Annotated in this window: 47 protein-coding genes, 1 other RNA gene and 1 pseudogene (2 of these 49 only partly in view); 28 read left to right on the forward strand and 21 right to left on the reverse strand. The window is 67.9% G+C overall.

Translation table 11 applies throughout. The features are described from left to right. The 4 genes in view from LCI23_RS14780 to LCI23_RS14795 are tightly spaced (at most 20 nt apart) and all read left to right on the forward strand, a layout consistent with a single transcriptional unit that may run on beyond the window. On the forward strand, positions 1–106 hold the 3' portion of the coding sequence (locus tag LCI23_RS14780; RefSeq protein WP_224947210.1) for a DUF2141 domain-containing protein. The gene continues 308 nt to the left of window position 1, outside the view; 106 of the gene's 414 nt are visible here — the last part of the coding sequence; its start codon lies off the left edge, out of view; the stop codon is at positions 104–106. Positions 107–115: 9 nt separating this feature from the next. Next, the gene (locus LCI23_RS14785) at positions 116–1,600 is read left to right on the forward strand and encodes a carotenoid oxygenase family protein (protein WP_224947211.1); all 1,485 of its coding nucleotides are present in this window, start codon (positions 116–118) and stop codon (positions 1,598–1,600) included. Further along, on the forward strand, positions 1,597–2,775 hold the full coding sequence (locus LCI23_RS14790; protein WP_224947212.1) for a sensor histidine kinase: 1,179 nt from the start codon (positions 1,597–1,599) through the stop codon (positions 2,773–2,775). Before LCI23_RS14785 ends, LCI23_RS14790 begins: the two co-directional genes overlap by 4 nt. A gap of 20 nt (positions 2,776–2,795) precedes the next feature. After that, positions 2,796–3,524, forward strand: a complete 729-nt coding sequence (locus LCI23_RS14795; protein WP_235584457.1) for a LytTR family DNA-binding domain-containing protein — start codon at positions 2,796–2,798, stop codon at positions 3,522–3,524. Between the two features lie 97 nt (positions 3,525–3,621). Here the strand turns inward: LCI23_RS14795 and lpdA are convergent, their stop codons facing one another. From lpdA to aceE, 3 genes are all read right to left on the reverse strand, one after another. Then, entirely contained in the window at positions 3,622–5,466 is a 1,845-nt protein-coding gene (gene lpdA, locus LCI23_RS14800) for a dihydrolipoyl dehydrogenase (RefSeq protein ID WP_224947213.1), read from the reverse strand. Between the two features lie 11 nt (positions 5,467–5,477). Then, positions 5,478–7,130, reverse strand: coding sequence for a dihydrolipoyllysine-residue acetyltransferase (aceF, locus tag LCI23_RS14805; protein ID WP_224947214.1), 1,653 nt, complete (start codon positions 7,128–7,130; stop codon positions 5,478–5,480). 78 nt (positions 7,131–7,208) lie between these two features. Beyond that, positions 7,209–9,905, reverse strand: a complete 2,697-nt coding sequence (gene aceE, locus LCI23_RS14810; protein WP_224947215.1) for a pyruvate dehydrogenase (acetyl-transferring), homodimeric type — start codon at positions 9,903–9,905, stop codon at positions 7,209–7,211. Positions 9,906–10,242: 337 nt separating this feature from the next. Between aceE and folD the strand changes: the two genes are divergently transcribed. The 6 genes from folD (at position 10,243) to LCI23_RS14840 (ending at position 17,370) form a co-directional block, all read left to right on the forward strand. Beyond that, positions 10,243–11,151 (forward strand): bifunctional methylenetetrahydrofolate dehydrogenase/methenyltetrahydrofolate cyclohydrolase FolD, encoded by a 909-nt coding sequence (gene folD, locus LCI23_RS14815; RefSeq protein WP_224947216.1) that lies wholly within the window; start codon positions 10,243–10,245, stop codon positions 11,149–11,151. 16 nt (positions 11,152–11,167) lie between these two features. Next, positions 11,168–13,270, forward strand: coding sequence for a M3 family metallopeptidase (locus LCI23_RS14820; RefSeq protein ID WP_224947217.1), 2,103 nt, complete (start codon positions 11,168–11,170; stop codon positions 13,268–13,270). After that, positions 13,267–13,692, forward strand: a complete 426-nt coding sequence (locus LCI23_RS14825; RefSeq protein WP_224947218.1) for a DNA polymerase III subunit chi — start codon at positions 13,267–13,269, stop codon at positions 13,690–13,692. The genes LCI23_RS14820 and LCI23_RS14825 overlap by 4 nt, the downstream gene beginning before the upstream one ends. Further along, on the forward strand, positions 13,689–14,084 hold the full coding sequence (locus tag LCI23_RS14830) for a hypothetical protein (protein ID WP_224947219.1): 396 nt from the start codon (positions 13,689–13,691) through the stop codon (positions 14,082–14,084). The genes LCI23_RS14825 and LCI23_RS14830 overlap by 4 nt, the downstream gene beginning before the upstream one ends. A 228-nt stretch (positions 14,085–14,312) precedes the next feature. Beyond that, positions 14,313–16,487, forward strand: coding sequence for an NHL repeat-containing protein (locus LCI23_RS14835; RefSeq protein WP_224947220.1), 2,175 nt, complete (start codon positions 14,313–14,315; stop codon positions 16,485–16,487). 157 nt (positions 16,488–16,644) lie between these two features. Further along, entirely contained in the window at positions 16,645–17,370 is a 726-nt protein-coding gene (locus LCI23_RS14840; RefSeq protein ID WP_224947221.1) for an SIMPL domain-containing protein, read from the forward strand. A gap of 97 nt (positions 17,371–17,467) precedes the next feature. Here the strand turns inward: LCI23_RS14840 and LCI23_RS14845 are convergent, their stop codons facing one another. Then, positions 17,468–17,776: a c-type cytochrome gene (locus LCI23_RS14845; RefSeq protein ID WP_224947222.1), complete on the reverse strand. Its 309-nt coding sequence runs from the start codon at positions 17,774–17,776 to the stop codon at positions 17,468–17,470. Positions 17,777–17,964: 188 nt separating this feature from the next. On the opposite strand from LCI23_RS14845, the gene LCI23_RS14850 reads away from it, so the two are divergent. The 3 genes from LCI23_RS14850 to lgt all read left to right on the forward strand — a co-directional run bounded on the left by LCI23_RS14850 (position 17,965) and on the right by lgt (position 20,001). Further along, a complete protein-coding gene (locus LCI23_RS14850; protein WP_224947223.1) occupies positions 17,965–18,195 on the forward strand; it encodes a hypothetical protein in 231 nt (76 codons plus the stop codon). A gap of 86 nt (positions 18,196–18,281) precedes the next feature. Then, positions 18,282–19,172: a LysR family transcriptional regulator gene (locus LCI23_RS14855; protein ID WP_224947224.1), complete on the forward strand. Its 891-nt coding sequence runs from the start codon at positions 18,282–18,284 to the stop codon at positions 19,170–19,172. Positions 19,173–19,191: 19 nt separating this feature from the next. Then, positions 19,192–20,001: a prolipoprotein diacylglyceryl transferase gene (gene lgt, locus LCI23_RS14860; protein ID WP_224947225.1), complete on the forward strand. Its 810-nt coding sequence runs from the start codon at positions 19,192–19,194 to the stop codon at positions 19,999–20,001. Positions 20,002–20,014: 13 nt separating this feature from the next. On the opposite strand, the gene LCI23_RS14865 is transcribed toward lgt, so the two are convergent. Next, entirely contained in the window at positions 20,015–20,359 is a 345-nt protein-coding gene (locus LCI23_RS14865) for a hypothetical protein (protein ID WP_224947226.1), read from the reverse strand. 81 nt (positions 20,360–20,440) lie between these two features. Here LCI23_RS14865 and LCI23_RS14870 point away from each other — a divergent pair, with 81 nt between their 5' ends. The 3 genes from LCI23_RS14870 to LCI23_RS14880 are packed head-to-tail and all read left to right on the forward strand — an operon-like array spanning position 20,441 to position 24,440. Continuing rightward, on the forward strand, positions 20,441–21,742 hold the full coding sequence (locus LCI23_RS14870) for a cytochrome c (RefSeq protein WP_224947227.1): 1,302 nt from the start codon (positions 20,441–20,443) through the stop codon (positions 21,740–21,742). Next, the gene (locus LCI23_RS14875) at positions 21,739–22,227 is read left to right on the forward strand and encodes a (2Fe-2S)-binding protein (RefSeq protein ID WP_224947228.1); all 489 of its coding nucleotides are present in this window, start codon (positions 21,739–21,741) and stop codon (positions 22,225–22,227) included. Before LCI23_RS14870 ends, LCI23_RS14875 begins: the two co-directional genes overlap by 4 nt. After that, positions 22,227–24,440 carry a molybdopterin cofactor-binding domain-containing protein gene (locus LCI23_RS14880; RefSeq protein WP_224947229.1) on the forward strand — a complete coding sequence of 738 codons (2,214 nt, stop codon included), beginning with the start codon at positions 22,227–22,229 and terminating at the stop codon, positions 24,438–24,440. The genes LCI23_RS14875 and LCI23_RS14880 overlap by 1 nt, the downstream gene beginning before the upstream one ends. 11 nt (positions 24,441–24,451) lie before the next feature. Here LCI23_RS14880 and LCI23_RS14885 read toward each other — a convergent pair whose 3' ends face one another. The 6 genes from LCI23_RS14885 to LCI23_RS14910 all read right to left on the reverse strand — a co-directional run bounded on the left by LCI23_RS14885 (position 24,452) and on the right by LCI23_RS14910 (position 27,860). After that, on the reverse strand, positions 24,452–25,618 hold the full coding sequence (locus tag LCI23_RS14885) for a hypothetical protein (protein ID WP_224947230.1): 1,167 nt from the start codon (positions 25,616–25,618) through the stop codon (positions 24,452–24,454). Positions 25,619–25,732: 114 nt separating this feature from the next. Then, positions 25,733–26,542, reverse strand: a complete 810-nt coding sequence (locus LCI23_RS14890; RefSeq protein ID WP_224947231.1) for a sulfite exporter TauE/SafE family protein — start codon at positions 26,540–26,542, stop codon at positions 25,733–25,735. Beyond that, positions 26,542–27,012, reverse strand: coding sequence for an EVE domain-containing protein (locus LCI23_RS14895; protein ID WP_224947232.1), 471 nt, complete (start codon positions 27,010–27,012; stop codon positions 26,542–26,544). Before LCI23_RS14895 ends, LCI23_RS14890 begins: the two co-directional genes overlap by 1 nt. A 68-nt stretch (positions 27,013–27,080) precedes the next feature. Further along, a non-coding RNA gene (ssrS, locus tag LCI23_RS14900) (6S RNA) lies at positions 27,081–27,261 on the reverse strand. A 45-nt stretch (positions 27,262–27,306) separates the two neighbouring features. After that, positions 27,307–27,618: a cell division protein ZapA gene (locus LCI23_RS14905; RefSeq protein WP_224947233.1), complete on the reverse strand. Its 312-nt coding sequence runs from the start codon at positions 27,616–27,618 to the stop codon at positions 27,307–27,309. Continuing rightward, positions 27,615–27,860 carry a hypothetical protein gene (locus LCI23_RS14910; RefSeq protein ID WP_224947234.1) on the reverse strand — a complete coding sequence of 82 codons (246 nt, stop codon included), beginning with the start codon at positions 27,858–27,860 and terminating at the stop codon, positions 27,615–27,617. Before LCI23_RS14910 ends, LCI23_RS14905 begins: the two co-directional genes overlap by 4 nt. 398 nt (positions 27,861–28,258) lie before the next feature. Between LCI23_RS14910 and groES the strand changes: the two genes are divergently transcribed. From groES to LCI23_RS14950, 8 genes and pseudogenes are all read left to right on the forward strand, one after another. After that, positions 28,259–28,549 (forward strand): co-chaperone GroES, encoded by a 291-nt coding sequence (gene groES, locus LCI23_RS14915; RefSeq protein WP_036244728.1) that lies wholly within the window; start codon positions 28,259–28,261, stop codon positions 28,547–28,549. A 48-nt stretch (positions 28,550–28,597) separates the two neighbouring features. Continuing rightward, positions 28,598–30,244 (forward strand): chaperonin GroEL, encoded by a 1,647-nt coding sequence (groL, locus tag LCI23_RS14920; RefSeq protein ID WP_224947235.1) that lies wholly within the window; start codon positions 28,598–28,600, stop codon positions 30,242–30,244. Between the two features lie 110 nt (positions 30,245–30,354). Then, the gene (locus LCI23_RS14925; protein ID WP_224947236.1) at positions 30,355–30,771 is read left to right on the forward strand and encodes a hypothetical protein; all 417 of its coding nucleotides are present in this window, start codon (positions 30,355–30,357) and stop codon (positions 30,769–30,771) included. Between the two features lie 283 nt (positions 30,772–31,054). Further along, positions 31,055–31,465: a GntR family transcriptional regulator gene (locus LCI23_RS14930; RefSeq protein ID WP_224947237.1), complete on the forward strand. Its 411-nt coding sequence runs from the start codon at positions 31,055–31,057 to the stop codon at positions 31,463–31,465. A 12-nt stretch (positions 31,466–31,477) separates the two neighbouring features. After that, a pseudogene (locus LCI23_RS20695) lies at positions 31,478–31,975 on the forward strand (ATP-binding cassette domain-containing protein); the annotation flags it as partial. Between the two features lie 430 nt (positions 31,976–32,405). Continuing rightward, on the forward strand, positions 32,406–34,241 hold the full coding sequence (locus LCI23_RS14940; protein WP_224947239.1) for a hypothetical protein: 1,836 nt from the start codon (positions 32,406–32,408) through the stop codon (positions 34,239–34,241). A gap of 73 nt (positions 34,242–34,314) precedes the next feature. Beyond that, positions 34,315–36,330, forward strand: a complete 2,016-nt coding sequence (locus tag LCI23_RS14945) for a prolyl oligopeptidase family serine peptidase (RefSeq protein ID WP_224947240.1) — start codon at positions 34,315–34,317, stop codon at positions 36,328–36,330. 56 nt (positions 36,331–36,386) lie between these two features. After that, the gene (locus LCI23_RS14950; RefSeq protein WP_224947241.1) at positions 36,387–36,851 is read left to right on the forward strand and encodes a hypothetical protein; all 465 of its coding nucleotides are present in this window, start codon (positions 36,387–36,389) and stop codon (positions 36,849–36,851) included. 132 nt (positions 36,852–36,983) lie between these two features. On the opposite strand, the gene udk is transcribed toward LCI23_RS14950, so the two are convergent. Then, on the reverse strand, positions 36,984–37,625 hold the full coding sequence (gene udk / locus LCI23_RS14955) for a uridine kinase (protein ID WP_224947242.1): 642 nt from the start codon (positions 37,623–37,625) through the stop codon (positions 36,984–36,986). 229 nt (positions 37,626–37,854) lie between these two features. Here udk and LCI23_RS14960 point away from each other — a divergent pair, with 229 nt between their 5' ends. Further along, on the forward strand, positions 37,855–38,394 hold the full coding sequence (locus LCI23_RS14960; RefSeq protein WP_224947243.1) for a PEP-CTERM sorting domain-containing protein: 540 nt from the start codon (positions 37,855–37,857) through the stop codon (positions 38,392–38,394). Positions 38,395–38,406: 12 nt separating this feature from the next. Here the strand turns inward: LCI23_RS14960 and LCI23_RS14965 are convergent, their stop codons facing one another. After that, positions 38,407–40,068 carry an alpha-glucosidase family protein gene (locus tag LCI23_RS14965; RefSeq protein WP_224947244.1) on the reverse strand — a complete coding sequence of 554 codons (1,662 nt, stop codon included), beginning with the start codon at positions 40,066–40,068 and terminating at the stop codon, positions 38,407–38,409. Positions 40,069–40,328: 260 nt separating this feature from the next. Between LCI23_RS14965 and LCI23_RS14970 the strand changes: the two genes are divergently transcribed. After that, positions 40,329–41,918, forward strand: a complete 1,590-nt coding sequence (locus LCI23_RS14970; RefSeq protein ID WP_224947245.1) for an oligopeptide:H+ symporter — start codon at positions 40,329–40,331, stop codon at positions 41,916–41,918. A 69-nt stretch (positions 41,919–41,987) separates the two neighbouring features. Further along, entirely contained in the window at positions 41,988–44,705 is a 2,718-nt protein-coding gene (locus LCI23_RS14975; protein WP_224947246.1) for an alpha-1,6-glucosidase domain-containing protein, read from the forward strand. A gap of 218 nt (positions 44,706–44,923) precedes the next feature. Here the strand turns inward: LCI23_RS14975 and LCI23_RS14980 are convergent, their stop codons facing one another. From LCI23_RS14980 to LCI23_RS15005, 6 genes are all read right to left on the reverse strand, one after another. Further along, the gene (locus LCI23_RS14980) at positions 44,924–45,238 is read right to left on the reverse strand and encodes a hypothetical protein (protein WP_224947247.1); all 315 of its coding nucleotides are present in this window, start codon (positions 45,236–45,238) and stop codon (positions 44,924–44,926) included. Positions 45,239–45,309: 71 nt separating this feature from the next. After that, complete coding sequence (locus LCI23_RS14985; RefSeq protein WP_224947248.1) at positions 45,310–46,977, reverse strand: TonB C-terminal domain-containing protein; 1,668 nt, start codon at positions 46,975–46,977, stop codon at positions 45,310–45,312. Positions 46,978–47,085: 108 nt separating this feature from the next. Then, positions 47,086–48,951 carry a glucokinase gene (locus LCI23_RS14990; protein ID WP_224947249.1) on the reverse strand — a complete coding sequence of 622 codons (1,866 nt, stop codon included), beginning with the start codon at positions 48,949–48,951 and terminating at the stop codon, positions 47,086–47,088. Between the two features lie 132 nt (positions 48,952–49,083). Then, positions 49,084–50,793 carry an alpha-amylase family glycosyl hydrolase gene (locus LCI23_RS14995; protein ID WP_224947250.1) on the reverse strand — a complete coding sequence of 570 codons (1,710 nt, stop codon included), beginning with the start codon at positions 50,791–50,793 and terminating at the stop codon, positions 49,084–49,086. 28 nt (positions 50,794–50,821) lie between these two features. After that, positions 50,822–52,453 carry an alpha-D-glucose phosphate-specific phosphoglucomutase gene (locus LCI23_RS15000; protein ID WP_224947251.1) on the reverse strand — a complete coding sequence of 544 codons (1,632 nt, stop codon included), beginning with the start codon at positions 52,451–52,453 and terminating at the stop codon, positions 50,822–50,824. A gap of 102 nt (positions 52,454–52,555) precedes the next feature. Beyond that, positions 52,556–53,890, reverse strand: coding sequence for an MFS transporter (locus tag LCI23_RS15005; RefSeq protein ID WP_224947252.1), 1,335 nt, complete (start codon positions 53,888–53,890; stop codon positions 52,556–52,558). Between the two features lie 205 nt (positions 53,891–54,095). Here LCI23_RS15005 and LCI23_RS15010 point away from each other — a divergent pair, with 205 nt between their 5' ends. Next, entirely contained in the window at positions 54,096–54,965 is an 870-nt protein-coding gene (locus tag LCI23_RS15010; RefSeq protein ID WP_224947253.1) for an alpha/beta hydrolase, read from the forward strand. A gap of 64 nt (positions 54,966–55,029) precedes the next feature. Here the strand turns inward: LCI23_RS15010 and LCI23_RS15015 are convergent, their stop codons facing one another. Both LCI23_RS15015 and LCI23_RS15020 read right to left on the reverse strand, forming a co-directional pair. Beyond that, on the reverse strand, positions 55,030–56,811 hold the full coding sequence (locus LCI23_RS15015; protein WP_224947254.1) for a DEAD/DEAH box helicase: 1,782 nt from the start codon (positions 56,809–56,811) through the stop codon (positions 55,030–55,032). A 166-nt stretch (positions 56,812–56,977) separates the two neighbouring features. Next, a protein-coding gene (locus LCI23_RS15020; RefSeq protein WP_224947255.1) for a TonB-dependent receptor crosses the window boundary here: on the reverse strand, positions 56,978–57,403 show its 3' portion. The gene runs 2,247 nt beyond the window's last position; only the last 426 of its 2,673 coding nucleotides appear in the window; its start codon lies beyond the right edge, outside the window; the stop codon is at positions 56,978–56,980.

Below are 57,403 nucleotides of genomic sequence, written 5' to 3' on the forward strand. Positions count from 1 at the left end.
CGCGTTCAGCAACAATGCGCTCGGCAACATGGGGCCGCCCAGCTTCGAGCAGGTGAAATTCGCCCTGCCGGCCGCTGGCGCCAGCACCACCATCAGCCTGCGCTGAGGCGCGGCCATGGACCGCCGCCGCTTCCTCGGGGCCGGCCTGGGGGCCGGTGCGCTCACGCTGGCCGGCGCCGCACGCGCCGACCAGGCCACCCGCGAGCGCTTCCACGCCGCCCTGGTGCGCGATCGCGCGCTCGGCGTGTACGCCGATACCACCGGCAGCCAGGCCGGCGCGGCCGTCCTCAGCGGCCGCCTGCCGCCCGACCTGCAGGGCAGCTTCTACCGCAACGGCCCGGGCCGCTTCGAGCTGGGCGGCGAGCGCTATCACCACTGGTTCGACGGCGACGGTTTCGCCCAGCGCTGGACCATCGCCGGTGGCAAGGTGCGGCACCAGGGCCGCTTCGTCGCGACGCGCCGCCATACCGACGAGTCGCAGGCCGGCCAGTTCCTCTACCCTTCCTTCGGCACCCATGTGGCGCGCCGGGGCTTCCGGGACAACGACACCCTCAATGCCGCCAACACCAACCTGCTGCCCTTCCATGGCCGCCTGTATGCGCTGTGGGAAGGCGGTTCGGCGCACGAGCTCGATCCGGAGACCCTCGCCACGCTGGGCGTCAAGACCTGGCGCGACGACCTGCGCGCCATGCCCTTCTCGGCCCACCCGAAAGCCGACCCGCAGGGCGGGATGTGGAATTTCGGCGCCCTGCCCGGCGCCAGCCGGATCGCGCTGTACCAGATCGGCGCCGCGGGCCAGGTGCTGCGCACGGCCCTGGTCCCGATCGCGCGCCTGGCCATGGTGCATGACTTCGCGGTCAGCGCGAAGCACCTGATCTTCATGGTCCCGCCCTACGACCTGGTCGCCGGCGAGGGCAAGAGCTTCCTCGAGCGCCATGCCTGGGCCGGCAGCGGGCCGGATGCGCGGCCGCTGCGCATCGTGGTCGTGGCCAAGGACACGCTGGCGGTGCGCCAGGAATTCCAACTTCCGCCGGACATGGTGTTCCACTTCGGGAATGCCTGGGAAGACGGCGACTGCACCCGCTTCGACGTCGTGCTGCACCATGGCGACGTGCTGGCCGAGCTGGGCGGCCTGATGGCCGGCCGGCGCCCCTCCACATTACAGGGGCGTAGCGAAACGGTGCAGGTCTGCCTCGACTACGCCAGCGGCAGGGCCAGTACGGCCCGCCTGTTCGGCGCTGGCGAATTTCCGCGCGTGATGCCGCAGGTCGTGTCCCGCCGCCACCGCCGCCTGGCCCTGCTCGGTGCCGGTAGCGGCGCCGTGCTCTCGAGCGTGAACCTGGTGGACACCGACAGCGGCAAGGTCGACGGCCATGACTTCGGCGCGGGCTGGCAGGTGGAGGAACACGTCCTGGTACCGCGCCGCCATGCGCGCTCGGAAACCGACGGCTACCTGGTCGGCGTCGCCCAGGACTTGCGCAAGGGCGTGGGCGTGATGACGGTGTTCGATGCTGCGCGCGTCGCGGACGGTCCGGTGGTGCTGGCAAGACTGCCTTATCGCACACCGCACTGCTTTCATGGTAATTTCTTACCAGCATGACTATCGCACCCTCCTCCGCCCCATCCGGCAAGCCGCTCTACGAGCGCAACCATCCGCTGGAACTGATCCCGCTGTTCCGGCGCTGGCCGCCCTCGCTGGCACGCAACCTGTTCTACACGGCGATCTGGAGCAGCCTGCTGGCGCTGGCGCTGGTGGTGCTGCAGATTCTGTTCGGACGCAATCTTCCCTTCCTGCGCCTGTTGGGTGCCACCCTGGTCATCAGCAACCTGATCGGCTTCATGGTCCATGGGGCGCTGCACCTGATCGAGCGCACCTTGCCACGCGAGAACATCCGCCTGTTCCGCGCGGCCCAGGTGCTGGCGATCACCGCCGCCAGCGTGATCGGCATCCCCTTCGGCAATGCGCTGGTGGTCGGGCACATGCCGCTACGCTTCTACCAGTACAGCGGCACCCTCGTGTTCCTGCTCCTGTTCGGCCTGATGACCGCCGGGCTGATGGTGATGGTGCTGGCGGCCGGCGAACGCCGCATGCGGCGCGAGGCGGAAAGCGCGCGCCAGCAGGAGCAGATTGCCGCCGCTGGCCGGCTGGTGGCGGAAGCGCGCCTGCGCGCGCTGCAGGCCCAGATCGAGCCGCACTTCCTGTACAACACGCTGGCCAACGTGGTCAGCCTGATCGACAGCCAGCCGGCCAAGGCGCGCCGCATGCTGGAACGCTTCATCGACTACCTGCGCGCCAGCCTGGCCGCCAGCCGCGCCGAGCACGCAAGCGTCGGCGGCGAACTGGACCTGGCCAGCGCCTACCTCGACGTGCTCGGCGTGCGCCTGGAAGGCCGCCTGCGCTGGCGCTTCGAACTGGCGCCCGCGCTCAGCGCCCTGCCGCTGCCGCCGATGCTGCTGCAGCCGCTGGTCGAGAACGCGATCATGCACGGCATCGAGCCGAAGCTGGACGGCGGCGAGATCGTGGTGCGGGCGCGGGTCGACGACGGCATGCTGTGCATCGAAGTGGCCGATACCGGCCTCGGCCTGCGCACCGGCGCGGACGCGGCGGCGGCGCGCCCCGGCGGCGGCGTCGGCCTGTCCAACCTGCGCGAGCGCCTGCGCCAGCTGTACGGCGGCGCGGCCCGCATGCAGCTCATCGAAAACCCGGCGGGCGGCGTCACTTCGCGCCTGCTGCTTCCTCTCCAGGTGCCATCATCGACCGTCCCCACGCCCTGATCGCAGACGACGAGCCGCACCTGCTCGACTACCTGCAAACCCAGCTCGCCGCCGCCTGGCCCGCATTGCGCGTCACCCGCGCCGCCAACGGCATCCAGGCGCTGGCGCTGATCGATGAACTGGCGCCGCAGGTGGTCTTCCTCGACATCCAGATGCCGGGCCTGAACGGCATCGAGCTGGCGGCGCGCCTGTGCCAGGGTGCGCGCCCCCCGCGGGTGGTGTTTACCACCGCCTACGAGCACTACACGCTGCAGGCCTTCGAGCACGCGGCCTTCGACTACCTGCTCAAGCCGATCGGCCTGGAACGGCTCGGGCGCACCGTCGCGCGGCTGAAGGAGGCCTTGGCCGCGCCTGCCCCGGCGGCGACGCCGGATGCATTGGCGGCCCTGCTTCGCCAGCTCGGCGTGGCCACGCCGGCGCCCGCTCCCCTGCAGTGGATCCGGGCCGCCAGGGGACAGGAGACGCGGCTGGTGGCGATCGACGAAGTGATCTATTTCCAGAGCAATGACAAGTACACCAGCGTCTACCTGGCGGACGGCGAATGCCTGATCCGCACGCCGCTGAGCAGGCTGAAGGAACAGCTCGATGCACAGCAGTTCTGGCAGATCCACCGCGGCGTGATCGTGGCGGCCCGGCACGTGGCCGGCACCCGCACCGACTTCCGGGGGCGCCTGCACGTGCGGCTCAAGGGACGCGACGAGCAGCTGGTGGTAAGCCGCAACTATGTCGATCTGTTCAAGCAGATGTAGCGTCCTGCAGCAGCGTCCCGCTTCGGGACGGACGGCCGCCAGCCGAAAAAAAAAGCGGAACCGCAAGGTTCCGCTTTCGCTGTGCGCTAAGCCGCGCTCACTTCTTGCGCGCCGGCGGCAGGTCGGTGCAGACGCCCTTGTAGGCTTCCGCCGCCATGCCGATCGACTCGCCCAGGGTCGGGTGCGGGTGGATGGTCTTGCCGATGTCCACGCCGTCCGCGCCCATCTCGATGGCCAGCGCCACTTCGCCGATCATGTCGCCGGCATTGGTGCCGACGATGGTGCCGCCGATGATGCGCTTGGTTTCCTTGTCGAACAGCAGCTTGGTGAAGCCCTCGTCGCGGCCGTTGGCGACCGCGCGGCCGCTGGCGTTCCACGGGAAGTGGCCCTTCTCTACGGCGATGCCCTTCTGCCTGGCTTCGTCCTCGGTCAGGCCGACCCACGCGACTTCCGGATCGGTGTAGGCCACCGACGGGATCACCTTGGCATCGAAATACGCCTTCTCGCCGTGCGCCGCTTCGGCCGCCACGTGCGCCTCGTGCACCGCCTTGTGCGCCAGCATCGGCTGGCCCACCAGGTCGCCGATGGCGAAGATGTGCGGCACGTTGGTGCGCATCTGGCCGTCCACGCCGATGAAGCCGCGGTCGCTCACGACGACGCCCGCTTTTTCAGCAGCGATCTTCTTGCCGTTCGGGCTGCGGCCGACGGCCACCAGCACCAGGTCGTACAGCTGCGGTTCCGGTGCGGTGGCGCCCGCTTCCGCCGCTTCGAACGTGACCTTGATCCCTTCCGGCAGCGCTTCCACGCCGACGGTCCTGGTCTTCAACATGATGTTGTCGAAGCGGTGCGCGTTGTACTTCTGCCAGACCTTGACGGCCTCGCGGTCGGCGCCCTGCATCAGGCCGTCCATCATCTCGACCACGTCGATGCGCGCACCCAGGGTCGAGTACACGGTCGCCATTTCCAGGCCGATGATGCCGCCGCCGATCACCAGCATGCGCTTGGGCACCTGGCGCAGTTCCAGCGCGCCGGTGGAGTCGACGATGCGCGGGTCTTCCGGCACGAAGGGCAGCTTCACCACCGAGGAACCGGCGGCGATGATCGCCTTGGCGAACTTGACGACCTTCTTCGAACCGTCCGCTGCGGTGACCTCGATGTGGTTCGGGGAAAGAAAACTGCCCACGCCCTGCACCACGTTGACCTTGCGCGCCTTGGCCATGAAGTTCAGGCCGCCGGTCATTTTCTTGATCACGCCATCCTTGTAGGCGCGCAGCTTGTCGATGTCGACGTCGGGCCTGGCGAAGGAGACGCCCAGGTCGGCCATGTGCGCGGTCTCGTCCATGATGTGCGCCACGTGCAGCAGCGCCTTGGACGGGATGCAGCCCACGTTCAGGCACACGCCGCCCAGGGTCGCGTACTTCTCGACCAGCACCGTGTTCATGCCGAGGTCCGCCGCGCGGAAGGCGGCCGAGTAGCCGCCAGGGCCGGCGCCCAGCACCATCATGTCGCATTCGATGTCGACCGGGCCGCTGTAGCTGGCCGCGCCAGGGGCCGGGGCGGCGCCTGGCGTGGCGGCCGGCGCCGGGTGGGCCGGTGCATACGAGTCGGTCGGTGCCGCGGCAGCGGTCGGCGCCACGGCCTGCGCGCCGATCTGGGCCGCAGGCTTGGCGTCGGCGCTTGGTGCCGCCGGTGCCGCGGCGGCGCCCGATTCCTCGACCATCAGCAACAGCGAACCTTCGTTCACCTTGTCGCCGACCTTCACCTGGATGTCCTTGACCACGCCGGCGTGCGTCGACGGGATCTCCATGCTGGCCTTGTCCGATTCGACGGTGACCAGCGACTGGTCGACCTTGATGGTGTCGCCCGGCTTCACCAGCAGCTCGATGACTTCGACGTCCTTGAAGTCGCCGATGTTCGGAACCTTCACTTCAACAGTGCTCATACGGTGGCTCCTTACAGAAGGGTCTTGCGCAGGTCGGCCAGGACGTCGGCCAGGTAGGCGGCGAAGCGCGCCGCGCCGGCGCCATCGATCACGCGGTGGTCGTAGGACAGCGACAGCGGCAGCATCAGGCGCGGCTGGAAGGCGGCGCCGTCCCACACCGGCTTCATCGCCGACTTCGACAGGCCCAGGATCGCCACTTCCGGCGCATTGATGATCGGCGTGAACGCCGTGCCACCGATGCCACCCAGCGACGAGATGGTAAACGTCGCGCCCTGCATCGCGCTCGGCGACAGCTTGCCGTCGCGCGCTTGCGCCGAGAGCTCTCCCATTTCGACGGCGATCTGAGAGATCGTCTTCTTGTCCGCATCCTTCACGACCGGCACCACCAGGCCGTTCGGGGTGTCGGCCGCGAAGCCGATGTTGTAGTACTGCTTCAGGATCAGGCTGGCGCCGTCTTCCGACAACGACGCATTAAATTGCGGGAACTTCTTCAGCGCGGCAACGGATGCCTTGATGACGAAGGCCAGCATGGTCAGCTTGACGGTCGACTTCTGCTTGGCCAGCGCGGCGTTCGAATCGACGCGGAACTGCTCCAGGTCGGTGACGTCGGCATCCTCGAAGTGGGTCACGTGCGGAATCATGACCCAGTTGCGGTGCAGGTTCGGGCCGGAGATCTTCTTGATGCGCGGCAGGGCCACGGTCTCGGTCGGGCCGAACTTCGAGAAGTCCAGCGACGGCCAGGCCAGCACTTGCATGCCGCCCCCCGCGCCGCCGGCTGGCGCAGGCGCGCTCGCTGCCGGACCGGCGGCCATCACGCCCTTGACGAAGTTCTGCACGTCCAGCTGGGTGATGCGCCCTTTCGGACCGGTGCCCGGCACGCGGCCGAGGTCCACGCCCAGTTCGCGCGCGAACTTGCGGATCGACGGCGAAGCGTGGGCCTTCGCACCGGTGGCGCCCTGGGCCGGCGCCGGCGCTGCGGCCGGGGCAGCCGCCGCCGGTGCCGGTGCCGGTGCCGGTGCCGACGATGCGGCCGACGCGGCTACGGCAGGCGCTGCGGGAGCGGACGCGCCGCCGGTCGACTCGACCAGCAGCACCAGCGACCCCTTGGCGACCTTGTCGCCGACCTTCACCTTGACTTCCTTGACGGTGCCGGCGTGGCTGGATGGAATTTCCATGCTCGCCTTGTCCGATTCGACCGTGATCAGCGACTGGTCGACCTTGACCTGGTCGCCCGGCTTGACCAGCAGTTCGATGACTTCGACTTCCTTGAAGTCGCCGATGTCGGGCACGGTGACTTCGACGATGGCGGCGGCGGCGCCAGCCGGTGCGGCGGCAGCGGCGGCAGGGGCGGCGGCAGGGGTGGGAGCGGCTTCGGCGGCCGGCGCGGCGGCCGCAGGGGCAGCAGCAGCCGGTGCAGCCGCATCGCCCGCCGCTTCCAGCAGCAGCACGAGCGAACCTTCGGCCACCTTGTCGCCGACCTTCACCTTGATTTCTTTGACGACACCGGCGTGGCTCGACGGGATTTCCATGCTCGCCTTGTCCGACTCGACGGTCACCAGCGACTGGTCGACCTTGATCGTGTCGCCCGGCTTGACCAGCAGCTCGATGACTTCGACTTCCTTGAAGTCGCCGATGTCGGGGACTTTGACTTCCACAATGCTCATAGTGTTAGCTCCGTTTTTTCTTTTGAGTTAGCGCTTAAGTCGCCGTCCCCGCGCTGCGGGAACGGCGGCCCTGAGCATTTACACGGTCACAGGATTCGGCTTGTTCTGGTCGATGCCGTACTTCTGGATCGCCTGCGAGACGATAGCACGGTCGATCTTGCCCTCGTCGGCCAGCGCGCGCAGCGAGGCCACCGTGATGTAGTAGCGGTTCACTTCGAAGAACTCGCGCAGCTTGACGCGCGAATCCGAGCGGCCGAAGCCGTCGGTGCCCAGCACTTTATAGGTACGGTCCTTCGGCATGAAGGCGCGGATCTGCTCCGCGAACAGGCGCATGTAGTCGGTGGTCGCGACGATCGGGCCGCTGGTAGCCTGCATCAGCGAGGTCACGTAAGGCACGCGCTGGTCAAGGTCCGGGTTGACCATGTTCCAGCGCTCGCAATCCTGGCCGTCGCGCGCCAGCAGCGTGAGCGACGGGGCCGACCACACGTCGGCGGCCACGCCCCAGTCGTTCTGCAGGAGCTCGCTTGCCGCGATCGACTCGCGCAGGATGGTGCCGCAACCGATCAGCTGGACGCGGTTGGCCGCCTCCTTCTGTCCTTCCTGCAGCAGGTACATGCCCTTGAGGATGCCCTCTTCCTGGCCGGCTTTGAGGCCCGGGTGGGCATAGTTCTCGTTCATGATGGTGATGTAGTAGAACACATCCTCCTGCTCCTGCACCATGCGGCGCAGGCCATCCTGGATGATCACCGCCACCTCGTGCCCGAAAGTCGGGTCGTAAGGGATGCAGTTCGGGACCGTGGCGGCGATGATGTGGCTGTGGCCATCCTCGTGCTGCAGGCCTTCGCCGTTGAGCGTGGTGCGGCCGGCGGTGCCGCCCATCAGGAAGCCGCGCGCACGGATGTCGCCCGCCAGCCAGACCAGGTCGCCCACGCGCTGCATGCCGAACATCGAGTAGAAGGTGTAGAACGGGATCATGGTGCGGTTGTTCGACGAGTACGAGGTCGCCGCCGCGATCCACGAGCTCATGCCGCCCGCTTCGTTGATGCCTTCCTGCAGGATCTGGCCAGCCTTGTCTTCACGGTAGTACATCACCTGGTCGCGGTCGACCGGCTCGTACAGCTGGCCCTGCTGGTTGAAGATGCCGATCTGGCGGAACAGGCCTTCCATGCCGAAGGTACGCGATTCGTCGACCAGGATCGGCACGATGCGCTGGCCGATGCTCGGGTCTTTCAGCAGGCTGGTGAGCACGCGCACGTAGGACTGGGTGGTCGAGATCTCGCGGCCTTCCGCGGTCGGCTCGAGCACGGCCTTGAAGGTCTCCAGCGGCGGCACGCTCAAGGCTTCATCGGCCTTGGCGCGGCGCTGCGGCAGGTAGCCGCCCAGGGCCTTGCGGCGCTCGTGCAGGTACTGCATTTCCGGCGCGTCGTCGGAGGGCTTGAAGAAGGGGATCTCGGCCAGTTTGTCGTCCGGGATCGGGATGTTGAAGCGGTCGCGCATCTCGCGGATGGCGGCGTCGTCCAGCTTCTTGGTCTGGTGCGCGGTGTTGCGCGCTTCGCCCGACTTGCCCATGCCGAAGCCCTTGACGGTCTTCACCAGCAGCACGGTCGGCGTGCCCTTGTTCTCCTGCGCGTTCTTGAAGGCGGCGTAGATCTTGTGCGGGTCGTGGCCGCCGCGGGTCAGGCGCCAGATGTCGTCGTCGCTCATGTTGGCGACCATCTTGAGCAGCTCCGGATGCTTGCCGAAGAAGTGCTTGCGCACGTAGGCGCCGTCCTTGGCCTTGTAGTTCTGGTATTCGCCGTCGACGGTTTCCATCATCACGCGCTGCAGGATGCCGTCCTTGTCCTTGGACAGCAGGGCGTCCCACTGCGAGCCCCAGATGACCTTGACCACGTTCCAGCCGGCGCCGCGGAAGTCCGCTTCGAGTTCCTGGATGATCTTGCCGTTGCCGCGCACCGGGCCGTCCAGGCGCTGCAGGTTGCAGTTGACCACCATGACCAGGTTGTCGAGGCGCTCGCGCGCGGCCATGCCGATCGCGCCCATCGATTCCGGCTCGTCCATCTCGCCGTCGCCGCAGAAGACCCAGACCTTGCGGTTGTCGGTCTTGGCGATGCCGCGCGCATGCAGGTACTTCAGGAAGCGCGCCTGGTAGATCGCCATCAAGGGACCCAGGCCCATCGACACGGTCGGGAACTGCCAGAAATCCGGCATCAGTTTCGGGTGCGGGTAGGAGGACAGGCCCTTGCCGTCGACTTCGCGGCGGAAGTTCAGCAGCTGCTCTTCGGTGATGCGGCCTTCGAGGAAGGCGCGCGCGTAGATGCCGGGCGAGGAGTGGCCCTGGATGTACAGCAGGTCGCCGCCGTGCTCTTCGGTGGGGGCGTGCCAGAAGTGGTTGAAGCCGGTGCCCAGCATGTTGGCCAGCGAGGCAAAGGAAGAGATGTGGCCGCCCAGGTCGCCGTCGGCGCGGTTGGCCTTGACCACCATCGCCATCGCGTTCCAGCGCATCCAGGAGCGCAGGCGCTCTTCGTATTCCAGGTTGCCCGGGCTGTTCACGTTCAGGTGGGCCGGGATGGTGTTCACGTAGGCGGTGTTGCTGGAGAAGGGCACGTGGGCGCCGCGGCGGCGCGCCAGGTCCACCATGCGCTCCATCAGGTAGTGGGCGCGCTCGGTGCCTTCGTGTTCGATCACCGCTTCCAGCGCATCCAGCCATTCCTGGGTTTCGATGGTGTCGGGGTCGTTGGCAGCTTGTGCCGTCAACTGGTCGAGTTGAGCTGACATTAATGCGTCTCCTAAGAATTGGCGCCCCACCCTGTCCCTAGCCTGGCTGGTGGCGATTTTGGTGAAATTTCACATGTCTGAAAATAAACCGTTCGATTCTACCAGCGGACTTTGGCTTTTTCAAATTGCGATATGTCGTTTCATAATGCAAAATCTCGTGCTGCAGGTGCACATTTATAGCGGGCAGGCCGAGGTCATGCACGGGCGTGCCGGACGCGCACATGGCAAGGCCGTACACCCGACGGCCGGTTAAATATGACAATGCTTCGGGGCGCGCGGCGCGCGATATGGGGCAGGCGCCTTATAATTTCATTTTTGCCTAGCCCTGAGTCAAACCATGCCAGCCCAGAATATCGACGGAGTCCTCCTTTCCCAACAACTGCGCGGCGAGATCGCCCAGCGCGCCGCCAGGCTGAGCGCCGAAGGCCGCCAGCCCGGCCTGGCCGTGCTCCTGGTCGGCGAGGACCCGGCGAGCCACGTCTACGTGCGCAACAAGGTCAAGGCCTGCGGCGACGTGGGCTTCCATTCGGTGCTGGAAAAGTATGAAGCCGACCTGTCCGAAGCCGCCCTGCTCGACCGGATCGCCGCCCTGAACGCCGACCCAAGCATCCACGGCATCCTGGTGCAGATGCCGCTGCCGAAGCATATCGATCCGAGCAAGGTCATCGAGGCCATCGCGACAGCCAAGGACGTGGACGGCTACTCGGTGCTGTCGGCCGGCGAACTGGTCGCCAACCTGCCGGGCTTCCGTCCCTGCACCCCTTACGGCTGCATGAAGCTGATCGAGACCACCGGCATCGACCTGCGCGGCAAGCACGCCGTCGTGATCGGGCGTTCGAACACGGTCGGCAAGCCGATGGCCCTGCTGCTCTTGCAAGCCAACGCCACCGTCACCATCTGCCATAGCGCGACACCAGACCTGGGCTATCACACCCGCCAGGCCGACGTGGTGGTCGCCGCCGTCGGCCGCCGCAATACCCTCACGGCAGACATGGTCAAGCCGGGCGCGGTCGTGATCGACGTCGGCATGAACCGCGACGACGCCGGCAAGCTGTGCGGCGACGTGGATTACGCCGGTGTGCGCGAAGTCGCGTCGCACATCACCCCGGTGCCGGGCGGCGTCGGTCCGATGACGATCACCATGCTGTTGATGAACACCGTGGAGTCTGCAGAACGCGTGCACTCCAGTAGCCAACACTGCCCCAGCCAGGCAACGGGCATGGAACCGAAGCCCGGCGTGGCCTGAACCCATAAGGAAAGCCATGACCATCGATACCAGCAATCCCCTCCTCGACTTCTCGGGCCTGACCCGGTTCGACCTGGTCAAGCCGGAGCACGTCACCCCGGCCATCGAGCAACTCATCAAGGATGCGGCCGAGGTCGTGGCCAGGCTCGAAGCCCCCAGCGACCAGGTGACCTGGGACAGCTTCGTGGTGCCGCTCGAGGAAGCCACCGAGCGCCTGGGCCGCGCCTGGGGCGTGGTCAACCACCTGAACCACGTGGCCGACACGCCCGAGCTGCGCGCCGCCTACAACGAGAACCAGCCGAAGGTCACCGAGTTCTGGACCTCGATCGGCCAGAACGAGGCGCTGTTCGCCAAGTACAGGATGCTGCGCGCCAGCGCCGAGTACGACAGCCTGAGCCCGGCGCGCAAGCGCATCGTCGAGAACGCGCTGCGCGACTTCCGCCTGGGCGGCGCCGAGCTGCCTGACGACAAGAAGCAGCGCTTCGCCGAGATCCAGGAGCAGCAGGCGGCAACGAGCACCCGCTTCTCGCAGAACGTGCTGGACGCCACCAACGACTACAAGCTGCTGGTCGAGAGCGAAGCCGAACTGGCGGGTATCCCGGACGACGTCAAGGCCGCCGCCCGCGCTTCGGCCGAGAAGGACGGCAAGGCCGGCTGGCAGTTCAGCCTGCACTTCCCGTCCTACTACCCGGTGCTGCAATTCTGCGACAACCGCGCCCTGCGCGAAACGATCTACCGGGCCAGCGCCACCAAGGCTTCCGACGCCGGCACCATGTTCAGCAAGGCCGCCGAGTGGGACAACACCGCCAACATCGTCAAGCTGCTGCAGCTGCGCCATGAAGAAGCGCGGCTGCTCGACTACGCCAACTTCGCCGAGGTCTCGCTGGTGCCGAAGATGGCCGAAAGCCCGCAGCATGTGGTCGAGTTCCTGGAAGACCTGGCGCGCCGCGCCCGCCCCTTCGCCGAGAAGGACCTGGACGAGCTGCGCGCCTTCGCCCGCGACGAACTCGGCATCGATGAGCTGCAATCCTGGGACGTGGCCTACGCCTCGGAAAAGCTGCGCGAGCAGCGCTATGCCTTCTCCGAGAAGGAAGTGAAGGAATACTTCCCGGAGCCGAAGGTGGTGCAGGGCCTGTTCACGGTCATCCAGGACCTGTTCGGCGTGCAGATCAAGGCGGACGAGGCGCCGGTGTGGCATCCGGACGTGCGCTTCTTCCGCATCGAGCGCGAGGGTGAACAAGGGCGCCAGCTGGTCGGCCAGTTCTACCTCGACCTGTACGCGCGCGAGGGCAAGAACCAGGGCGCGTGGATGGACGACGCGCGCGGCCGCCGCGTGACGATCGGCGGCATCGTGCAGACCCCGATCGCCTACCTCACCTGCAACTTCACGCCGCCGGCGGTGGTGGACGGCAAGCGGCAGCCCTCGCTGTTCACGCACGACGAAGTCATCACCCTGTTCCACGAATTCGGCCACGGCCTGCACCACATGCTGACCGAAGTCGAGGAGCTGTCGGTATCGGGCATCTCGGGCGTGGAATGGGACGCGGTGGAACTGCCTTCGCAGTTCATGGAGAACTTCTGCTGGGAGTGGGACAAGCTGCAGAGAATGACCGCGCACGTGAAGACGGGCGAGCCGCTGCCGCGCCAGCTGTACGACAAGATGATCGCGGCGAAGAACTTCCAGTCCGGGATGATGACGCTGCGCCAGGTGGAGTTCTCGCTGATCGACATGCACCTGCACTACGACTTCGATCCGCAGGCCGAGCGCACGGTGCAGGAGCTGATCGACGGCATCCGCAAGCAGTTCTCGGTGATGATCCCGCCGTCCTTCAACCGCTTCCAGCACTCGTTCGGCCACATCTTCTCGGGCGGCTACGCGGCCGGCTACTACAGCTACAAGTGGGCCGAGGTGCTGTCCGCCGACGCCTACGCGGCCTTCGAGGAAGCACTCGACTCCGGCCAGCTGCAGGAAACGGGCAAGCGCTTCCAGCGCGAGATCCTGGCGGTGGGCGGCTCGCGTCCGGCGCTGGAATCGTTCCGCGCCTTCCGCGGCCGCGAGCCCTCGATCGATGCGCTGCTGCGCCATAGCGGCATGCACCAGGACCGCGCCGCGCCATGACGCGCATCGACTTCCACACCAACGTGCCGGACAAGCTGGCCTACGCCTGCCGCCTGGCACGCAAGGCCTACGGGTCGAAGGCCAGGCTGGTGCTGCTGGCCGAGGACGCCGCCCAGGCCGCGGCGCTGGACGCGGCGCTGTGGACGCTGTCGGACACCGACTTCATCCCGCACGTGCTGGCCGGCGACCCGCTGGCCGGCGAGACGCCGGTGATCGTCACCGCCGACGAAGGCGCCGCGCTGCCGCACCACGAGATGCTGGTCAACCTCACGCGCCGCACGCCCGCCACGCTGGACCGCTACGCGCGGGTATTCGAGATCATCTCGTCCGACGAGGAGGACGCCGCGGCCGGACGCCAGCGCTATGTCGCCTACAAGAAGCAGAACTATCCCCTGACCCACTTCGTCGCAGGACAGCCATGAGCCAGAACACCGCGTTCGACACCAGCATCCCGGTACTGACCGAAGTCGTCGTCGAACCGGCTGCTCTGGCACCCCCTCCGGCACCGGTACCGGCTGCCGCCGCTGCGCAGCCGGCTGCCGAGCAGCTCGAACGCCGCGCGACCGAGCGCTGGACCGGCGAGGAGTGGAGCGTGCTGGAACGCCGCGTCACCGAGCGCGTGCTGCAGCAGCTGCAGGGCCGGGTCGACTTCGTGCTCGAACAGCGCGTGCGCGACGCCATGGCCGACGCCATGCAGCGCACCCTGGAAGTCTTTACCGCCGACCTGCGCGACGGCTTGCATCACGCCCTGGGCGAGATCGTCAGCCAGGCGGTGAGCCAGGAACTCGAACATGTGAAGACCCTGGGCAAATAGGCCAATGCCAGTCACTCAAGAATAAACGTAGGGTGGGCGGCTATGCCGCCCACGCGGTGATCGTTGTGATATGAACAGTCGCACGGGCTGCAGTACTGTCATTTGACCGCGTGGGCGCCCGTCATTACCCCGCCACCCCAAGGATGGCAGCACCTCCTGCCGGCGTACGACGGGGTTCACCGGTATCCGTTAAGATTGCAAGCTCTGCAATCCACCATCCAGGCCGCTGTGAACCGAAAGACCCTGATCGCCGCGCTTGCCGGCGCTGGCGTCGCCATTGCCGGCGCCGTCCTCTACTTCACCGGCAGCATCGAGCGCCAGCCGGGCGCGCTGGCCGTGCTGACGCCGAAGGCGGCGAAGACCGTGCCGTTCTGGCCGGCGCGCATCACGACCCTGGCCGGCGACGGCATACCCGGCGCCGTCGATGGCCCGGCCGCGGGCAGCCGCTTCGACGATCCCTTCGGCGTGGCCCTCGACCGCCGGGGCAAGATCTACGTGGCCGACGCCGGCGACAGCAACCGCATCCGCACGATCTCTCCGGACGGCACGGTGGCCACCTTCGCCGGCGGCGCGGAAGGCTTCGCCGACGGCAAGGGCGGCGCAGCCGCCTTCCACACCCCATCCGCGCTGGCCTTCGACCACGAAGGCAACCTGTACGTGGCCGACACCGGCAACCACGCGATCCGCAAGATCACGCAAGGCGGCACGGTCACCACGCTGGCCGGCAGCGGCGCACCGGGAGACCAGGACGGCATTGGCCGCGCGGCCGGCTTCAACGGCCCGGTCGGGCTGGCGGTGGACGACGCCGGCATCGTCTACGTGGCCGACACCTACAACGACCGCATCCGCCGCATCGGCCGCGACGGCCGCGTGGCCACCATCGCCGGCAGCGGCAGGCCGGGCTATGCCGACGGTATCGGCGCGGCCGCCAGCTTCGACACCCCGAGCGCCATCGCGGTGGCGGCCGATGGCACGCTCTACGTGGCCGACACCGGCAACAACGCTATCCGCCGCATCGCCGCCGATGGCACGGTGACGACCATCGCCGCGCCCGCCGAGGGCGAGCGCCGCCCGGCGCTGCGGCGCCCGGTCGGGCTGGCCCTCACCCGCGACGGTTACCTGTACATCGCCGCCAATTCCGGCGGGCGCATCCTGCAGCGCACGCCCGAAGGCGACTTGCGTCCGCTGCCGGACGCCGACCGGCCCGCCTCCAGCGACGGCTTCGGCCCCGACGGCACCGTGCAGCTGTACGGCCCGCGCGGCATCGCGGTCGCACGCGACGGCAGCCTGGTGGTGGCCGACGCCCAGGCCCACCGCCTGCACCGCCTGGCGCGCCCGCGCCCGGGCGAAGCGGCCCCCGCCAGGCCGCGGCCGGTCGCCATCCAGCGTATGGCGCCGATGCCCTGGCCGGTCGGGCCGCAGGACATGGCGCATGAGGTGGTCGGCGTGATGGGCGAGGTGCGCGGCAGCTACAACGGCGACAGCCGCGACCACTTCCACGCGGGCCTGGACGTGCGCGCCGACGTCGGCGCGCAGGTGCTGGCCGTGCTGCCGGCCAAGGTGTCGGACCCGTATGCCAACTGGGGCTTCGATTCGCTCAGCGAAGGGATCAGCATCGGGCCGCTCTCGTACATCCACATGCGCGTCGGGCGCGATTCCCGCGGCCGGCCGCTCGACCCGCGCTTCCGGATCCTGGCGGCGCAGGGCGACACGGCGCGCGGCAAGGCCGAGCGCGTGCGGGTGCCGCGCGGCACCCGCTTCGCCGTCGGCGACCCGCTCGGCACCATCAATGCAATGGCCCACGTGCATCTCGACTACTACCAGGGTGGCGCGGTGGTCAATCCGCTCAGCCTTCCTTTCGTGGGCTTCACCGACACGGTTGCGCCGCGCATCAACAGCATCGCGCTGTTCGACGCCACCGGCAAGCGCCTGCGCCCGCCCGCGGGCACGCGCAAGCACCCGGTACTGGACAAGCGCCTGCGCGTGCCGCGCGCGCTGGGCGAGGTGAACATCGTGGTCGATGCCTACGACCAGGTGGATGGCAACCTGGCGCGGCGCCGCCTTGGCCTGTACCAGCTCGGCTACCAGCTGCTGCGCGCCGACGGCACTCCCCTGCCCGGCTACGAGCGGCCCGTGATCACCCAGGTGTATGACCGCCTGCCGCGCAATCCGGAGGCGGTGAAGGCCGTCTATGCGCCCAACAGCGGCATCACGGTCTATGGCAGCAAGGCGACCCAGTTCGCCTACGCGCTGCACAGCCGCCTGCGCGATGGCGACGTCCAGACCGGCAGCTGGCAGCTGGGCGGCATCGCGCCGGGCGAGTACATCCTGCGCATCCACGCCGCCGACTACGCCGGCCAGGTGGCGCTCGAAGGCCGCGACCTGGCCCTCGTCATCGAGTGAGCCGGGACCGGAACACGGCGCGGCCGGCCGCCGCCGCGATGCGCGGGCCGGCACTTCCATGAAACAGGCATAAATGCAGTGGCCGGCGCGGGATTATCTAGACATGCATGTCTAGATAATTTATTGTCGGGGCATCTCCCACCCACCTGGAGCGCCCATGCTCAAACGATTCGCCGCCGCCCTGCTGCTGGCCGCCGCCGCCCTGCCCGGCCTGGCGGCCGACCTGCCCAAGCACCCCTTCATCCACGTCAGCGCCAGCGCCGACCAATACCTGATGCCCGATGTCGGCGAGATCGACATCGACCTGGTCTCGCTCGAACCCGATGCCGAGCTGGCCCTCAAGTTCATCAGCGAGCGGCTCGAGGCCAGCCGCGCCCTGTTCGCCCAGCATGGGGTCGCGCCGGAAGATGTCTTCGTGCAGGACGTCGTGCGCCGCCCGCGCAAGCCTGACGCCTTGCCGGAGGGCCAGGCGCTGCCGATGGAAACCAGGGTCTCGCTGCACCTTACCGTGCGCGACCTGGGCCAGTGGACACCCCTGCTGCGCGGCCTGCTCGTCATGAAGGACGTCGAATCGCTGGCGATCGCCTTCAACCGCAGCGACCGCGACAAGGTCGAATCGGATCTGCTCGCACAGGCGCTGGCCAAGGCCAGGCTCAAGGCGCAGGACATCGCGCGCGGGGTCGGGGCAAAGCTGGGACCGGCGACCGGCGTGTCGCTGGCGCCGCTGAAGAACCTGACCCAGGCGATGGGGCTGGCAAACGATGCCAATGCGCGCATTCCCGCCGGCCGGCGCAACAAGCCGCATGGGGAGATGGCGCTGGTCCAGTCGATGCGGCTGGCGCAAAGCGTCGATGTGATCTACCGGATAGGCGCAGGCAAATAACGCCAACCCGGCCTGGTGCGTGCGGCGGTACACCGCGGCTGGCCAACAAAAAAGCGCGCATGCTCACGCAGGCGCGCCTTGTTCAGCGAACGCGACGTTATTTCTGCACCAATACCCACTTCACGAGGCTGCGGGCTTCGGCCTCGCTCACCTGCGGGTTGGCCGGCATCGGCACCGGGCCCCAGGCGCCTGCGCCGCCCTTCATGACCTTCTGCACCAGTTTGTCTTCGGCACTTTTCTGGCCGGCGTACTTGGCAGCGACGTCCTTGTAGGAAGGACCGACCAGCTTGGTGGCCACCGTATGGCAAGCCATGCAGTTCTTGGCTTTCGCCAGGTCGGCTTGTGCAAACGCGCTGGTGGACGCAAAGGCCGACATCACCACACACAACAACAAAGACCGTTTCATTTGTTTCTCCAATTTATAACGAATTCATTCTACCGCGAATTTCCGCAGGCTCCAGCGGGGATACACTCTGTAACGCCGCTAACAGCTGCATGCAGATTTTCAGGATGTTGACGAATCCACACAGCATAACGGATTTTTCCACATGGAAACCGTTTTCTTTGTAAGATGGCGTCTGGAGGACTCCTTTCATGCCGCTGATCCTGTTGATTGCCGCCCTGTGCGGCCTGCGCCTGTTCGAGGTATGGCGCTTTGCCGACCTGTCCTGGTGGGTGATCGGCGGGCTCATGGTCTTCGCCTTCATCTGGTTCGAGTTCATCGAGAAGCTGCTCGGGCTGGACAAGAAGAAGGCCCATGAAGTACTCCAGCGCCACCGCGCGGCCCGGGTCAAGCAGGCCTTCGTCAAGCGACGCCGCGGCTGAGGCAAGCGCGTCCGCCTGCCAGTTCGCTGCCGGGTGTGATATGTTTCGCATATCATTCCACGTTAATTAATACACCAGGCGTATCGATGAAACTCGAGCTTCGCCAGCTGCGCCATTTCGTCACGGTGGCCGAGGAACTGCACTTCGGCCGCGCCGCCGAGCGCCTGCACATGACCCAGCCGCCGCTCTCGCAAAGCATCGCCGGCCTCGAAGAGCTGCTGGGCGCGCCGCTGTTCCTGCGCAGCCGGCGCCAGGTGGCCCTCACCGCGGCCGGCAGCGCGCTGCTGCCGGAAGCGCGCCGCATCCTGGACGACGCCGGCGCCCTGCCCGACCTGGTGCGCCGTGTCGCCGCGGGCGAGGCGGGCCGCCTGACCCTGTCCTTCGTCTCCACCGCCGACTACAGCGTGCTGCCCGCGATCCTGCAACGCTACCGCGCCGCCTACCCGGCGGTACAGCTGGTGCTGCGCGAAGCGACCTCCGACGTGCAGGCCGCCGAGCTGCTGCAGGGCCGCATCGATGCCGGCTTCGTGATCCCGCCGCTGGCGGGACTCGACGGCGCGCTGGCCTACCGCAAGCTGCTGGAAGAGCCGCTGATCCTGTGCGCCCCCGCCGGCCTGCCGGTGCTGCGCCGCGCCGGCCCGGTGGCGCTGCGCGAACTGCCGCCGCTGCCGCTGGTGATCTTCCCGCGCGCCGCCGCGCCGGCACTGCACGACGCCATCCTCGGCTGCTTCCGCGCCGCCGGCATCACCCCGGTCATCGGCCAGGAAGCGCTGCAGATGCAGACCATCGTCAGCCTGGTCTCCGGCGGCATGGGATTGGCACTTGTGCCACAATCCGTGTCGAACCTGATGCGCGCGGGGGTGGAATACCGCGCCCTGTCCGACCCCACGCCGCTGGCCGAGACCGGCCTGGCCTGGCGCCCCGACAAGGCCTCGCCCGTGCTCCAGGGTTTCCTCGACCTCCTTACGACAGACTGAACTCGAAAGACCGACTCCTATGCTGATTCATCCGCAACCGGACCCCATCGCCTTCGCCATCGGGCCGGTGCAGATCCACTGGTATGGCCTGATGTACGTGGTGGCCTTCGCCCTGTTCCTGATCCTGGGCCGCGTGCGCCTGCGCCAGCCGCACATCGCGGCCCAGGGCTGGAAGGCCGAAGACCTGGACGACATGCTGTTCTACGGCATGCTGGGCGTGATCCTGGGCGGTCGCCTGGGCGAAGTGCTGTTCTACCAGCCGCTCTATTTCCTCCAGCATCCGCTCGAGATCTTCATGGTCTGGCGCGGCGGCATGTCCTTCCACGGCGGTTTCCTGGGCGTGCTGGTGGCGATGGCGCTATGGGCGCGCAAGTCGAAGCGCAACCTGCTCGACGTGTACGACTTCATCGCCCCCATGGTGCCGCTCGGCTATGCCGCCGGGCGCCTGGGCAACTTCATCAACGCCGAGCTGCCGGGGCGCCTGGCCGACCCCAGCCTGCCCTGGGCCATGCTGTGGCCGGGCGTGGAAGGCCCGCGCCATCCCTCGCCCCTGTACCAGATGCTGCTGGACGGGATCGTCGTCTTCCTGATCCTGTGGCCGTACGCGCGCAAGCAGCGCCCGCGGCTGGCGGTGGGCGCCATGTTCACCCTGCTGTACGGCTGCGCGCGCTTCATCACCGAGTACTTCCGCGTGCCGGACTGGGAAGTCAGCGTGCTCGGCCTGCCCATCACCTCGGGCCAGATGCTGTCGCTGCCGATGATCGTCGGCGCCCTCGTCATGCTGGCCTGGGCCTACCGCCAGCCGGACGGGCGCCCGGTCCACGCCTGACCCCTGGCCGAGCCTAGTCGAAATCCTCGGCCAGGTTCTTCCAGCCGCGGCTCTTGGCGAAGGCCGTGAATTCCTCCGGCGCCTCGAGCACGATAGTGCGGCTTTCCTGCAGGCCGGGGTCGCCGTGGCCGAAGTCCGGGCCCTTGTAGCCGAGGGCGCGCAGGCGCTCGACCAACTGGCGCAGCAGGGCCGTGTCCTTGTAGGCGCCCGGCTCCAGCCGGTCCTTGAAATCGACGTACACGTCGATGATCCCGTAGCCCTCGTCGAAGATGCGGATCGCCTTCACGTCGAGCGTACGGCCCTTGCCGTCCGTGGCCTGGAACGGGCCGGACAGCGTGATGTCGGAATCGGTAGTCATGGCCCCAGCATACCACCGCGCCACGGGTGCAGCGCATGGTATGCTCCGGGCGTCGTCAGCAAGCGAGGAAAGCGTAAACACATGAAGCAGCCGGCACGCAGGCGGCGGTACCGATGGTGGCTGGCGGCGCTGGTGCCGCTGGTGCTGGCGCTGGCGGCCGGTTTCCTCGTGTGGCGCCCGGCGCTGGAACCGGTTCCGGCCGCGCCCGCCCGTTTCGACGCCTCGCAGGTCGCGCGCGGCGCCGCGCTGGCGCGGCTCGGCATGTGCGCCTCGTGCCACACGCGCGATCCGGCACGCCCGCTGGCTGGGGGGGTAGCGCTGCAGACGCCCTTCGGCACCATCCACGGCACCAACATCACACCCGATGCGCAAACCGGCATCGGCAGCTGGAGCTTCGCCGCCTTCGAGCGCGCGATGCGCGAGGGCGTGGCGCGCGACGGCCGCCTGCTGTATCCGGCCTTTCCCTATCCGCACTACACCCGGCTGGCCCGCGACGACATGCAGGCCCTGTACGCCTACCTGATGACCCGCCCAGCCGTCGCGGCGCCGGCGCGCGAGAACCGGCTGCGCTTTCCCTTCGGCTACCGCCCGCTGCTGGCGTTCTGGAACCTGCTCTACCTCGACACCTCGCCCTGGCCGGCCGACACTGGCAAGCCGGCCGACTGGCAGCGCGGCGCCTACCTCGCCAACGCCCTCGCCCATTGCGGCGCCTGCCACACGCCGCGCGGCGCCCTCGGCGCCCTCGACCTCGGCCGCCACCTCGATGGCGGCGAGAGCGGCGACTGGACCGCGCCGGCGCTGAATGCGCGCTCGCCTTCGCCCTTGCCCTGGACCCGCGCCCAGCTGCTGGACTACCTGCGCAGCGGCAGCGCAACGGGGCACGCCATCGCGGGCGGCCCGATGCAGGCCGTGGTACGCGAACTGGCCGAGGCGCCGCCGCAGGACGTCGCCGCCATCGCCACCTACATCCACAGCTACCTGGCGCAGGCGCCGGCGCGCGCCACCCCGGCGCGCCAAGCCGGCAGCCTGCCCCCGCCCAGCGACGACGACCCCGACCTGGCGCGCATGCGGCTCGGCTACACCACCTACACCATGGCGTGCGCAAGCTGCCACGAAGCTGGCCGCGGCGCCGGCTCGGGGTCGGCGCTTCGCCTGCGGCAGGCGGTGGCGCTGTACGAGCCGGATCCGCGCAGCCTGCTGCACATCGTCCGCGACGGCATCGCGCCGCCGGCCGGCGAAGCGGGACGCTTCATGCCGGGCTTCGCCACGGTGCTCGGCGACGCCCAGCTGGCCGCGCTGGCCGCCTACCTGCGGCGCTACGGCGCCGGCGCCGAAGCCTGGCCCGGGCTCGAGGATGCGGTCAAGAACAGGAGAACGCCATGAGCAGGTTCCAGCTGCAGGTCAACGGCAAGCCGCACAGCGTCGAGGTCGATCCCGACACACCCCTGCTGTACGTGCTGCGCAACGACCTGAAACTCAATGGCGCCAAGTTCGGCTGCGGCCTGGGCCAGTGCGGCGCCTGCACCGTCATGCTCGACAAGGAGGCGGTCATGTCCTGCCTGGTGCCGGTGGCGCTGGTGGGCAGCCGCGCCGTGCGCACGGTGGAATCGGGCGGCACGCGCTGGGTGCCGAGTTCGGTGCTGCAGCAGGCCTTCCTCGACGAGCAGGCGGGCCAGTGCGGCTACTGCATCGCCGGCATGATCATGCGCGCCACCGCCCTGTTCGAGCAGGTCGCCGCGCCCACGGATGCCCAGATCCGCAGCTGGATGCAGCCGAACCTGTGCCGCTGCGGCAGCCACCTGCGCATCCTGCGCGCCGTGCGCCGCGCGGCCGACGTGCTGGCGGCCCAGCCGATCCGGAATTACTGATGCGCGCATCCTCTCCTGCGCATCCGGGGCGGCGCCGCTTCCTGGCCGCCGGCGGCGGGCTGACCCTGTCCTTTGTCATTCCCCTGCATGCCGCGCCAGGCGCGCTGCCGGGCAGCCTGGCCGACACCCCCTTGCTCGACGCCTGGGTGCGGGTGGGCGCCGACAACCGCGTCACCGTCTTCACTGGAAAGGCGGAGCTGGGCCAGGGCATCAAGACCGCGCTGCTGCAGGTGGCGGCGCACGAGCTGCAGATCGATCCCGGGCGCCTGGTCCTGATCACGGCCGACACCGAACGCACGCCGGACGAAGGCTATACCGCCGGCAGCCGCTCGATGCAGGACAGCGCCACCGCGCTGCGCCACGCCTGCGCCCAGCTGCGCGCCCTGCTGCACGAGCGGGCGGCGGCGCGCCTGCAGGTGGGGGCCGCCGCGCTGGCGCAGGACAACAGCGTGTTCCGCGCGCCCGATGGGCGGCGCGTGAGTTTCGGCGAACTGGTGGCGGGGGGCGACCAGCACCTGCGCGCCAGTGCCGTCCTGCCGCCGCGCATGGCGAATGCACGGCGCTGGATCGGCGCCACCTTGCCGCGGGTCGACCTGCCGGGCAAGCTGAAAGGCCAGCTGGCCTACCTCCAGGACATCCGCATGCCGGCCATGGTGCATGGCCGCGTGGTGCGCCCGCCCGCGCCCGGCGCGCGCCTGCTCGGCGTCGACACCGGCGCGGTGGCGCGCATGACGGGCGTGCTGGAAGTGGTGCGCGACGGCCGTTTCCTGGCCGTGATCGCCGACGAGGAATACCGCGCGGTGAAGGCGGCGAAGGCACTGGCGCAGGCGGCGCGCTGGGAACTGCCGGCGCCGGCCGCGCACCTCGGCGACATCGCCGCGCTGGTGCGCAGCCTGCCGGCCCAGCCGCGGCAGGTGCTGGCGCGCGGCGCTCCCGGCGCGCCCGGCCGCACCCTGCGCGCCACCTACACCCGCCCTTACCAGCTGCACGCCTCGCTCGGTCCCTCGTGCGCGATCGCCCTGCGCGAGGGCGGCCGCTACACGGTCTGGACCCATGCCCAGGGCGTGTTTCCGCTGCGGCGCGCGCTGGCCGAGCTGCTCGACACCGCCGAGGCGTCGATCCGCTGCATCCATGCCGAGGGCGCCGGCTGCTATGGCCACAACGGCGCCGACGACGCCGCGGCCGACGCCGCCCTGCTGGCGCGCGTCTTCCCCGACGTGCCGGTGCGGGTGCAGTGGATGCGTGAAGACGAGCATGGCTGGGAACCCTGCGGCCCGGCGATGGTGGCCGATGTCGCGGCGACGCTGGGGGCGGATGGCAGGATCGCCGACTGGCAGTACGAGGTCTGGAGCCAGGCCCACGCCACCCGCCCCGGACGGGCCGGCAACCTGCTCCCCGCCACCCTGCTGGCGCGCCCCTTCGCCCCGCCCCTGCCGAAGCCGATCCCGCAGCCCGACGGCGGCGGCGACCGCAACGCGATTCCCGGTTATGCGCTGCCGAACGCGCGCGTGATCCACCACTTCCAGCCGGCCGGGCCGCTGCGCACCTCGGCGCTGCGCTCGCTGGGCGCCTATTGCAACGTGTTCGCGATCGAGAGCTTCATGGACGAGCTGGCGCGCGCGGCGAACGCCGATCCGGTCGCCTTCCGCCTGCGCCACCTGGACGACCCGCGCGCGGCCGCCGTGGTGCGGCTGGCGGCGGCGAAATTCGGCTGGAACGCCTACCGGCGCGGCAGCGGGCGCAACCCGCGCCGCGGACGCGGCTTCGCCTTTGCCCGCTACAAGAATTCGGCCGCCTACTGCGCCGTGGCGCTGGAAGTCGAGGTGGCGCTGGAAACCGGCTTCGTGCGCATCCTGCGCGCCGACGCCGCAGTCGACTGCGGCGAGGTGGTCAGCCCGGACGGGGTGCGCAACCAGATCGAGGGCGGCATCCTGCAGTCGGCCAGCTGGACCCTGCTGGAAAGCGTGCGTTTCGAACGCGGCCGGGTGGCCAGCCTGGACTGGGGCGGCTACCCGATCCTGCGCTTCGACGGGGTGCCGGAGCGCATCAGCGTGCACCTGGCGGACCAGCCCGGCCAGCCCTTCCTCGGCACCGGCGAAGCGGCCCAGGGACCGGCAGCGGCGGCGCTGGCGAACGCGGTAGCCGACGCCTGCGGACTGCGGGTGCGCGACCTGCCGCTCGACCGGGCGCGCATGCGCCGCCTCGCTACGTAGGCGTGTCCCCGCTACGCCTGCCTGGTTTCCTTCAGTGCCGGGCTGGCCTGCGCCTCCGGCGCAGGCGCGCGCAGGCCGGTGCGCAGGCTGGCTTCGCGGTCGATCAGGAAGGCCACCAGCAGCACCAGGCCCGTAAACGTGGTGCTCAGGTTGCGCAATTCGCCGGTGGCGCAGAAGGCCAGGAACAGCGGCAGGTTGACGATCGCGCAGATCGCCAGGTGGCGGCGCACCAGGCGCGGCGCCAGCGGCCAGGCGCGCCACAGCACGATCCCGAGCAGCACCAGGGTGCCGACAAAGGCGCGCGACGGACCGACCAGGCCATAGGTGGTTTCGACCCGGAAGTACGGGTTGCCCGAGAAGTAGGCCTCGATATTGGTCATGAGGTGGAATTCGAGCGCGCCGCCGACCGCGTCCAGGTAGGCGAACTTGAGCGCCACGTTCATCAGGCCCGCCAGCGCCACCAGTAGTCCCACCGCGCACCAGGCCATGCGGCGCGTGAAGCGCTGGCGCAGCAGCGGATACAGGGCCGGCAGCACGAAAAAGAAGGTCTCCTTGTTCAGGGTCGCCACCAGCACCAGCGCGGCCAGCACCAGCAGGCGCCCGCGCAGCGCCAGCAGGAAGGCCAGGCTGGCGAACAGCAGTTCCACCGTATCGTAGAAGTAGCCGCCCACCGTCTGCAGGTAGGGGAAGCTGAGCGCGAACGCGGTTGGCGCCAGTATCGCCGCCAGCGGCGAGACGTTGAAGTGCAACAGGATCCGGCGCAGTACGAACAGGCTCCCCAGCAGCGACAGGAAGCTCAGGTAGTACACGATCGCGTAGCGGAAGCGCTCGCCCGGCGTGTCGCCCGGCTGGCTTTTCGCGAATACTTCATCGGGCCGGAAGCGCTTGGCGACGCGCTCCTTGAGGCGCTCGGAGGCCACGGCGTCGAGGCGGCGCGCCAGGTCGGGCACCAGCTGGCGGTAGACGAAGGGTTTGTGCGCGGCGTTCTCCAGCATGGCCGCCACGCCGAAGCGCGGGTCGCCGTCGCGCAGGCCCCATTTGCCGGCAAAGCCGGAAAACGCGGCGGCGGCCACGATCCAGAAGAAGGCGAACAGCAGGAAGGCGCTGGCGGCGCGCGACATGCCGCGCCCGGCGGTGGCGGTGTTCGATGGCGAGAGATGGACGGTGTCGGCTGGCATGCTGTGGACCTTATTCAAGCCTCGCCATGGCGTCAACTGCCGCAGCGCAACTGGCGGCGGATTGTAGCCGTCCCGCGCCATTTCGTCACCTGCCGGCGCCGCCGCCCGTCCGTTTCATGCCGGATGGGCAGCCTTCCAGAACATGTAGGCCGCCAGCGCATACAGGATCACGGCGAACACCTTCTGCAGCTGGCGCACCGGCATGCGGTGCGCGGTGCGCGCGCCGAGCGGTGCCATGCTGACGCTGGCCAGCGCGATGATGGCCAGCGCCGGCACGTAGATGAAGCCGAGCGAATACGATGGCAGCCCCGGCTCGCCCCAGCCGAACCAGATGTTCGACAGCGTGCCGGCGAGCGCGATCGGAAACCCCAGCGCCGCGCTGGTGGCCACCGCGTTGTGGATGCGTACCCCGCACCAGGTCATGAAGGGCACCGAGACGAAGCCGCCGCCGGCGCCGACGATGCCCGACAGGGTGCCGATGAAGCCGCCGGCCGCGAACATGCCCGGCGCCGCCGGCAGCGTGCGCGCGGCGGCCGGCTTCTTCCCGACCAGCATCTGGGTGGCCGAGAAGGCAACGAACACGCCGAAGAAGGCCGCCAGCACGGTGGCGTTCATCTGCTTGCCGATCCAGGGTCCGATCCAGGAACCGAGCAGGATGCCGGGCGCCAGCAGCTTCACCACCGGCCACAGCACGGCGCCATGCTTGTGGTGCGCGCGCACCGAGGACAGCGAGGTAAACAGGATAGTGGCGAGCGAGGTGGCGATCGCCATATGGATGGTGAGTTCGGGCGGGAAGCCGCGCGCGGTGAAGATCATCGTGATGAAGGGCACCAGCACCATGCCGCCGCCGATGCCGAGCAGGCCGGCGGCGAAGCCGCCGAAGGTGCCCATCGCCAGCAGCGCCAGGATCAGGCTGAAGTCCATCAGCGCTGCCCTTCGCGCAGCAGGGCCACGATGGCGTTCCACTGCCGCGCCGTCACCGGCGAGACCGACAGCCGGCTGCCCTTCTGCAGCGGCACCATGTCGCCAAGCGCCGGGATGGTGCGCATCTCGGCCAGGGTCAGGTAGCGCCCCCCTTCCACGGCGCGCACGTCGACCGAGATCCAGCGCGGGTTTTCCCGCGTGGCCTTGGGATCGTGATAAGGTGAAGAAAGGTCGAACTGGGTCGCATCCGGATAAGGGCCGCTTGCCACTTCGGCGATGCCGGCCACGCCGGGCACCGCGCAGCTGGAGTGGTAGAACAGGATGCCGTCGCCGACGGACATGGCGTCGCGCATGAAGTTGCGCGCCTGGTAGTTGCGCACGCCGAACCACGACACCGTCCGGCCTGGCGCGGCCAGCACGTCGTCGAAACTCGTTTCGTCCGGCTCGGATTTCATCAACCAGTAAGCCATTCCCTCTCCATCACCAGCGATCCATAAAAAAAAGCGGCTGCGTACCGGAGTGCGCAACCGCTCGTGTGTGTAGCCCCGCCTGTGCCGTTTTTGCCGGCATCCCGAACCAGACGGTTCAAGGTGGTCGCAGTCAGTTCAATTTCGGGTTCGTCGGACTAGCGACGCTCACGCCCACCGAACATGTCCCACAACCTATGCACGAAAATGGTTCAAGGAATATATGGCAAATCTCGAACACCGCAGGGTAGAGCGCAGTTTACTCGCTTGGCCCGCCATGTCAAACGAATTTGACCTTCAGGACAGATTTTCCTGGGGCGAGAGCGCCTTGTCGAGGACGGTGTGCATCGCTTCCAGCTTCTGCTTGACCTCCAGGATCGACATGTCCGACAGCGGACCCTGGGGCGATTTCACCGACAGGAATTCGGCCGCCACGCTCAGTGCCGCCATCACCGCGATGCGGTCGGTGCCCTTGACCTTGCCCGAGTCGCGCAGCGCGCACATCTTGCCATCGAGGTAGCTGACCGCTTCGCGCAGGGTGCGCTCCTCGCCTTCGCGGCAGGCCAGGCGATAGGACTGGCCCATGATGCTGCAATCCAGGTAGATCATTGGGTGGCCTCGCTGGCTTCGTCGGTACCGTCTTCGGTTGGCGGGGCTTCCGGCGCGGGGAACTGTTCGAGCAGCGCCTCGACCCGGTGCTGGGCCTGGATCAGGCGTTCCTTGAACGCGAGGTTCTCGGCGCTGAGCAGGGTATTGGCCTGGCGCAGCAGGTAGTTCTCGGCGCGCAGCGACTGGGTCAACTGGGCGAGCCGGTCGATTTTGTCGGAGAGGTCTTGAAATTCAGAAATCATTCGACACTATAGGACTGAGATGGTTTTTTCGTCAACCGAATCGCATCCCCCGAAGGCGTGGGATGCGGTGCGGACCGAGGGCGAACCGGGGGCAAGCGCGGGCGGCGGCCTGCCGTGTGGCCGTCCCTGCCGGTTCCGGTGTACCCTGCCCGGCTATTGTCGTGGATGCCACAAGCGATAGTGTACAACCCGTCCATTCGCTTGTGCTCGCGCAAAAATGTCGGTTAGCTCCCACACATTCCCGCTTGAAAAGGGGTGTTATCGTCCCTATAATCACGATGCGTTAGCACTCGTTAGTTGAGAGTGCTAACAAACGGTATCCACCACATTCCCAGCCGGCGCCCCGTTGGCGGCGGCCTGAATAGCTAGTCAACCACTACGTAAATAAGGAGTTTTGCATGAACCTTCGTCCTCTGCACGATCGCGTAATCGTGAAGCGTCTCGACCAGGAAACCAAAACTGCATCCGGCCTGATCATCCCCGATGCAGCCGCCGAGAAGCCGGACCAGGGTGAGATCCTCGCCGTCGGTAACGGCAAGGTGCAGGAAAACGGCCAAGTCCGCGCGCTGGAAGTGAAGGTCGGCGACCGCGTCCTGTTCGGCAAGTACTCGGGCCAGGCCGTCAAGGTCGATGGCCAGGAACTGCTGGTCATGCGCGAAGAAGACATCATGGCCGTCGTGGCCCTGTAATCTCGCACAATCCTTGATACCCAACGAATTCATTCGGAGAAAAAAGACATGGCAGCTAAAGAAGTAATTTTCGGCGACGCAGCGCGCGCCAAGATGGTTGAAGGCGTCAACATCCTCGCCAACGCAGTGAAAGTCACCCTGGGCCCGAAAGGCCGCAACGTCGTGCTGGAGCGCTCGTTCGGCGCCCCGACCGTCACCAAGGACGGCGTCTCGGTCGCGAAAGAGATCGAACTGAAAGACAAGCTCATGAACATGGGCGCGCAGATGGTGAAGGAAGTCGCATCGAAGACCAGCGACAACGCCGGTGACGGCACCACCACCGCGACCGTGCTGGCGCAAGCCATCGTCCGCGAAGGCATGAAGTTCGTCGCCGCCGGCATGAACCCGATGGACCTGAAGCGCGGCATCGACAAGGCCGTCGCCGCCACCGTCGAAGAACTGAAGAAGATCGCCAAGCCGACCACCACCTCGAAAGAGATCGCGCAAGTCGGCGCCATCTCGGCCAACTCGGAAACCTCGATCGGCGAGCGTATCGCCGAAGCGATGGAAAAAGTCGGCAAGGAAGGCGTCATCACCGTCGAAGACGGCAAGTCGCTGAACGACGAGCTGGACATCGTGGAAGGCATGCAGTTCGACCGCGGCTACCTGTCGCCGTACTTCATCAACAACCCGGACAAGCAGGTCGCCGTTCACGAGAACCCGTTCATCCTGCTGTGCGACAAGAAGATCTCGAACATCCGTGACCTGCTGCCGGTGCTGGAGCAAGTCGCCAAGGCCGGCCGTCCGCTGGTGATCATCGCCGAAGACATCGAAGGCGAAGCGCTGGCGACCCTGGTGGTCAACAACATCCGTGGCATCCTGAAGACCGTCGCCGTCAAGGCCCCGGGCTTCGGCGACCGCCGCAAGGCCATGCTGGAAGACATCGCCATCCTGACCGGCGGCCAGGTGATCGCGGAAGAAGTCGGCCTGACCCTGGAAAAGGTCACGCTGAACGAACTGGGCCAGGCCAAGCGCGTCGAAGTGGGCAAGGAAAACACCATCATCATCGACGGCGCCGGCGCCGCTGAATCGATCGAAGCACGCGTCAAGATGGTCCGCGTCCAGATCGAAGAAGCGACCTCGGACTACGACCGCGAAAAGCTGCAGGAACGCGTGGCCAAGCTGGCCGGTGGCGTTGCCGTGATCCGCGTCGGTGCAGCCACCGAAGTCGAGATGAAAGAGAAGAAGGCACGCGTGGAAGACGCGCTGCACGCCACCCGCGCTGCCGTCGAAGAAGGCATCGTCCCGGGCGGCGGCGTGGCCCTGCTGCGCGCACGTTCGAACCTGGACATCAAGGGCGACAACCCTGACCAGGACGCAGGCATCAAGATCGTCCTGCGCGCCATGGAAGAGCCGCTGCGCATGATCGTCCAGAACGCCGGCGACGAGCCGTCGGTGGTGGTCGCTGCCGTGATCGCAGGTTCGGGCAACTACGGCTACAACGCCGCCAACGGCACCTACGGCGACATGGTCGAAATGGGCGTGCTGGATCCGGCCAAGGTCACCCGTTCGGCCCTGCAGAATGCAGCGTCGATCGCCGGCCTGATGCTGACCACCGACTGCATGGTCTCGGAAGTCGTCGAAGACAAGCCGGCCGGTGGCATGGGCGGCATGGGCGGCATGGGTGGCATGGGCGGCATGGACGGCATGATGTAATTTGCCACGTCCTGCAAGGGGAGCCTGGCGCCGGTCCTTCCGGCGCCACCCCGTCCCGAAAAGCCTGTAAGGTGCAAGCCTTGCAGGCTTTTTTCTTTTTGGAGGCGAGCATGGCGCGCGTGGATGCGGACGAACTCGAGAACGCGATGATCCTGGCCGACCCACCGCGCGCCGGCCGTGCCTGGGTCTGCCCTGCCAGCGGCGCGGTGCTGGTGGCGGCCGACATGGTGGGCCGCCACAGGCCGCTGCCGGACGATATCCGCGAAGACGGCCACTACATCGCGGTGCCGGGCGCCGGACGGCTCGGCCTGGGCCCGGCGCTGGTGCTCGACTTCGTGCGCCTGCACATGCCGGTCGACGAGGCGGACGTGCGTGCCCTGCTTGGTGCAAGCGGTGGATTTGTCCGTTTTTCCAGACTGGCGCAGACGCGCGGCCTGCTCGCAGCCTGGCATGCCTTCCGTCAGGAGCGCACCCTGGCTGCGCTGCGTGCGTGGTGCGAGGCAAACGGCCTGGCGCTGGACGCTTGAAGCGCCGTCGCCGCGCCTGAGCCGTGCCAGCGCGTCTTCGATGCGCGCCAGGCGCTGCAGTTGCGCCGGGCCGAGGGTTCGGCACCATCCTGCGCGGACATGGCGACGAAGCCGCGCACCGCTTCCGCCAGTTCGCCTTCGGGCACATTCAGCCTGTGGAACACCGCATTCCCCCTTGAATATGGACGGCGCATATTCTACGCCGCCCGGCCCATGCACATATTGACAAGCACCCGGCCCGGCGCTACTGTATTACGCGTAATAGTACAGTTAGGAGCCCGAGATGAGTCGCCGAACACCCCTGATGCTGAATATTGCCACCGGCGACACCCGGCCGATCAACCGCCAGATCGTCGACGGTGTCCGGCGCCTGATCGCCAGCGGCGAGCTGCCGGTGGGCGCGCTGCTTCCCAGCGTGCGCGGCCTGGCCCAGCAGCTGTCGATCAATCCCAACACCGTAGCCAAGGCCTACGGCGAACTGACCCTGGAAGGTTGGGTGGAGTCGCGCGCGGGCCTCGGCCTGTTCGTGCTGCCGCCGCGCCAGCGGCTGTCGGACGCCGAGCGCGAACGGCGCTTGATGGAGGCGGTCGACCGCTTCACCGGCGACGTGATCGGCCTGGGCTACTCCAGCAGCGAAGTGCTCGAGCGCGTCGACGCCGAACTGGCGGCCGCGCTGCCGCGCAAGGTCGCATAAATAAAGGACACCATGAACGATCTCGTGATCCGTACCGACGACCTGTGCCTGTCCTACAAGGGCAAGCCGGCCCTGAACCACCTGAGCCTGCACCTGCCGCGCGGCGGCGTGCATGCCATCGTCGGCGCCAACGGCGCCGGCAAGTCGACCCTGTTCCGCGTGCTGCTCGGTTTCGCGTCGAGCGACGCCGGCACCGCCGAAGTGCTCGGCTGCGACAGCCGCGCGCTCACCCCGCAACTGCGCTCGCGCATCGGCTTCGTCAACGAGGAACACACCCTGCCGGGCTGGATGCGGGTCGAGGAACTGGCCAACATGCAGCGCCGCCTCTATCCGCTGTGGAACGAGGGGCGCTACCGCCAGGTGCTGGCCAACTTCAACGTCGGCGACCGGCAGGGAATCGCCGAACTGTCGCGCGGCGAACGCGCTGGCGTGAGCCTGGCGCTGGCCCTGGCGCAGGGGCCGGAATTATTGATCCTCGACGAGCCGACCCTCGGCCTGGACGTGGTGGCCAAGCGCGCCTTCCTCGAGGCGCTGCTGCAGACCAGCCTGGACGACGGCGCCACCATCGTCTACTGCTCGCACCAGATGGAAGAGATCGAGCGCGTCGCCGACAACCTCGTGATCATGGAGCGCGGTGTGCTGCGCCACATGTCGGCGCCTGGCGACTTCTGCGAACGCGTCAACTTGTGGATCGCCGACTTCCCGTTCCGCCAGCCGGAGGCGGCCCACCTGCCCGGCGTGCTGGAGATGCGCGTCATCGACGGCCTGACCCACCTGGTGGTGTTCGATGGCGGCGCCGATTTCGGCCATCGCCTGCGCCTGATGGGCGCGCGCACCGCCCGGCAAATGCCGGTCAGCCTGGACCGGGCCGTCAACGGTTTCCTGGCGCGCGGCCATGCCGGCGCCCCCACCTTCTGCGCCGCAGCCTGAAAGCCACGACATGAAAGAACTCTTCCTCAGCGAGTGCCGGCGCTTCCGCACCCTGGCCCTGGTCGCTGCCTGCGTCCACCTGCTGATCCAGCTGCTCGCCTCACGCCTCCTGGAACCCTTGCAGCGCCACTGGACCGAACAGGCCGTTTTCATGGTCCTCAGCGCGCTGGCCGGACTCGGCTTTGCGGCGGTCCAGTTCAGCAGCTACCGTCAGCCCAGCCGCTGGCTGTGGCTGCTGCACCGCCCACTGCCGCGCGTACGCATCTTCGGCGCGCTGTCGCTGGCATCGCTGGCGCTGCTCGTCTTCGCGATCGGCTTGCCGGCCCTGCTGGCGGTCGCCGGCACCGACCGGCTCAGCGGCCGCACCGTCGATGCGCGCCACTACGTGATTCCTGTCTACCTGGCGCTGGTGGCCTTCATCGGCTGGCTGGGCGCGACCTACCTGATGCTGTGCGGGCGCCGCGGCGCATTCGTGGTGCTGTTCGTTCCCGGCCTGCTCATCGGCCACCTCGTCGCCGGCGGGACGCTGCTGGCGCTGACGCTCCTGTGCGTCGTCCTCATGGCGGCGCTGGCCTACACCGCCGTCAAGCCCGACCGCACCGCGCCGCCGTCGTCGCCGGCCGGCCTGCTGGCGGCCGGGATCCCGCTGGTGCTGGGCTTTTACTGCCTGCTGCTGTGGGGCGGCTCGCTCGCCTTCCAGTCCGGCCAGATGCTCGCCGGGGTGCATCCGCTGAACAGCGCGGTACCGCCCGCCGGCGGCTACACCGAACTGACGCGCACCGACGGCCGTACCAACCTGCGGCGCGCGCTGGCCGCTTCGAACGATCCGCGCGCCGTGCACTGGCAGCGCCAACTAACGCTGCTGGACGTCGGCAAGGTCCGTCCCGAAAACCGCGAACATGTCGTGCCGGGCCAGATCGCCAACATCGACACGACGCAGTTCCGCGATCCCGACGAGGGCATTGTCTGGACCTTCAGCCATGACCGCATGATGTACGAAGGCCGCGACGCCAACACGGGCGCGCCGCGCGGCTGGTTCGGCCGCGGCGGGACCGGCGACCCGCGCCCCTTCGGCAGTTTTCCGGTCCTGCCCGGAAAATTCATCATGACCAGGCAGCAGCTGATGAGCGTCGATGCCGACACCGGACGTGCCCAGGTGCTGCTCTCCGTGCAGGCGCCGGAAACGCTGACGGGCGGCCTGCAGGAAGTCGGCCGCCAGGGATTCATGTTGACCAACCGGCGCCTGATCGCCTACCGCAAACCGGCCACACCGGAAGCGCCGCTGGAAGAACTGTACAGCGTCCTCCTGCCCGGTCCGTTCGGCGACCTTGGGCGGGTCGATGTCGCCCCCCTGATGGACGGCGCCCTGTTGTCATTCAATTTCGGCCAGCGCCTGTCGCACGGCGGGGCTGGCTCACGCCAGCATGTGGTGTTCGTGGATGCGGGGGGCCGTGCACAGACGATCGTCAGCCGTGAGCTCGTCCCCGATTTTCCGCTCCTGTTCGCGCACCGCGCATGGTGGCTGTCGCCGGCGCTCCATACGCTGCTGGACCTGCCGGAGCGCCTGCTCGACAAGGGCGTGATCGAGGACCTGCCCGGCACGCCCGCGCCCTCTCGGCCGGCCGGCGTGATCGCGGCAGCGCTGATCGGCAGCATGCTCGCCGCCGCGCTGGCCGCATGGCGGGTACGCGGTCAATCGGCGCGCCGCAGGCTGGCCTGGTGCGCGGCCGCCCTGGTGCTGGGACCGCCCTGCGTCGCCGCGCAGTGGGTGCTGACGCCGCATCCGGTCTCTGCCGCGTGCCGCGCGCGCGCCATCCCGACACCGCCGATGGCGGCAAGCGCCTGAAAGGACGATCATGCGACGAATTGACTGCGTCCGGGGGACGCGGGCCCGCGCACGCCGGTTGTTGGGCGTTTCCTTGGCCGCCTCCCTGGCCACTGCATTGGCGCTCGGCGCGGCATGCGCCACCGCTGCCGCGGCGGCCCCGCCGGCCACGTCCCTGCAGCCGCATCTGGCGCGCGCCGCGGCGCTTGCGCGCCCCCCGCTGCTGCCCCCCGCCCTGTTCGACCTGCCGGAACGGCTGCGCGACGTGCGCCTGTCTCCCGACGGAAGCCGGCTCGCCTGGGTCGAGCACGCCGACGGCAAGGCCATGCTCCATGTCGGTTCGGCCGCCGGTGGGCCGGCGCAGGCGCACGCCGCGCTCGAACCGGATGACCGCGTGTACTGGTCGCGCGACAGTAAGGTGCTGTTCGTGGTCCAGGCGGGCGGCATGGCGGCGCTCGACGCACGCGACGGCGCGGGCGGCCGTATCGCCAGATTCGGCAAGGATGGCGGCGAGCGTTTTGCAGGCATCGACCGGGCCATGCCGCGCCACGCGATCGTCGAGGAAAACAAGCTGCAGGGACGCTCGGCGCGGGTGCTCAGCATTGGCGCCGACGGCAAGCGCAGCGTGCTCCATGAGGGACCGGGCAAGCTCGCCGGGCATCTCGCCGGACCCGACGGCAGGCTTGCCGTCCTGCGCCGGCAACAGCCCGATTTTTCGCACCTGATCCTGTGGCGCCGCGGGCAGGACTGGACCGAAGCCGTGCGCTGCAAACCCCTGCGCACCTGCGTTCCGATCGCCCTGTCGCCGGACGGCAAGCGACTGTTCCTGCGCGCCGTGCACGCGGGAGACCGCGAGGCGCTGCTCGACGTGGATCTCGCCAGTGGCGTGCAGCGCGTGGTCCACACCGATCCCGAAGCCTTGTCGGACCTGGTCGGCGTCACGCTGTCGCCGCGCGACGGCCAGCCGATGCTCGCCACTTACCAGCTGCCGGCGCTGCGGCTGTACGGGCTCGATGCCCAGGGCCGGCGCATCGCGGCCGCCATCGCACGACGCTTCCCGTCAGGCGGCGTCGGGGTGGAATCCTGTGCGCCGGGCGCCTGCCTGCTGGCGGAACGGGGTGCACGCACGGCCCATGCGCGCTTCTGGATGCTCGACCTGCAGCGCTGGACCTTCCGCCCGGTTCTCGACGGGGTGCGGGAACGCGCAGGCATTCCCGACGAGCGCCACCTGGCCGCGCGGATCGCGCTACGCTACCCGGCCTCGGACGGCGCCATGCTGCACGGCTACCTGACCCTGCCGTCCGGGCGGGCCGCCCGGACGCTCGCGCTGGTGACCGTGGTCCATGGCGGGCCATGGAACCATGTCCAGGGCGGCTACAGTCCTTCCGCACAGTTGCTGGCCAACCGCGGCTACGCGGTGTTCGAACCGAACTTCCGCGGCTCGACCGGCTACGGCGAACGCTATACGGCGGCGCCGGGAACCGACTATGGCAACGGCCGCGTGCAGGCCGACATCATCGACGGCGTGCGCTGGCTGCTGGCGCAAGGTGTCGGCGATCCGCAGCGGCTCGGCATCGCCGGCGCTTCCTTCGGGGGCTATGCCACCCTGCTGGCACTGACCCATACGCCGGCCATGTTCCGCTTCGGGATGGCTACCCAGCCGCCCACCGACTTTGCACGCACCCTGCGCTTGTCGGCGGCCGAGCCGGCGCGGCCGGGCGAACCTTCCATCCGCCAGGTGCTGGCCGAGGTGGGCATCGATCCCTCCAGGGCGGCGCAATTGTCCGCCATCGCCCGCGATGCGCCCCACGGACTGACCGGGCGCGTGCAGGCGCCGCTGCTGCTGATCGCCGGCGGCAAGGACGACAAAGTCGACGTCGAAGCGGTCACCGACTACGTCGCGCGCCTGCAGGCGATGGGCAAGCCGGTGAGCCTGCTGGTCGATCCGGACGAGGGCCACAATCCGCGCAATCCGCTGGCCCGCAAGGCACAGCTGCAGCTGCTGCTCCAGATGCTGCACCGCCACCTCGGCGGCCCGCCGGCTCCAGCGCCGGACGCCGAGCTGGCGCACTACCTGGCCCGCAACGTGCGCGCCAACGGTGCCCGGTGATTGTTGCTGCCGAAACACCCAAGGTGTAGACTGCGCCCTCACCCTGTGAGGCTTCCATGTCGATCCGCGCCGCTGCCCGTCCCACCTTGCCCCTGCTGGCCGCCGCCTTCGCGCTCGCGCTCATGGCCGCCGGCTGCAAGCGCGCCGAGCGCGAAGCGCCCAAGCCGGCGCCCGCCGTCGTCAAGGAAGCACCGCTGCGCACCAGGGAACAGGCGATGGAAGCCCTGCTCGCTGTGCCGGAACTGAAGGCGCGCTCGGAACAGATCGAGCGGCGCTCGCAGGGCAAGGCGCATGGCGCCGTGATCGAGGACGATCCGGTCCCGCGCGAGGTCAACGGGCGCAAGTATTACCAGCTGAGTTTTGTCGAGAACCGCGCCGACAGCGTGCACCGCCGCGAGAGCTTCCTGGTGGCCCAGCAGGGCGACGAGATCCTGGTGGAAGACACGGCGACCGATACCCTGCTCACGCTGCAGGAATGGCGGCGCAACATCCGGCGCGTCGAGCTCAAGAGCGCAGACTGAATCGCCCGGCACGGCCGGCTGCTGCGCTCAGGCTGGTTGCGCGCAGGTGGATCCAGCCCGCCAGCTGCGCTGGTCCGGGCCAGGCACGGCACGCACGCTTATCGCGCCGGCTCCGGTAGAGCGCCGTACGGATCAGGGACGCTTGAGCTGGCCGATGACGCTCGCCACCTTGGTGGTGATGACGTCGACCGCTGGACCGTTCGCGCCGTGCGGCAGGATGACGTCGGCGTGGCGCTTGGTCGGCTCGATGAACTGCTTGTGCATCGGACGCACGGTTTCCAGGTACTGGCTGACGATGCTTTCCATCGTGCGGCCACGTTCGGCGATGTCGCGCTGCATGCGGCGGATGAAGCGCACGTCGGGCGCCGTGTCGACGAAGATCTTCAGCGACATCATCTTGCGCAGGTCGGCGTCGTAGAGGGCGAACAGGCCCTCGATCACGATCACCGGCGCCGGCTTGACGGGGATGGTCTTGTTGGAACGGTTGTCGATCGTGAAGTCGTACTCCGGCATCTGGATCGTTTCGCCGTTGCGCAGCGCGCGCACGTGCTGCACCAGCAGGGGCCAGTCAAAGGCTTGCGGATGGTCGTAGTTCTGCTTGCGGCGTACTTCGGGGCTCAGGTCGGACTGGTCGCGGTAGTAATCGTCCTGCATCACCACCGACACCATGTCGGCGCCGAACGAAGCCAGCACCTGCTGGGTCACCGTTGACTTGCCGCTGCCGCTGCCGCCGGCAACACCTATGACAAACGGAAGGTAGGAAATCTCACTCATCCCGCCATGATACCGGAGCGCAGCCCGAACCGACAGGGGGCAGGCAAGCACTTGGCTCTCGGCTCTCTCACATTAGACAGAGACGAAAGTATTTACATAACCATTGATTGCGATCAGCCCTAGGTTGATAAATGACTGAATTTAAAAGAAATTTAATTTTGGCATGGTTTTTGCTGTGTTACATGGGCAGTCCGCGTGGCATCCACACCAACCAACAGGGAGATCCTCCATGAACAAGACACTCGCCAAACTACTCGCCGCCTCACTATTCGCACTCGGCGCAAGCGCCTCCGGAACGGCCGCCGCCGTAAGCCTTCTTGGCCAGGCGCCGGATCCATCGCTGATCGTCAAGGCCGGCGGCTTTGAATGGGTCTATGCAGGCCCTTGTGCCGGCGCGGGAAATACCTGCGGCGCCGTGGTCTTGCACCATGATTTTGCCTTCGCCAGCGATGCACAGTGGAATGCCAGTTTCACTGACCTGAATGCCCTGCTTGCGGCGTTCACTTCCAATGGACAGGCGCTGTGCGCCGCCACCTACTTCAATAGCGTCTGGGACCATTGTGACCTGAGTGACGCGGCGGCCGGCTATGTCTGGCATTCGCCGCTGGCCGGGTCCGAATCCCAGCGCAACCAGCCTTTTGCCGAGACTTTCCTGGTGCGCGTCACGCAAACCCCTCCCCCCGGAGACGTACCGGAACCGGCCAGCCTGGCCCTGCTGGGCCTGGGCATGGCCGGCATCGCCGCCGCGCGCCGCAAGCAGTCGCGCTAGGCTGCTGCGCGTTCAGGCCGGGCGCGTGGCGCCGGCCGCAACGCTGCCGAACCAGGCGCCGTAGGGCGGCAGGGTCAGCCTGCCGCCCTCCGCCCGTCCCGGCAGGCCATGCGCGTCGAGCGCCTGCGCGCCGGCGGCGTCAGGCCACTCGAAGCTCACCTCGCTGTCCGACAGGTTGAACGCGGCCAGCACCTCGTCCATCCCCTCCGCCGAGCGGCGCAGCGCCAGCACCGGTTCCGGCGCATCGAAGAACGCGATGTCGCCGCGGGTCAGCTGCGGCATGGTCTTGCGCCAGGCAATGAAGCGGCGCTGGAAGTTCAGCATCGAGTCCGGGTCGGCGTCCTGCGCCGCGACGCTGGCGGCCAGGTGCGGCCCGGCCACCGGCAGCCACGGACTGCCCGTGGTGAAGCCGGCATGCGGCGCCTCGGCCGTCCAGGGCATCGGGGTGCGGCAGCCATCGCGGCCCTTGAACTCGGGCCAGAAGGTGATCCCGTACGGGTCCTGCAGCAGTTCGAACGGCACATCGGCCTCAGGCAGGGCCAGCTCGTCGCCCTGGTACAGGCAGGGCGTGCCGCGCAGCGACAGCTGCATCGCCAGCACCAGCTTGGCCAGCGCCGGCGTGGGACGCTGGCCGGGCGCATTGCCCCAGCGGGTCACGACCCGGATCGCATCGTGGTTGCCCACCGACCAGGAAGCCCAGCCATCCTTCACGCGCTCGTTGAAGTCCTCGACCTGCTGGCGGATGTGGCTTGCCGTGAACTGCGGCGTGAGCAGGTTGAAACTGTAGGCCATGTGCAGCTTGTCGCCGCCTTCGGTGTATTCGGCCATCTGCGCCAGCGCGTCGTCAGAACTGACTTCGCCGATCGAGACCGCGCCGAATTCGTCGAGCTGGGCGCGCACCCTGCGCAGGAACGCGATGTTCTCGGGCTGGGTCTTGTCGTAGAGGTGGGCCTGCATGCCGTACGGGTTCACATCCGTCACGGTCGCGGTGTCGCGCACCAGGGCCGGCGGATTGCTGCGCAGCTGGCGGTCGTGGAAGTGGAACACGCAGGCGTCCATGCGCACCCCGTCCACGCCGCGGGCGAGCCAGAAGCGCTGGGCGTCCAGGTGGGCCTGCTGCACTTGCGGGTTGTGGAAGTTCAGCTGCGGCTGGCTGACGAGGAAATTATGCATGTAGTACTGCTTGCGCCGGGTATCCCACTGCCAGGCCGAACCGCCGAACACCGACAGCCAGTTGTTGGGCGGGCAGCCGTCCGGCAGCGGGTCGGCCCACACGTACCAGTCGGACTTCGGATTGTCGCGGCTCTTGCGGCTCTCCACGAACCAGGGATGGGTGTCGGCGGTGTGCGACATCACCTGGTCGATCATGATCTTCAGGCCCAGGCTGTGCGCCTTCTCGATCAGACGGTCGAAGTCGGCCAGGGTCCCGAACAGCGGATCGACATCGCAGTAGTCGGCGATGTCATAGCCAAAGTCCTTCATCGGCGAGGTGAAGAAGGGCGACAGCCAGACGATGTCCACACCCAGGCTCGCGATGTAGTCGAGCTTCTCGGTGATGCCGGCCAGGTCGCCCACGCCATCGCCATTCGTGTCGAGGTAGCTACGGGGGTAGACCTGGTAGATGATGGCTTCTTTCCACCAGTCGGGCTTGTCGGTCCTGGAAGTCTGGGTCATGGCTGGTCCGTGGAAGATGATCGGAATTCTAGGCAATATACAGGATCATTTGCGACTTTACAATCGACTAATTTTCGCAAAATAAGATAATTATTTTATTAATTTCAATAACTTATAAAAATTTCTTGCTTCTTGCTCGCGACGATAAGTAGCAAAACTACGCCTGATATGTATCTCCTTTGTTTCGCAGTGATATTTTTATTGCAAAGTAACTCGGCCTCGTCATAGGATCGCGTCTGTTGCGATTTTTCGAGGAAGCCATGACCTCCACAGCCACCGAAGCAAAGAGCGAACCAACCAGCGGCGGGCGCATGCCGCGCCAGATCCCCTACATCATCGCCAACGAGGGTTGCGAGCGGTTCAGCTTCTACGGGATGCGCAACATCCTCACGCCCTTCCTGATCTCGACCCTGCTGGTATTCGTTGCCCAGGACCAGCGCGCAAGCGAAGCCAAGCACGTGTTCCACGCTTTCATGATGGGCGTGTATTTCTTCCCGCTGCTGGGCGGCTGGCTGGCCGACCGCTACTTCGGCAAATACAACACCATCTTCTGGTTCAGCCTGATCTACTGCGCCGGGCATGCCTGCCTGGCGATCTTCGAACACAGCGTCCAGGGCTTCTACTTCGGCCTGTTCCTGATCGCTTTCGGCTCGGGCGGCATCAAGCCGCTGGTGGCTTCCTTTGTCGGCGACCAGTTCGACAAGACCAACAAGAGCAAGGCCAAGGTCGTGTTCGATGCCTTCTACTGGATCATCAACTTCGGCTCCTTCTTTGCCTCGGTCTCCATGCCGATCCTGCTGCGCGACTACGGTCCTTCGGTCGCCTTCGGCGTGCCGGGCATCCTGATGTTCATCGCCACCATCATCCTGTGGAGCGGCAAGAAGAAATACGTGCACGTGCCACCCGCCCCCGCCGATCCGCACTCCTTCCTGCGCGTGGTCCGCACCGCCCTGTTCGCGAAACAGCCGGGCGCAGGCCGCCCCGGGCTGTTCGTCGCCGCTGCGGGCGTGCTTGGCGTACTGGCGTCGGTGGTCAAGGCCGCGGAATGGGGCTACCTGATTGCCATCTGTACCGGCCTGGTACTGCTGCTCGCCTGCGTCGGCATCGGCGCCTCGATGCAACTCGAACGCGCCCGCGGCGTGCACCCGGACGTCGCCGTGGACGGCGTACGTTCCGTGCTGCGCCTCCTGATCGTGTTTGGCCTGGTGACGCCATTCTGGTCGCTGTTCGACCAGAAGGCCTCGACCTGGATCGTGCAGGCCAATACCATGTCCACCGAAGTCGACCTGTTTGGCTGGACGTTCGAGGTTCTTCCGGCCCAGATGCAGGCGCTGAACCCGCTGCTGGTGATGCTGCTCATCCCGTTCAACAACCTGGTGCTGTTCCCGCTGCTGAACAAAATCGGTCTGGTGCCCACCGCCCTGCGCCGCATGACGGCCGGTATCGCTTTCTCGGCGCTGGCCTGGATCGTGGTGGGCCACCTGCAGGTGCAGCTCGACGGCGGCGACGCGGTGTCGATCGCCTGGCAGATCCTGCCCTACGCGCTGCTGACCCTGGGCGAGGTGCTGGTCTCGGCGACCGGCCTCGAATTCGCCTACAGCCAGGCCCCAAGCTCGATGAAGGGCGTGATCATGGCGCTCTGGTACCTGGCCGTCACCGTCGGCAACCTGTGGGTGCTGATCGTGAACCAGGGCGTGAAGAACGAGGCCGTGATCGCGCGCATCGAGAACTCGGGGGTGGGCGTCATCGCCTTCCAGATGTATTTCTTCGCCGGTTTCGCCATGCTGGCCGCGCTGGCCTTCGGCCTGTACGCCAGGCGCTACAAGATGGTCGACCACTACCGCGCCTGACACCGGCGCGTTCCCACGGCGGGCGCGGTTTCCCTGCGCCCGCCCTGCTTCCTCCACTTCTTCGCCACGATGACCCGACTTCAGAATGCCCCAGCAGCGGCCGCACTGGCCGCCGCCCTCGCCTCGTCCGCCCACGCCGCGGTTCCCCTGGAAACCTGCAACGATCCGGGCTTCCAGCAGGTCGTGCACGCTTCCAGCACGACCCTCGATGCGCGCGCCGTCTGGCTCGACCGCCGCCTGCTCACCTGGCCGGGCGCCGACGCCGCGGGCAGCTTCCGCCTCTACCATTCGGGCAAGGCATCGATCGTGGCCAAGCCCGGCATGAAGGTCGAAGGCGCCGACGGCAGCCTGCCGCTCGAAGCGACGGGAGCCAGGCTCCCGGCACGCTTCAACTACGTCGGCGCCGGCCCGCTACTGTCGGTGCGCGCGTCCGACCTGCCGCGCATGCCGGCGCTGCACCGCGGCCAGCTGGTGCTGGTGCAGGAAGGACCCGACGGCACGGTGCGCGCCGCCACCCGCATCCAGGTGGCCGGTGCGCTCGACGATTTGTATGCGGCAGCAGGCAGCATCCCGGACCTCGGGGCCACGCCGAAGAAAGGCCGAACAGCGTTTCGCCTGTGGGCGCCGACCGCGCGCACGGCGGCCGTGTGTACCTACGACAGTGCAAGCGGCAAGGCCAGCGCCGTGCATGCGATGACGTTCGACGGGCGCACCGGTGCCTGGGAAGCGGCCGTGCCGCGCGACCTGTCCGGCGGATATTACCGCTACGCGGTGGATGTCGCGGTCGACGGCGTGGGAATGGTGCGCAACCTCGTCACCGATCCGTATTCCGTCAGCCTGAATACCGATTCGAAGCGCAGCTACATCGCCGACCTTGGCGCCGCACACCTCAAGCCGAAGGGTTGGGACGCCACCCGGGCGCCGGACACCGTCAAGGCCCAGACCGACATGGTCATCTACGAGCTGCACGTGCGCGACTTCTCGATCAACGACCCCAGCGTGCCGCTGGAGAAGCGCGGCAAGTACACGGCCTTCGGCGAGATGCATTCGAACGGCATGCGCCACCTGAAGGCGCTGGCGAAGGCGGGCATGACCGACATCCACCTGCTGCCGGTGTACGACCTGGGCAGCGTGCCGGAAAAGGATTGCGCCCTGCCCCAGCCTGCCGGCGCGCCGGACAGCGAGAACCAGCAGGCCCTCATCCGCAAGACCGCGCACGAGGATTGCTTCAACTGGGGCTACGACCCGTACCACTACAATGCGCCGGAAGGCAGCTACGCGAGCGACCCCTCCGACGGCGCACGCCGCATCCTTGAGTTCCGCCAGATGGTGATGGACCTGCACCGCGCCGGCCTGCGCGTCGGCCTCGATGTGGTCTACAACCACACCTTCATCGCCGGCCAGAACGAGAAATCGGTGCTGGACCGGGTGGTGCCCGGCTACTACCACCGCCTGAACGCGGCGGGCGCCATCGAGCGCTCGACCTGCTGCGACAACACGGCCACCGAGAACCGCATGATGGCCAAGCTCATGATCGATTCGAGCGTGCTGTGGACGCGCCATTACAAGATCGATTCCTTCCGCTTCGACCTGATGGGCCACCAGCCGCGCGCGGCGATGGAGCGCCTGCAGCAGCGCGTGAACGCCGCCGCGGGCCGCCATGTGCAGCTGATCGGCGAAGGCTGGAACTTCGGTGAAGTGGCCAATGGCGCCCGCTTCGTGCAGGCCTCGCAGCTGTCGCTGAACGGCTCCGGCATCGGCAGCTTCAGCGACCGCGCGCGCGACGCCGTGCGCGGTGGCGGAGCGGGCGACGCCGGCGAAGCGATGGTCCGGCGCCAGGGCTACATCAACGGCCTGGTGTACGACCCGAACGCGCTGGGCGGCGGGCACCAGGAGGTCGACCTGCTGCGCGCGGCCGACATGGTACGCGTCGGCCTGGCCGGCTCGGTGCGCCCGTATGCCTTCCCGACCTTCGACGGCAGGCTGCGCAGGCTGGAAGACATCGCCTACGGCGACCAGCCGGCCGGCTTCGCGAGCCAGCCGGGCGAGGTGGTGAACTACGTGGAAAACCACGACAACCAGACCCTGTACGACATCAACGTGCTCAAGTTGCCGGTCGCCACCACTAGCTCCGAGCGCGCCCGGGTGCAGGTGCTGGGCATGGCGATCAATGCCTTCAGCCAGGGCGTGGCCTACTTCCATGCGGGGATCGACACGCTGCGCTCGAAGTCGCTGGACAAGAACAGCTTCAACTCCGGCGACTGGTTCAACCGCATCGACTGGAGCTACCAGGACAACTATTTCGGCACCGGCTTGCCGCAGCAGGACGACAACGGCAAGGACTGGCCGCTGCTCAAGCCCTACCTGGCGAATGCCGCGCTGAAGCCCGCGCCGGCCGACATCGCGTTCGCGCGCGACGCCTTCCGCGACCTGCTGAAGATCCGGGCCAGCTCGACCCTGCTGCGCCTGCGCACGACGGATGACATCGTGCGGCGCCTGCGCTTCTTCAACACCGGGCCGCAGCAACAGGCGACCGTGCTGGCGGCCTGGATCGACGGCCAGGGCTACCCGGGCGCCGGCTTTGCCGGCCTGGCCTACCTGGTGAACGTGGACAAGGTAGCGCGCACCGTGGGCGACGCGCAATTGCGCGGCAAGCGCCTGCGCCTCCATCCGGTGCACACCGCACCGGGCGCCGCGGACGCACGCGCGCAGGAGGCGCGCTTCGACAGCGCCAGCGGCAGCTTCACGCTGCCGCCGCGCACGGCGGTGGTGTTCGTCGCCGACTGAAGGCCGGCACGGTGCCCAATGCCGGTCACCTAAGAGATGCTGCTCATCCGTAGGGTGGGCGGCTCGTGATCCGGCCCACTGGACCGGATCACCCCACGCGGTGATCGTCGTGATCTGAACAGTCGCACGGGCTGCAATACTGAATTTCGACCGCGTGGGCGGAAATCCGCCCACCCTACCTCCCCGCATACTGACCGGGACAAGGTTCTCGCCGGCCTTCAGGCATCCAGCCCGGCCAGGCGGGCGATCTCCAGCGAGCCCTTCTCGTCGAAGATGGGACAGTCTTCGGCCAGGCGCACCGCCTCGTTGAAGTCGGCCGCATGGATCACGGAGTAGCCCGACAACGCGCTGCTGCTGAGTTTCGGGCCGCGCAGCCGGCTCGGCACCTCGACGCCGCTGTGCGTCAGCGCGCCGCGGTCCACCAGCGCGCCGCCGAGGGCGTCGAACCACGCGCTCCAGCGCTGCGGGTCGTGTTGCGGTCCTTCCGACTCGTCGATGGTCGATCCGCGGTAAACGATCAGGTATCGCTCCATGCCGGCTCCTCTGCAGTAATGGTCGATCGAACCTTAGCAGAAGCGCGGCGGCGGCGACGCACCGCTCGGCCTCACTCGAGGCGGATGGCAATGTCGAATTTCCAGGTGCGGCGGATCTCGACCACGTCGTACTGGCGCGCCAGGGCCGGCGGGAAGGGTCCGTAGGGCGCCTGGCTGGCGATCACCTTGCGCACCGCCTCGTCGATCGCGGGCACGCCGCTGGAGGTCACGAAGCTCACCTTCTCGACGCTGCCGTCGGCGCGCACCGCCACCGTCACCACGGGCGCGACATGCGGCTGCTTCACCACCTCGCGCACGAGGTCGAAGGCCATGTTCAGCTCGATCTTGCGGCCCATCGCCTGCGCGTACTGGACCAGTTCGGCGTTGGCGTCGGCGCGGCCGAACAGCCAGCCGCGGCGCAGGCCGCTGACCGTGGGCTGGCTCGCCTGCGCCCGCTGGGCGGCTTCGCGGTCGAGCTGCTGGCCGATCGCGCGCAGGCGCTCCTCGCGCCGGGCCTCCTGCTCGGCGCGCTCGCGGCCGGCCTGCTCCAGGCGAGCCTGCTCCTGCCGTGCCTGCTCCGCCCTTGCCTGCTCTGCCCTTGCCTGCTCTGCCCTTGCTTGCTCCTGCCGAGCTTGCTCCTGTCGTGCCTGCTCCTGTCGTGCTTGCTCTTGGCGTGCCTGTTCCTGTCGTGCCTGCTCTTGTCGTGCCTGTTCCTGCCGAGCCTGCTCCTGGCGTGCCTGTTCCTGGCGGACTTGCTCTTGCCTAGCGTATTCCTGGCGCGCCTGTTCCTGCCTCGCCTGCTCCTGGCGCGCTTGTTCCTCTCGTAGCGCTTCCTGGCGGACTAGCTCCTGCCTCGCCTGCTCCTGGCGTCCCTGCTCCTGCCGTGCCAGTTCCTGCCGCATTTGCTCCTGCCGGGCGTGCTCCTGCGCCGTCGCCCCGGCCAGCCTTGCCTGCTCCTGCCGCATGGCCTCCTGGCGCAGCGTTTCCTGTCTTGCCTGTTCCTGTCTTGCCTGTTCCTGGCGCTGGGCGTCCAGGCGTGCGGCCTCGGTGCGCGCGGCCTGTTCGGCACGCAAGCTGTCCAGGATCCGCTGCTCGCGCGCCGCCACCTGTTGCGCTTCCCGGGCCGCCTGTTCCACCTGTTCCGCCCGTTCCGCCTCGCTCGCGCGTTTCGCTTCGGCCTGCCTACCTGCGTCCACCTCCGCCACGACCGGGGCTGGCGGCGCTTCGGCCTTCTTCTCCATGGGGCGTTCGACGGCGCGCAGCGGTCCGGAGGCGGCACGGGGCACTGGCTCGGCCACGCTGGTCACCGGGCCGGCCTGGCTGGCTGGCGGCGCCGCAACCGGAGCCGGAACCGGCGCAGGAGAAGGCGGAAGGGAAAGCGGCGCCGGCAAGGGTGGCGCCAGCGGGACCACGGGAGCCGGCGACGGCCGGGGTAGTGACGGGGTGGGCGGCGGCACGGCCTGCGCCGGCACGGCAACCGGCTCGCCCGCGATCACGACCCGCAGTTCATGCGCCGCGAGCCGCCGTTCTTCCCAGGGAAGGCGCAGGGCGGGCAAGCCGAGCGCATCGCCCCCGATGCTGAGGCTGAGCAGCAGGGCATGCAGCAGCAGCGACACCAGCAGCGCAATGCGCATGCGCCACGGCATGCGCGCCGCGCCAGACGCCGCCCATGCGCCATCGCCACCCGCGCGCAGGCCCGGCGCGGACCACGCCGCGCTGCTGGCTGCGGAAGAAGACAAGATCGGATCGGGCATGTGGCGGCGACGAAAATTATCCTTAAGGCAAGGAATTTACCGATGCTAACACAACACCCGCAGGAGCGGCCGCGCCTGCGGAACGCTTCCGGCCTAGCTGTCCAGGTGCGAGATCAGGAGCCGGCCCTGGGCGTCGCCGGCCTGCTCCTGTGCCCCATCCTGGGCCTGGTTGCCAAGCGAGATCCCGACCGACATGATGTCGATCAGCAGCAGCTGCAGGATGCGCGAGATCATCGACAGGAAGGTGGTGCTGTCTTCGCTGTGGTCGACCGCCAGGCAGACCGTCGCCTTCCTCGCCAGCTGCGACTTGCTGGTGGTGATGGCGATGACGTCGGCGCCGGCCGCGCGCGCGGTGTCCACCGCGGCCAGCAGGTCCGGCAGCTGGCCGGCGGTGGAGATCGCGATCACCACGTCGCCCGGTCCCAGCAGGCCGGCGGCCAGCGTGAACAGGTGCGAGTCGCCGTACAGGGCGGCCGGGATGCGGAAGCGGAAGAACTTGTGCTGCCCGTCCAGCGCCACCGCGCGCGCATTGCCCATCGCGTAGAACTCGACGCGGCGTGCGCGCCGCAGCAGTTCGATGGCGCGGTCGATCGCGTGCACGTCGAGCTGGTCGCGGAACTTCAGGATCGCCGACACCGTGTTGTCGATCACCTTGGCCGACAGGTCGTGGGTGCTGTCGCTCATGCGCACCTGGCTGTGGCGCACCGGAATCGCACCGGTCAGGCTGCCGGCGAACTTCAGCTTGAATTCGGCCAGGCCCTGGAAGCCGAGCGAGCGGCAGAAGCGGATCACGGTCGGCTGGCTGACGTCGGCCAGGCGCGCGATTTCCGCGATCGGCTCGGACAGCACCTTGCGCGGATGCTCCAGCACCAGGGCGGCCACGCGCTGCTCGGCCGGCGACAGTTCGTGGCGCAGCTGCTGCACCCGGTCCATCAGGGTATTCGCGCCGCTGCGTCCGCGCAGGTGCTCGGACAGGATCCGCGCCACGCCGTACAGGGCCGGATTCGGCGTCATGATCACGTAGGTGGGAATCTGCGCGATGTACTCGGTGAAGCGGCCCTTGGCTTCGAAGCGCGCGCGGAAGGGCGAGGTGGCGAACCATTCGGCGATGCGCGGCACGATGCCGCCGCCGATGAAGATGCCCCCAAAGGCGCCCAGCGTCACCGCCAGGTTGGCGGCCGCGCCGCCCAGCATGCCGGCGAAGGTTTCCAGGGTCTCGAGGCAGAGCGCGTCGTGCTCGTCCAGCGCGCCGCTCACGATGTCGGCCGCGCTGCGCGGCGCCACCTGCCCCCCTTTGCCGTGCGCCAGCGCGCGGTACATCAGTTCGATGCCGGGGCCGGAGATCAGGCGCTCGTTCGACACGTGCGGCCATTCCTTCCACGCGTACTGCAGGATCGCGAATTCGCGTTCGTCGGCCGGCGCGAAGTTCACGTGGCCGCCTTCGCTGCCCAGCGTGACGAAGCCGTCGATGGTCGGGATCACGCCAGACACGCCCAGGCCCGTGCCCGGGCCGAGCACGCCGGCCACCGCATGGCTCTGCGGCGCGCCGCCGCCCACTTGCAGCAGGTCCTTCGGCGCGAAGCCGGGCAGCGCCATCGCCAGCGCCGTGAAGTCGTTCACCATCAGCAGCGTGGACAGGCCGAGCGTGCGGCGCAGCTCGTCGGTGGAGAAGGTCCAGTCGCGGTTGGTCATACGGATGGTGTCGCCGCTGATCGGATTGGCCAGCGCGAAGGCCGCGTGGTTGATCCGTACATTGCCGACCTGGGCGAGGTAGGCGTGCAGCAGCGGCACGATGCCGGTGTAGTCGTCGCACAGCAGCACCGCCACCTGGCGCAGCACGCCGGGCGCGGTTTCCAGGCCGAAGCGCGCATGGGTGGCGCCGATGTCGGCAAGCAGGCGCGGGCCGTCGGCGAAGGCGGCGCGGGTGGGTTTCAGGTCGGTATCGGGTTCAACGGTCATCGTGGTCCAATTCGGGTGGGACTGCCGTCCCGGATCGCACAAGCATACCATTGAACGAATGGCAAAAAAATGCCTGCGACCCGGTCTTCCAGCGCGTCTTTCAGTCGAGGTTCAGTCGTGTTCCAGTCAGTTTCAATCCTGGGCGATCAGGGCCACCGGTGCGGCCTCAGGGAACTGCACCTTGCCGTCCTTGACCACCGCCGTGCCGCCCGTATACCAGTCGCGCACGGTCTGGCCGTCGTGGAACACGCCGGCCACCGTCACCGGCACCGCCCGCTCGCGCGGCAGGTCGAGCGCGACCACCACGCGGTCGCTGGCGCCATCCTTGTGCCAGCTACGCTTGAAGGTATAGGGGTTCGCCGCCAGCATCTGGTGCGTGCCCGCCCCTACCGCCGGATGGGCGGCGCGGAAGCGACCCAGCCTGGCCCAGTGCTCGCGCACCTCGCCTACCCGGTAGCTGCCGCGCGACGCATTGGCCGCCAGCTCGTCCCAGTTCATATAGGAGCGCAGCGTGGCGTCGCCCTGGGCGCCTTCCACCTTGAGCAGGCGCGCGGTCTCGTCGCCGTAGTAGATCTGGGCCGCGCCCGGTGCCAGCATCAGCTTGTTGGCCGACTCGAACGGCCGCTGGCGCAGCGGGTCGTAGGGGCCGCCATCGTCGTGCGAGCTGATGTAGTTGAGCACCGAATAGCCCTTCAGCGGACCGTGCAGCGCTGCCGCATAGCTGGAGAACAGCGCCTCGTAGCCCTGGGCCGCATCCGACTTCATGCTGAAGTTGATCATGCTGTCGAAGCCCTGCGCCAGCCAGTCCACTTCGACGCCGCCGCCCATGTCGAAGCGGTGGCCGTGCCGGATCGAATAGTTATAGACTTCCGAGACCATGTAGAAAGGCAGGTCGCCGAGGCGCTTGTCCGGGTTGGCGCGCTTCCACTCCTCATAGGCCAGGCTGGCCTCCTGCTTGAGTTCCTTCCACAGGCCAGGCTCGGTGTGCTTGACGGTGTCGGCGCGGAAGCCGTCCACGCCGTACTTGCGGATCCAGTCGGTATGCCACTTGATCAGGTAGTAGCGCGGCGCGCGCGGGTAACCGGTGCGCTTGAAGAACGCGTCCAGCTCCTTCACCTCGCGCTCGTAGCGCCCTTCGCGCTTCCACTTCGCCACCAACTGCGGCGGCAGCGCCACGCTGGCGCGGCTGGCGGTGAGGAAGTCCGGCAGGTTGTCCACCAGGGTGCAGTCGACCGTGGTCGGAGCATCCTTGTAGGTGCAGGTCGGGCCGGTGCGCACCCAGTCCGATGGCCATACCGGGTCTTGCCCGGTCACCGGTCCGGTGTGGTTCATCACCACGTCGAGGATCACGCGGATGCCGTGGGCGTGGGCAGTGTCGACCAGCTCGCGATAGTCCCGCTCGCTGCCCAGGTTGGCGTCCACCGCCGTGAAGTCGCGCGCCCAGTAGCCATGGAAGCCGTACGACTTGCCGGTGCCCTCATCGGTCGAGCCATGGATCTGTTCGACCGGTGGCGTGAGCCAGATCGCATCCACGCCGAGTTCCTTGAAGTAGCCCTCGCGGATCTTCGCGGTGACGCCTTTCAGGTCGCCGCCCATGAAGCCGCGCAGCGTGGCCGCATCCGCCTTGCGCCCGTAGGCCAGGTCGTTGCCGCGGTCGCCGTTGTGGAAGCGGTCCGTGAGCAGGAAATACACGACGGCGTTCTCCCACAGGAAGGGCTTGGCGGCTTGCCGGCCGGCCTGGCCGGCCGCGCTGGATGCGGGCTGGCTGGAGGTCTGCGCGGCAGCGCCGGCACTGGCGCCGAGGGCAAGCAGCAGGGAGGCGGCAAGGACGGATGGTTTCATGCGGGTTCCTGTGGTGGCGGTGGGGGTTCTAGGTGATCACGGAGGGCTGCGCGCGGCCGGTGCGCTGGCGCAGCCCGGAGATGTCGTCGGCGATGGCGGCCAGGTCGGCCAGCGCTGCCTGCGTATCGAGCCCGTGGCGCGCCGGATCGGCTTCGTAGCGTTCGAGGTAGAGGCGGATGGTGGCGCCTTCGGTGCCGGTGCCGGACAGCCGGAACACGATGCGCGAGCCGTCCGCCATGATGATGCGGATACCCTGGTGGCTGGCCACCGAACCGTCGACCGGGTCGTGGTAGACGAAGTCGTCGGCCTCGGCCACGCGGAAGCTCCCCAGCGTGCGGCCGGCCAGCTCCGGCAGGCGCGCGCGCAGCGCTTCCATCAGGGCGTCGGCGGCGCCGGCATCGACCGCCTCGTAGTCATGGCGCGAATAATAATTGCGGCCGAAGCGGGCCCAGTGCCCGCGCACGATTTCTTCCACCGACTGGCCGCGCACGGCCAGCAGGTTCAGCCAGAACAGCACGGCCCACAGGCCGTCCTTCTCGCGGATGTGGTGCGAGCCGGTGCCGTAGCTCTCTTCGCCGCACAGGGTGGCGAGGTTGGCGTCCATCAGGTTGCCGAAGTATTTCCAGCCGGTCGGGGTCTCGAAGCAGGTGATGCCCAGGCTGTCCGCGACGCGGTCGGCCGCCCGGGACGTCGGCATCGAGCGCGCGATGCCGGTGATGCCTTTCGCGTAGCCGGGCGCCACGGTGGCGTTGGCGGCGATGATGGCCAGGCTGTCCGAAGGCGTGACCGCCAGGCCGCGGCCGACGATCATGTTGCGGTCGCCGTCGCCGTCCGAGGCGGCGCCGAGGTCGGGCGCTTCGGGCCCGTTCATGTGGGCCACCAGCTCGGCCGCGTTGACCGGGTTTGGGTCCGGGTGGCCGCCGCCGAAGTCTTCCAGCGGTGTGCAGTTGACCACGGTGCCGCCCGGGGCGCCCAGCATGCCTTCGAGGAGGGCCTGCGCGTACGGCCCCGAGACCGCGTGCATGGCGTCGAAGCGCATCCGGAAACCGCGCGCGAACAGGGCGCGGATGGCGTCGAAGTCGAACAGGCGCGCCATCAGTTCGGCATAGTCGGCAACCGGGTCGATCACTTCCACCGTCATGCCTTCGATGCGGGTGCTGCCGGGCTGGTCGAGATCCACCGGAGGGCAATCGCTGATGTGGTAGCAGTTCAGCGTCCGGGTAGCGGCATGGATCGCCTCGGTGATCTTCTCCGGCGCCGGGCCGCCGTTCTCGATGTTGTACTTGATGCCGAAGTCGCCGTCCGGACCGCCCGGGTTGTGGCTTGCCGACAGCACGATGCCGCCGAAGGCGGCGCGCTTGCGGATCACGCAGCTGACCGCCGGCGTCGACAGGATGCCGCCACGCCCCACCAGGCACCTGGCCACGCCGTGGGCGGCGGCCATGCGCAGGATGGTCTGGATCGCTTCGCGGTTGAAATAGCGGCCGTCGCCGCCGACCACCAGGCCGCAGCCGCGCCCGCTGCCGACGGTCAGGAAAATCGCTTCGACAAAATTCTCGAGGTAGCCGGGCCGCTGGAATTCGGTGACTTTCTTGCGCAGGCCCGAGGTGCCGGGCCGCTGTCCGGCGAACGGCGTGGTGGGGACGGTCTGGATACTCATGCTTCGCTCCTGTCGTGACGTACTGCAACACCATGCGATGTTGGTAAAACGTCACGATACGACAGGCGCGTAATCACTGGCGCGCGCGCTCTGGCCAGGAAATCAGGCCGACTTCACCGGCGCGGCGCGGTCGCTGACGAACAGGGTCAGCACCGCCGCCAGCAGCATCGAGGCCCCGCCCAGCACCAGTGTCAGCACGGTGTGGCCGCCGAAGAAGTGGCGGGTCACGCCGCCCAGCAGCAGGCCGCTGCAGATCTGCGGGATCACGACGAAGAAGTTGAACAGGCCCATGAAGTAGCCCATGCGCCTGGCCGGCAGCGAACCGGCCAGGATCGCGTAGGGCATGGTCAGGATCGAGGCCCAGGCCAGACCGACGCCGATCATCGGCAGCATCAGCATGTTGCGCTCGGTGATGAAGTAGATGCTGGCCAGGCTCAGGCCGCCGATCGCGAGGCAGGTCGCATGCACGGTCTTGCGGGAAGTCGCGCGCGCAAACACCGGCAGGATGAAGGCGGCCAGCGCCGACACGCCGCTGTACACGGCGAACATGATGCCGACGAAGCTGCCGGCGGCCTGGAACTCCGACGACTGGGCGTCGACCGTGCCGTAGACGTTGTCGGCGATCGCCGACCCGGTATAGATCCACATCGCGAACAGCGCGATCCAGGTGAAGAACTGCACGAAGGCCAGCTGCACCATGGTCTTCGGCATCTTGCCGAAGCCGCCGAGGATTTCGCGCAGGGCCACGCCCAGGCTGCGCGCCCGCTGGCGCTCGGCCTTGAAGGCTTCCATGTCGGGTGGCGGCAGTTCGTCGGCGCTGACCACGGTCCAGAGCACGGCCAGGAAGAAGATCGCGCCGCCGGCGTAGAAGGAATAGCGCACGGTGTCCGGCACCATCCCGCCCACCGCTTCGTTGGACACGCCCATCGCTTCGAAGAAGGTCGGCAGCAGCGAAGCGATCACCGCGCCGCAGCCGATGAAGAAGGTCTGCATCGCATAGCCCGCGGTCTGCTGCGAGGCGTCCAGCTTGTCGCCCACGAAGGCGCGGAACGGCTCCATCGACACGTTGATGGCGGCGTCCATCAGCCACAGCACCGCCACCGCCATCCACAGGGCGGCGGAGTTCGGCATCAGGAACAGGGCGATCGCGGCCAGCACGGCGCCGATGAAGAAGAACGGACGGCGCCGGCCCCATTTCGGGTGCCAGGTATTGTCGCTCAGGTAGCCGATCACCGGCTGCACCAGCAGGCCCGTGACGGGCGCGGCGAGCCAGAACAGGGCCAGGTTGTCGGGATCGGCGCCCAGCGTCGAGAAGATCCGGCTGGTGTTGGCGTTCTGCAGTGCGAAGCCGAACTGGATGCCGAAGAAGCCGAAGCTCATGTTCCAGAGCTGCCAGAACGACAGGCGCGGCTTGAGCACGCCAGTTTGCATATCCATGATGTCCCCAAAATGGCCCGGACCTGGCGGGCTCTCGTGTGATGCGGGCAGCGCGAATGCGGCTAGCCCACCGTAGCTGTAGCAAAATAACATGGCGATTTCTGGGTGTCAATCACGGCACCGCCATAGTAGAATCCCCACAACAAACCCGCCCTAACCTAGGACGCTGTAGTTAAACAACACAAGAAACGCCAGGAGCCACCCGATGCCCGCTCTTCACCGCGCCGCCCTTTCCATCCTGCTGGGCACCATGCTGTGCGCACCCGCCCTTGCCGCCGGCGAGCCGGCCATCGCTGCCAAGGCCTCGACCGCCCTGCCCGGCGTCAGCCTGCTGGGTGACCCGGTCGCGATGCCGGGCCTGGAACGCAAGCGCCAGCTGCGCTTGTACCTGCCGCCCGGCTATGCGAGTTCCGGCAAGCGCTACCCCGTACTGTACATGCATGACGGCCAAAACCTGTTCGACGTGGCGAGCGCCTTCTCTGGCGAATGGCGGGTGGACGAAACGCTCGACGCGCTAGCGCGCGAAGGCAGGCTGGAACTTATCGTGGTCGGCATCGACAATGGCGGCGACAAGCGCCTGACGGAGCTGAACGCCTGGGACCACGAACAGTTCGGCAAGGGTGAAGGCCGGGCCTATACCGACTTCATCGTCAACACGGTCAAGCCGATGATCGACCGCCAGTACCGCACCCTGCCCGGCCGCGCGCATACGGCGATCATGGGCAGCTCGATGGGCGGGCTGGCCTCGCATTACGCGCTGGTGCAGTATCCGGAAGTATTCGGCAAGGCGGGCGTGTTTTCTCCGGCCTACTGGACTGCGCAGCCGGTGTTCGGCTTCGTGAGCGGCAAGCCGGTGCCGAAGGACGCGCGCCTGTACCTCTTGATGGGCGGGAAGGAAGGCGCGCAGATGAATGCGGACGTCCAGCGCATGGCGCAGGTGATCAGGCAGACCGGACATCCGGCCGGGAATACGGTGCTCAAGAGCGTGCCGGGGGCGGAGCACAACGAGGCGTTCTGGTCGGGGGAATTGCGGGAAGCCCTGCTGTGGATGTTCGCGGCCGGCGAGTCCAGGTAGGGCCGTTCGTTCATCCGGAAGCTGAACGCGTGGGCGGGAAGACCCGCCCACCCTACGACATGCCTCAGCCTTTGCGGTGCGGCTTCTTGGTGCCGGCCTTCGTAAAGCTCTTCTTCTTCGGCGCCGTGACGATCGGCGCTTCCACGCCGTCGCGCGTCATGTTCAGCTGCTGGCCCGCGACCCACACCGTGCGCAGGTGGTCGATCAGTTCCGGCGTCATGTCGTCCGGCAGGTCGATGGTGCTGTAGTCGTCGTAGATCTCGATGCGGCCCATGTACTTGGCCGGCATGTCGGCTTCGTTGGCGATCGCACCGACGATGTTGCCCGGCTTGACGCCATGCTGGTGGCCGACCTCGATGCGGAACGTGGCCATGCCCGGTTCCGCTTCGCGCACCACGCGCTCCTTCTTGAAGGCCGGCTCACGTGGCTCACGTGGCTCACGGGGCGCCCGCGGCGCCCGCTCTTCCCAGGCGTCCTGCACGCGCGGCACGAAGTCGGCGCGCTCGGGCCTGGCCTCGCGGTCGGGCTTTTCCAGCAGCAGCGGCTGGTCGCCGCGCGCCAGCTTGGCCAGGGCGGCGGCAATGTCCACTGCCGGCACGTTCTGCTCGCGCTCGTACTCTTCCACCAGCGAACGGAACATCTCCAGGCCGCCTTCGGCCAGGGTGGCCGCGATCTGCTCCTTGAAGCGGGCAATGCGGACTTCGTTCACCGCCTTCACGGTCGGCAGCTGCAGCGGCGCCACCGGCTGGCGCGTGGCGCGCTCGATCGCCTTCAGCAAACCGCGCTCGCGCGGGGTGATGAACAGGATCGCTTCGCCGCTGCGGCCGGCGCGGCCGGTGCGGCCGATACGGTGGGTATAGCTTTCCGGGTCGGACGGCACGTCGTAGTTGATCACGTGGCTGATACGGTCGACGTCCAGGCCGCGGGCGGCGACGTCGGTCGCCACCAGGATGTCGATCTTGCCGCTCTTGAGCTGCTCGATGGTGCGCTCGCGCGCCTGCTGGGCCATGTCGCCATTGATGGCGACGGCTGCGAAGCCGCGCGCCTGCAGCCTGGTCGCCAGCTCCTCGGTACCCAGCTTGGTGCGGGCGAAGATGATCATGCCGTCGAACGGCTCGGCTTCCAGGATGCGGGTCAGCGCATCGAGCTTCTGCATGCCCGCCACCAGCCAGTAGCGCTGGGTGATGTTGGCGGCGGTGCCGGTCTTGGCCGCCACCGTGACTTCCTGCGGGTCGCGCAGGTAGGTCTTGGCGATGCGCTTGATGGCCGGCGGCATGGTGGCCGAGAACAGCGTGGTCTGGCGCTCGGGCGGGGTCTGCTGCAGGATGTGCTCGACGTCGTCGATGAAGCCCATGCGCAGCATCTCGTCCGCTTCGTCCAGCACCAGGGTTTTCAGCTGCGACAGGTCGAGCGAACCCTTTTCGATATGGTCGATCACGCGGCCGGGGGTCGCCACCACCACGTGCACGCCGCGGCGCAGTGCCGACAGCTGTGGTCCGTAGCTCTGGCCGCCGTAGATCGGCAGCACGTGGAAACCCTTGATGTGGGCGGCGTAGGTCTGGAAGGCTTCCGCCACCTGGATCGCCAGTTCGCGCGTCGGCGCCAGCACCAGCGCCTGCGGCGTGGCCTGCTTGATGTCGATGCGCGACAGGATCGGCAGGGCGAAAGCGGCGGTCTTGCCGGTGCCGGTCTGGGCCTGCCCGAGCACATCGCGGTTGGCCAGCAGCAGCGGAATGGTCGCGGCCTGGATCGGCGACGGCGTTTCATAACCGACTTCCTTCAGCGCCTTGAGGACGGGCGCGGAAATGTCGAGGTCGGCGAACGACGGGATAGGGGTGTCAGACATGGGGGAGATGCTCATAAAGTAAGTGCGAAGGCGCCAGTTTACACTGTCGCCCGGAAGCCCGGCGCAAACTGCCGGACATTGTCATGCGGTAAAAAAGAAAAAGCCCTTGCAGGCATCGCTGCCTGCAAGGGTTGCGGTGCGCCCCGGAAGGGGCGGCTGGTACTGCTTACAGCTTGTAGTTCAGGCCGAACAGCATCTGGCGGCCATACTTGCTGTAGCCGCGCGGACGGTCTTCGCTGCCGGCGTAGCTGCGGAAGGCGGTGTCGGTCAGGTTGTTCACCTGGAACAGCAGCGACAGGCCCGGCACTTGCTTGATGTCGTAGCCCAGCTGCAGGTCGACGACCTTGTCGGCCTTCACGTAGGTCAGCTCGGTGGCGCCGCCGATGCCGCCGATCTCGCCGACGAAATCGCTGCGGTAACGCTGGCTCACACGGGCCGAGAAGCCATCGTTCTCATAGTAGGCGGTGACGTTGAACACGCGCTTGGACAGGCCAGGCAGCGGGATGTTCAGGCCGGCGAAGCGCTGGTCCAGGATCGTGATCTCGCTGTTGGTGAACGAGGCGTTGGCGGTGATGCCGAAGCCGTTCAGCAT

The sequence above is a fragment of the Massilia sp. MS-15 genome, from assembly GCF_020176695.1.
Classification (GTDB): domain Bacteria; phylum Pseudomonadota; class Gammaproteobacteria; order Burkholderiales; family Burkholderiaceae_D; genus Telluria; species Telluria hydrophila.

Excerpts from the sequence above, each read along its gene's own strand:
- aceF (WP_224947214.1), bottom strand. The coding sequence starts at position 7,130 with ATGAGCATTGTGGAAGTCAAAGTCCCCGACATCGGCGACTTCAAGGAA.
- LCI23_RS15005 (WP_224947252.1), bottom strand. The coding sequence starts at position 53,890 with ATGGATATGCAAACTGGCGTGCTCAAGCCGCGCCTGTCGTTCTGGCAG.
- LCI23_RS14850 (WP_224947223.1), top strand. The coding sequence starts at position 17,965 with ATGCCGCTGATCCTGTTGATTGCCGCCCTGTGCGGCCTGCGCCTGTTC.
- LCI23_RS14825 (WP_224947218.1), top strand. The coding sequence starts at position 13,267 with ATGACGCGCATCGACTTCCACACCAACGTGCCGGACAAGCTGGCCTAC.
- LCI23_RS15010 (WP_224947253.1), top strand. The coding sequence starts at position 54,096 with ATGCCCGCTCTTCACCGCGCCGCCCTTTCCATCCTGCTGGGCACCATG.
- LCI23_RS14925 (WP_224947236.1), top strand. The coding sequence starts at position 30,355 with ATGGCGCGCGTGGATGCGGACGAACTCGAGAACGCGATGATCCTGGCC.
- lgt (WP_224947225.1), top strand. The coding sequence starts at position 19,192 with ATGCTGATTCATCCGCAACCGGACCCCATCGCCTTCGCCATCGGGCCG.
- LCI23_RS14830 (WP_224947219.1), top strand. The coding sequence starts at position 13,689 with ATGAGCCAGAACACCGCGTTCGACACCAGCATCCCGGTACTGACCGAA.
- LCI23_RS14855 (WP_224947224.1), top strand. The coding sequence starts at position 18,282 with ATGAAACTCGAGCTTCGCCAGCTGCGCCATTTCGTCACGGTGGCCGAG.
- groES (WP_036244728.1), top strand. The coding sequence starts at position 28,259 with ATGAACCTTCGTCCTCTGCACGATCGCGTAATCGTGAAGCGTCTCGAC.
- LCI23_RS14890 (WP_224947231.1), bottom strand. The coding sequence starts at position 26,542 with ATGGACTTCAGCCTGATCCTGGCGCTGCTGGCGATGGGCACCTTCGGC.
- LCI23_RS14970 (WP_224947245.1), top strand. The coding sequence starts at position 40,329 with ATGACCTCCACAGCCACCGAAGCAAAGAGCGAACCAACCAGCGGCGGG.
- LCI23_RS14975 (WP_224947246.1), top strand. The coding sequence starts at position 41,988 with ATGACCCGACTTCAGAATGCCCCAGCAGCGGCCGCACTGGCCGCCGCC.
- LCI23_RS14895 (WP_224947232.1), bottom strand. The coding sequence starts at position 27,012 with ATGGCTTACTGGTTGATGAAATCCGAGCCGGACGAAACGAGTTTCGAC.
- LCI23_RS14845 (WP_224947222.1), bottom strand. The coding sequence starts at position 17,776 with ATGAAACGGTCTTTGTTGTTGTGTGTGGTGATGTCGGCCTTTGCGTCC.
- folD (WP_224947216.1), top strand. The coding sequence starts at position 10,243 with ATGCCAGCCCAGAATATCGACGGAGTCCTCCTTTCCCAACAACTGCGC.
- LCI23_RS14880 (WP_224947229.1), top strand. The coding sequence starts at position 22,227 with ATGCGCGCATCCTCTCCTGCGCATCCGGGGCGGCGCCGCTTCCTGGCC.
- LCI23_RS14965 (WP_224947244.1), bottom strand. The coding sequence starts at position 40,068 with ATGACCCAGACTTCCAGGACCGACAAGCCCGACTGGTGGAAAGAAGCC.
- groL (WP_224947235.1), top strand. The coding sequence starts at position 28,598 with ATGGCAGCTAAAGAAGTAATTTTCGGCGACGCAGCGCGCGCCAAGATG.
- LCI23_RS14930 (WP_224947237.1), top strand. The coding sequence starts at position 31,055 with ATGAGTCGCCGAACACCCCTGATGCTGAATATTGCCACCGGCGACACC.
- LCI23_RS14905 (WP_224947233.1), bottom strand. The coding sequence starts at position 27,618 with ATGATCTACCTGGATTGCAGCATCATGGGCCAGTCCTATCGCCTGGCC.
- LCI23_RS15000 (WP_224947251.1), bottom strand. The coding sequence starts at position 52,453 with ATGAGTATCCAGACCGTCCCCACCACGCCGTTCGCCGGACAGCGGCCC.
- LCI23_RS14840 (WP_224947221.1), top strand. The coding sequence starts at position 16,645 with ATGCTCAAACGATTCGCCGCCGCCCTGCTGCTGGCCGCCGCCGCCCTG.
- LCI23_RS14980 (WP_224947247.1), bottom strand. The coding sequence starts at position 45,238 with ATGGAGCGATACCTGATCGTTTACCGCGGATCGACCATCGACGAGTCG.
- LCI23_RS14990 (WP_224947249.1), bottom strand. The coding sequence starts at position 48,951 with ATGACCGTTGAACCCGATACCGACCTGAAACCCACCCGCGCCGCCTTC.
- LCI23_RS14910 (WP_224947234.1), bottom strand. The coding sequence starts at position 27,860 with ATGATTTCTGAATTTCAAGACCTCTCCGACAAAATCGACCGGCTCGCC.
- udk (WP_224947242.1), bottom strand. The coding sequence starts at position 37,625 with ATGAGTGAGATTTCCTACCTTCCGTTTGTCATAGGTGTTGCCGGCGGC.
- LCI23_RS14865 (WP_224947226.1), bottom strand. The coding sequence starts at position 20,359 with ATGACTACCGATTCCGACATCACGCTGTCCGGCCCGTTCCAGGCCACG.
- LCI23_RS14950 (WP_224947241.1), top strand. The coding sequence starts at position 36,387 with ATGTCGATCCGCGCCGCTGCCCGTCCCACCTTGCCCCTGCTGGCCGCC.
- LCI23_RS14960 (WP_224947243.1), top strand. The coding sequence starts at position 37,855 with ATGAACAAGACACTCGCCAAACTACTCGCCGCCTCACTATTCGCACTC.
- LCI23_RS14785 (WP_224947211.1), top strand. The coding sequence starts at position 116 with ATGGACCGCCGCCGCTTCCTCGGGGCCGGCCTGGGGGCCGGTGCGCTC.
- lpdA (WP_224947213.1), bottom strand. The coding sequence starts at position 5,466 with ATGAGCACTGTTGAAGTGAAGGTTCCGAACATCGGCGACTTCAAGGAC.
- LCI23_RS14790 (WP_224947212.1), top strand. The coding sequence starts at position 1,597 with ATGACTATCGCACCCTCCTCCGCCCCATCCGGCAAGCCGCTCTACGAG.
- LCI23_RS14940 (WP_224947239.1), top strand. The coding sequence starts at position 32,406 with ATGAAAGAACTCTTCCTCAGCGAGTGCCGGCGCTTCCGCACCCTGGCC.
- LCI23_RS14820 (WP_224947217.1), top strand. The coding sequence starts at position 11,168 with ATGACCATCGATACCAGCAATCCCCTCCTCGACTTCTCGGGCCTGACC.
- LCI23_RS14875 (WP_224947228.1), top strand. The coding sequence starts at position 21,739 with ATGAGCAGGTTCCAGCTGCAGGTCAACGGCAAGCCGCACAGCGTCGAG.
- LCI23_RS14995 (WP_224947250.1), bottom strand. The coding sequence starts at position 50,793 with ATGAAACCATCCGTCCTTGCCGCCTCCCTGCTGCTTGCCCTCGGCGCC.
- LCI23_RS14885 (WP_224947230.1), bottom strand. The coding sequence starts at position 25,618 with ATGCCAGCCGACACCGTCCATCTCTCGCCATCGAACACCGCCACCGCC.
- LCI23_RS14870 (WP_224947227.1), top strand. The coding sequence starts at position 20,441 with ATGAAGCAGCCGGCACGCAGGCGGCGGTACCGATGGTGGCTGGCGGCG.
- LCI23_RS15015 (WP_224947254.1), bottom strand. The coding sequence starts at position 56,811 with ATGTCTGACACCCCTATCCCGTCGTTCGCCGACCTCGACATTTCCGCG.
- aceE (WP_224947215.1), bottom strand. The coding sequence starts at position 9,905 with ATGTCAGCTCAACTCGACCAGTTGACGGCACAAGCTGCCAACGACCCC.